Origin of the sequence: Paenibacillus sp. V4I9 (assembly GCF_030817295.1) — a bacterium.
Classification (GTDB): Bacteria; Bacillota; Bacilli; order Paenibacillales; family NBRC-103111; genus Paenibacillus_E.
In genome coordinates this window covers 1497686-1555356 of sequence record NZ_JAUSZE010000001.1, presented here as the reverse complement: position 1 = coordinate 1555356, position 57671 = coordinate 1497686, and the positions used below count along the sequence as shown (strand labels likewise).

43 protein-coding genes and 1 pseudogene (2 of these 44 running past the window's edge) are annotated in these 57671 nt (G+C 46.8%); 3 read left to right on the top strand and 41 right to left on the bottom strand.

The features are described from left to right. The 25 genes and pseudogenes from QFZ81_RS07380 to QFZ81_RS07260 form a co-directional block, all read right to left on the bottom strand. On the bottom strand, positions 1–64 hold the 5' portion of the coding sequence (locus QFZ81_RS07380; RefSeq protein ID WP_029193351.1) for an ABC transporter permease. 911 nt of this gene lie to the left of the window's left edge; 64 of the gene's 975 nt are visible here — the first part of the coding sequence; the start codon lies at positions 62–64; its stop codon lies beyond the left edge, outside the window. Between the two features lie 72 nt (positions 65–136). Beyond that, positions 137–1819, bottom strand: coding sequence for an ABC transporter substrate-binding protein (locus QFZ81_RS07375; RefSeq protein ID WP_307602118.1), 1683 nt, complete (start codon positions 1817–1819; stop codon positions 137–139). 421 nt (positions 1820–2240) lie between these two features. Further along, on the bottom strand, positions 2241–4334 hold the full coding sequence (locus tag QFZ81_RS07370) for a glycoside hydrolase family 88/105 protein (RefSeq protein ID WP_307602116.1): 2094 nt from the start codon (positions 4332–4334) through the stop codon (positions 2241–2243). Continuing rightward, positions 4321–4479: a hypothetical protein gene (locus tag QFZ81_RS07365; RefSeq protein ID WP_307602114.1), complete on the bottom strand. Its 159-nt coding sequence runs from the start codon at positions 4477–4479 to the stop codon at positions 4321–4323. Before QFZ81_RS07365 ends, QFZ81_RS07370 begins: the two co-directional genes overlap by 14 nt. Positions 4480–4489: 10 nt before the next feature. After that, positions 4490–6241: a hypothetical protein gene (locus QFZ81_RS07360; protein ID WP_307446046.1), complete on the bottom strand. Its 1752-nt coding sequence runs from the start codon at positions 6239–6241 to the stop codon at positions 4490–4492. Beyond that, on the bottom strand, positions 6228–7223 hold the full coding sequence (locus QFZ81_RS07355) for a sugar phosphate isomerase/epimerase family protein (protein WP_307446048.1): 996 nt from the start codon (positions 7221–7223) through the stop codon (positions 6228–6230). Before QFZ81_RS07355 ends, QFZ81_RS07360 begins: the two co-directional genes overlap by 14 nt. Positions 7224–7237: 14 nt before the next feature. Continuing rightward, a complete protein-coding gene (locus QFZ81_RS07350) occupies positions 7238–8110 on the bottom strand; it encodes a carbohydrate ABC transporter permease (RefSeq protein WP_307446050.1) in 873 nt (290 codons plus the stop codon). 26 nt (positions 8111–8136) lie between these two features. After that, positions 8137–9033, bottom strand: a complete 897-nt coding sequence (locus QFZ81_RS07345; RefSeq protein ID WP_307446052.1) for an ABC transporter permease — start codon at positions 9031–9033, stop codon at positions 8137–8139. Positions 9034–9131: 98 nt separating this feature from the next. Then, positions 9132–10754, bottom strand: coding sequence for an extracellular solute-binding protein (locus QFZ81_RS07340; protein ID WP_307446056.1), 1623 nt, complete (start codon positions 10752–10754; stop codon positions 9132–9134). Between the two features lie 264 nt (positions 10755–11018). Then, positions 11019–13250 (bottom strand): helix-turn-helix domain-containing protein, encoded by a 2232-nt coding sequence (locus QFZ81_RS07335; RefSeq protein WP_307602112.1) that lies wholly within the window; start codon positions 13248–13250, stop codon positions 11019–11021. Positions 13251–13747: 497 nt separating this feature from the next. Then, positions 13748–13909: pseudogene (locus QFZ81_RS07330) on the bottom strand (MFS transporter); the annotation flags it as partial. A 209-nt stretch (positions 13910–14118) separates the two neighbouring features. Further along, on the bottom strand, positions 14119–14364 hold the full coding sequence (locus QFZ81_RS07325; RefSeq protein WP_307602110.1) for a hypothetical protein: 246 nt from the start codon (positions 14362–14364) through the stop codon (positions 14119–14121). 93 nt (positions 14365–14457) lie between these two features. After that, on the bottom strand, positions 14458–16782 hold the full coding sequence (locus tag QFZ81_RS07320; protein ID WP_307602108.1) for a glycoside hydrolase family 95 protein: 2325 nt from the start codon (positions 16780–16782) through the stop codon (positions 14458–14460). An 18-nt stretch (positions 16783–16800) separates the two neighbouring features. After that, the gene (locus QFZ81_RS07315) at positions 16801–17019 is read right to left on the bottom strand and encodes a hypothetical protein (protein WP_307602106.1); all 219 of its coding nucleotides are present in this window, start codon (positions 17017–17019) and stop codon (positions 16801–16803) included. A gap of 54 nt (positions 17020–17073) precedes the next feature. Next, positions 17074–17871, bottom strand: coding sequence for a helix-turn-helix transcriptional regulator (locus QFZ81_RS07310; protein WP_307602104.1), 798 nt, complete (start codon positions 17869–17871; stop codon positions 17074–17076). 176 nt (positions 17872–18047) lie between these two features. Continuing rightward, the gene (locus QFZ81_RS07305; RefSeq protein WP_307602102.1) at positions 18048–18227 is read right to left on the bottom strand and encodes a hypothetical protein; all 180 of its coding nucleotides are present in this window, start codon (positions 18225–18227) and stop codon (positions 18048–18050) included. Positions 18228–18455: 228 nt separating this feature from the next. Then, positions 18456–20006 (bottom strand): carboxylesterase/lipase family protein, encoded by a 1551-nt coding sequence (locus tag QFZ81_RS07300; RefSeq protein WP_307602100.1) that lies wholly within the window; start codon positions 20004–20006, stop codon positions 18456–18458. Between the two features lie 159 nt (positions 20007–20165). Beyond that, on the bottom strand, positions 20166–21965 hold the full coding sequence (locus QFZ81_RS07295) for a type 2 periplasmic-binding domain-containing protein (protein ID WP_307602098.1): 1800 nt from the start codon (positions 21963–21965) through the stop codon (positions 20166–20168). A gap of 43 nt (positions 21966–22008) precedes the next feature. Next, the gene (locus QFZ81_RS07290; RefSeq protein ID WP_307446070.1) at positions 22009–22977 is read right to left on the bottom strand and encodes a carbohydrate ABC transporter permease; all 969 of its coding nucleotides are present in this window, start codon (positions 22975–22977) and stop codon (positions 22009–22011) included. Continuing rightward, a complete protein-coding gene (locus tag QFZ81_RS07285; RefSeq protein WP_307446072.1) occupies positions 22974–23897 on the bottom strand; it encodes an ABC transporter permease subunit in 924 nt (307 codons plus the stop codon). Before QFZ81_RS07285 ends, QFZ81_RS07290 begins: the two co-directional genes overlap by 4 nt. A 294-nt stretch (positions 23898–24191) precedes the next feature. After that, entirely contained in the window at positions 24192–24776 is a 585-nt protein-coding gene (locus tag QFZ81_RS07280; RefSeq protein ID WP_307602096.1) for an AraC family ligand binding domain-containing protein, read from the bottom strand. A 115-nt stretch (positions 24777–24891) separates the two neighbouring features. Further along, on the bottom strand, positions 24892–25119 hold the full coding sequence (locus QFZ81_RS07275) for a glycoside hydrolase family protein (RefSeq protein WP_307446077.1): 228 nt from the start codon (positions 25117–25119) through the stop codon (positions 24892–24894). 110 nt (positions 25120–25229) lie between these two features. Next, positions 25230–27161 (bottom strand): glycoside hydrolase family 43 protein, encoded by a 1932-nt coding sequence (locus tag QFZ81_RS07270; protein ID WP_307602094.1) that lies wholly within the window; start codon positions 27159–27161, stop codon positions 25230–25232. 81 nt (positions 27162–27242) lie between these two features. Next, positions 27243–29615, bottom strand: a complete 2373-nt coding sequence (locus tag QFZ81_RS07265) for a glycoside hydrolase family 95 protein (protein WP_307602092.1) — start codon at positions 29613–29615, stop codon at positions 27243–27245. 40 nt (positions 29616–29655) lie between these two features. Next, positions 29656–32328: a glycoside hydrolase family 2 protein gene (locus tag QFZ81_RS07260; RefSeq protein WP_307602090.1), complete on the bottom strand. Its 2673-nt coding sequence runs from the start codon at positions 32326–32328 to the stop codon at positions 29656–29658. Positions 32329–32479: 151 nt separating this feature from the next. On the opposite strand from QFZ81_RS07260, the gene QFZ81_RS07255 reads away from it, so the two are divergent. Beyond that, a complete protein-coding gene (locus QFZ81_RS07255; protein ID WP_307602088.1) occupies positions 32480–33328 on the top strand; it encodes an AraC family transcriptional regulator in 849 nt (282 codons plus the stop codon). 109 nt (positions 33329–33437) lie between these two features. Here the strand turns inward: QFZ81_RS07255 and QFZ81_RS07250 are convergent, their stop codons facing one another. From QFZ81_RS07250 to QFZ81_RS07205, 10 genes are all read right to left on the bottom strand, one after another. Then, on the bottom strand, positions 33438–33722 hold the full coding sequence (locus tag QFZ81_RS07250) for a hypothetical protein (protein WP_307446089.1): 285 nt from the start codon (positions 33720–33722) through the stop codon (positions 33438–33440). 65 nt (positions 33723–33787) lie between these two features. After that, positions 33788–34219, bottom strand: coding sequence for a LamG domain-containing protein (locus QFZ81_RS07245; protein ID WP_307450000.1), 432 nt, complete (start codon positions 34217–34219; stop codon positions 33788–33790). 19 nt (positions 34220–34238) lie between these two features. Beyond that, positions 34239–37397, bottom strand: a complete 3159-nt coding sequence (locus tag QFZ81_RS07240; protein ID WP_307602086.1) for a discoidin domain-containing protein — start codon at positions 37395–37397, stop codon at positions 34239–34241. Between the two features lie 378 nt (positions 37398–37775). After that, entirely contained in the window at positions 37776–40481 is a 2706-nt protein-coding gene (locus QFZ81_RS07235; protein ID WP_307602084.1) for a glycosyl hydrolase family 95 catalytic domain-containing protein, read from the bottom strand. Positions 40482–40507: 26 nt separating this feature from the next. Then, positions 40508–41455 carry a glycoside hydrolase family 43 protein gene (locus QFZ81_RS07230; protein ID WP_307602082.1) on the bottom strand — a complete coding sequence of 316 codons (948 nt, stop codon included), beginning with the start codon at positions 41453–41455 and terminating at the stop codon, positions 40508–40510. Positions 41456–41471: 16 nt separating this feature from the next. Beyond that, positions 41472–42395, bottom strand: coding sequence for a carbohydrate ABC transporter permease (locus tag QFZ81_RS07225; RefSeq protein ID WP_307602081.1), 924 nt, complete (start codon positions 42393–42395; stop codon positions 41472–41474). Positions 42396–42408: 13 nt separating this feature from the next. Further along, the gene (locus tag QFZ81_RS07220) at positions 42409–43380 is read right to left on the bottom strand and encodes an ABC transporter permease (protein WP_307446101.1); all 972 of its coding nucleotides are present in this window, start codon (positions 43378–43380) and stop codon (positions 42409–42411) included. Between the two features lie 81 nt (positions 43381–43461). Then, entirely contained in the window at positions 43462–45132 is a 1671-nt protein-coding gene (locus QFZ81_RS07215; RefSeq protein ID WP_307602079.1) for an extracellular solute-binding protein, read from the bottom strand. A 242-nt stretch (positions 45133–45374) separates the two neighbouring features. Then, a complete protein-coding gene (locus tag QFZ81_RS07210; RefSeq protein WP_307602077.1) occupies positions 45375–46829 on the bottom strand; it encodes a response regulator transcription factor in 1455 nt (484 codons plus the stop codon). Next, entirely contained in the window at positions 46807–48561 is a 1755-nt protein-coding gene (locus QFZ81_RS07205; RefSeq protein WP_307446110.1) for a cache domain-containing sensor histidine kinase, read from the bottom strand. The genes QFZ81_RS07210 and QFZ81_RS07205 overlap by 23 nt, the downstream gene beginning before the upstream one ends. A gap of 748 nt (positions 48562–49309) precedes the next feature. On the opposite strand from QFZ81_RS07205, the gene QFZ81_RS07200 reads away from it, so the two are divergent. Continuing rightward, complete coding sequence (locus QFZ81_RS07200; RefSeq protein ID WP_307446114.1) at positions 49310–50206, top strand: AraC family transcriptional regulator; 897 nt, start codon at positions 49310–49312, stop codon at positions 50204–50206. A 38-nt stretch (positions 50207–50244) separates the two neighbouring features. On the opposite strand, the gene QFZ81_RS07195 is transcribed toward QFZ81_RS07200, so the two are convergent. Beyond that, positions 50245–52956 carry a glycosyl hydrolase family 95 catalytic domain-containing protein gene (locus QFZ81_RS07195; RefSeq protein ID WP_307602075.1) on the bottom strand — a complete coding sequence of 904 codons (2712 nt, stop codon included), beginning with the start codon at positions 52954–52956 and terminating at the stop codon, positions 50245–50247. 58 nt (positions 52957–53014) lie between these two features. Here QFZ81_RS07195 and QFZ81_RS07190 point away from each other — a divergent pair, with 58 nt between their 5' ends. Then, positions 53015–53356, top strand: a complete 342-nt coding sequence (locus QFZ81_RS07190; protein WP_307602073.1) for a hypothetical protein — start codon at positions 53015–53017, stop codon at positions 53354–53356. Positions 53357–53595: 239 nt separating this feature from the next. Here the strand turns inward: QFZ81_RS07190 and QFZ81_RS07185 are convergent, their stop codons facing one another. The 5 genes from QFZ81_RS07185 to QFZ81_RS07165 all read right to left on the bottom strand — a co-directional run. Next, positions 53596–53742 (bottom strand): hypothetical protein, encoded by a 147-nt coding sequence (locus tag QFZ81_RS07185; protein WP_307446124.1) that lies wholly within the window; start codon positions 53740–53742, stop codon positions 53596–53598. A 452-nt stretch (positions 53743–54194) separates the two neighbouring features. Next, complete coding sequence (locus QFZ81_RS07180; RefSeq protein WP_307602071.1) at positions 54195–54869, bottom strand: ABC transporter ATP-binding protein; 675 nt, start codon at positions 54867–54869, stop codon at positions 54195–54197. 60 nt (positions 54870–54929) lie between these two features. After that, complete coding sequence (gene sigK / locus QFZ81_RS07175; RefSeq protein WP_307606842.1) at positions 54930–55484, bottom strand: RNA polymerase sporulation sigma factor SigK; 555 nt, start codon at positions 55482–55484, stop codon at positions 54930–54932. Positions 55485–55944: 460 nt separating this feature from the next. Next, positions 55945–56823 carry a phosphotransferase gene (locus tag QFZ81_RS07170; RefSeq protein WP_307449549.1) on the bottom strand — a complete coding sequence of 293 codons (879 nt, stop codon included), beginning with the start codon at positions 56821–56823 and terminating at the stop codon, positions 55945–55947. A 176-nt stretch (positions 56824–56999) separates the two neighbouring features. Then, on the bottom strand, positions 57000–57671 hold the 3' portion of the coding sequence (locus QFZ81_RS07165; RefSeq protein WP_307440909.1) for an ROK family protein. 204 nt of this gene lie beyond the right edge of the window; only the last 672 of its 876 coding nucleotides appear in the window; the start codon falls outside the window, past its right edge; its stop codon occupies positions 57000–57002.

The following is a 57671-nucleotide window of genomic DNA, read 5'->3' as shown; positions in this document are numbered from 1 at the left end:
CGCCGATTTCCGGATCAATTTTTTGCTTTTTCGTTGGTCTTTTGGACAGTATGGTCTCGGCCATCGACATTCCCTCCTAGGAAGTAAAGCGGAGAAGACCCTGAGTCTCCCCCACTCTACTACATGTTCTATTTTCTTATTTGCTGCCCCAATTCTGAATACGCCAGTTAATTTGTTCATTGATACGATCTTCGTAGGCTTTGAAATTGCTTTTGGAAATCTGTTCCACATATTCCTTCCATACACCTTCAAAGTCATCCGGTTTGGCCATAATAGCTTTCGGCAAATATTTTATGGCAAGGTCGTTCAGCTTCGTATTGGCCACTTTGGCTGGTGAACCATCCACCAGATCAATGCTCCACGCTGGGTAGTATACGGGATTTTCTACAGGTGATTTGAAGAAATCTGCCCATGTCTTATGGTTGTATGCCTTCAGCACTTCCTGATCCTGCGGCTTTAAGCTGTCAAAGAATTCCTGTGGCTGTGATCCCGGATCTGTTGCATTTCCGTCACTATACGTCCCTTGCATCTTAGGCAGGCCACCAAAGAACCCATCCGCTTTATTCGCTAGCTTCCATGTATTATCGTCTGCTTTCGCGCGCTGTTCAGGCGTACGGTAGAACTTACCATCCTTTACCTCATAATCCTCGCCTTGAATACCCCATTGGAGTGTCTTCTGCCAATCTTCGGTCATTAGTGAGTCAAGGAATTTGATGATTTGAACCGGATCCTTGGCTTTCGTCGAAATCCCGAATCCGCGGTTGATGTTCAAAACTGGACGGTCACGATAGTACTCTTTGGCACCTGGATATAAGAGCGGGAACCCTACGTATGTGCTGCCGAATTTACCTTGTGATTTCAAAGAATTTTCTCCATCGCCAAAGTTCCAGTGCTGGTCGAACATCCCAATGACGCGGCCACTGGCAATTTTAGCTAAGTACTGATCGTAGTTCTGTACCAGTGCCTCTCTATCCATCAAGCCTTGCGCATTGATCTCATTCAGCTTCTTGTAATAGGTCTTGGCAATATCCTTGTCCGCAAAAATTTGCGCTTTCCCGTTTTCGACGATAACACCACCGTCATTTGGGTGACCAGCTAAATGCTCAGGCGGATTAAGCAGCGGGAAGTTTCTCCAGTCGAAGCTCAACGTCTCGAACCCGATCATATCTGGATGTTTCGCTTTGTATTTCGCAATGATATCGAAATAATCGTCCAACGTTTTAGGAGTTGGATAACCCATTTCCTTCAGGACATCCTTTTGCAGGTAAAAGCCTGGTCCTTCATACGAGGTATCGTTAACCTGACCACTGAACACGCCGTAAGCTGGCAGAACATAAAGGTGACCACTTGCAGGATCCTTGGCCTGATTCAACACGGAGGCATAGTGCTTCTTCAGATTCGGTGCGTACTTGTCAATCAGGTCCTCGAGGGGAATAAAAGCACCGGCCGCAATTAGTTTATCATCCCCGGACATAATATCCGCATAATCACCGCCGGCAATCATAACGCCCATCTTCTGCTGCAGGTCACCGACAAGAAACTCCATTTTTAGGCTAACGCCAGTTTTATCTTTAATCATCTTGTAGATCTTGTTGTCAGGAGTCGGCTGTTGACCAGGGCCACCAATGAACACAGATAATGTAACTGGCTTGATCGCGTCGTTTTTCGTTGCTGCCGGACTTGTCTGACTACCGCTAGGTGATGCGGTGCTATTCGCAGCATCACCATCTTTCGAGTTGCTGCAGGCTGATAGTGTCAGTCCTAGTGCCAGAACGGGTACCAATGCTGCTAAAGCGTGCCGTTTTACTTGTTTAACCATTTTCTAGTCCTCCCTTATTGTCTCCATGAAGATGCATGATCCTTTTAGGCCAAACACTTATTTACTTACACTATTTATTATACCTCTCAAGAATGCGCTTACAATTCACAGAATATAGGTCTTACCCCTACGAATTACAGTCATGTAAATCTAATGTTCGACTAAATAAGTCAACCCATCTACGGCTGTTTACTTCAAGCAAGGTTGTCCTTCCGCACCCACAAGGATCGGCCTCCCACCATTTTGAGCCTATTTAAATCATTCGTCAACAAAGGCAATGATTAAGCATTTCCCTACAGCATCGACGAAGTTATTGACAATAAGGAAAACCTAGCGGAAGATCATCGCTAGGTCCTTTGTTGTGCTATGCGATACGTTTTGTGCATGGGGAGGGAATTGGACATGGGGTTCCAACCGTTAATCAACATGATAAGTACCCCTTCAATTTCGCGACTTCAGTTCCGGCCAGCATCATAATGCCAATTCCATGATTATCATTAGTTACCGTACGAAGATCCTCATTGTAATATTCGGGATGAAACGCATATCTAGAGCCGCTGCACACACCGTGTACGTTGCCTTGGCGGTCTATGGCGATTCGGCTTAGACCGTTCCAAGCTAAAATGGCAGCCTCCGCATAACGATTTGGTTCGCGAAGCCAAGAAAAACGGACGCCACGAGCAAAAGCATAGGCAAACATCGCAGTGCACGACGCTTCCAAATAGGTTTCGGAAGCATTCAACACCTGATGCCATAGACCACTGTCCGATTGCAGGACTAAATAGCCTTCACACAGCTCATTAAAAAATTCGAGCAGCGCCGGTCGGTTTTCGTGCGTCTCCGGCAAAACTTCCAAAACCTCCGTCAAGGAGAACAACACCCAACCGTTTCCACGACCCCATGGTATGCCTGTTGCACGCCCATACTTAAAATCATAAACATGGGACATAATCTGCTGCTCCGGCATGAATAAATAATTTCTAAATTGTAAAAACTGCTTTGCCGCTTCATCCAGCGCACGGGCATCACCCGATATTTCAGCGTAACGGCGCAAGAACGGCGTACTCATGTATAAATCATCGGCCCACATGGTATCGTCTGAATATTCCCCCAGACACGTTCGGTAAAATGCTCCGTCCTCACGACGTTCCAGCTTATTCAGCATAAAGTGCGCGATCCGGGAGGCCACAGGTAAAAAGGCGTTATCGCCGCATTCCCGGTAGGCTTCGAGCATAGCTGAGCCGAAGGAACCGCAGTTGTCGAGCATTTTCATCATAACCAGCTGCTGGTTGATAGCGGGAAAGCCATATTGCTCAGCGTCCCAGAGAGAATACTCGAACATATCCGTACATGCTTGAACGTGTTCCGTGGCATAACGAATCATGTCCGGTCTATGGAGAAAACGTCCTGTTTGAAGCAACCCGTAAATCGTAACACCGAGCGGATAATCCCAACGGGCATAATTGGTCATTGTGCCTACTGTCCATTTGTTGCTCAGCATAGAGTTCTCATAATAAGGGCGAATCCAAGCATGAGGAAGGTCCAACCGCCAGTAAGCGTAATCTGCCTTTTCCTTCACTTCTCTTGTTGTAGCATACAAACGGTCAGTTCGCTGCAAATCGCTTAGCTCGGGTTCCGCCTCCGCTTGGAACGGTCCGACATACAGCCAAGCCGCATCTCCTGATCCATGCACTTGATGGGGAGCATATAGATCAATGGGAGCGCCGCCTATGGAAGCCGTTAACGTATAACCCCAAACGCCTTCACCGCAAATGCTTTTCACAAGCAAATCGTATACTCCGTTAGATAACGGAAACTCAAATGCATAGTGGCCGGCCTTATTTTCTTTCACCGTCTCTTTTCCGTTAATCCATACAGTAATGGGTCCCGAAGAGGTGATAACCATATTCACAGGATGACTTCCGGCTAAATGCTGACGAAAACGGGTCCAAGCAAAAGCAAGCTTGCCCGACTGGCGGCCATACATTCTTTCCAAAGAAGGAAGCTCACGTTCTTCCTCGTTCCACTGGGACTCGGGAAACCAGCTTAAACCACTGTTTTGTTCATAAGAAAGCAGGTCAGGCAGCGCGGTTTCATCCGGCACAACATCCTTGTCCACAGGAGCGGAGAATACCCATCCCGCCTTTCCTTGTCTTTCCTTAAACGGAGCCAGTACGTTCAGTATGCGGACCTTGGCTTCGTCCGATCCAATCAAACAGCCAAAGCCGGCTGGCGTATGCTTCATTTTGATGAACAAGGTGTTCCAGCCTTTTGCAAAGGTGACATTCAGCTTCACACTTGCGTCTGGACTCATCTCGTCTATGACATTGGAGCGATAGGTTAGACTGCCGTTAAAAAAGAAGCGGACCGGACCCAGGCATCGGATGATGATATCCAGATTCCGCTCCTCATCGCTCCAAACAACGCCTGCACCATAGGCCCATTGCCCTGGCTTGGCGCTTGGAAACCGCTGGCTAAGGTCGATCTCATACAGACCTTCCTTATTTTGCAGCACGCCTGATTGATGAAATGTACGGTAGACAAAACCCGGCCTGGGGATTGGCCCCGATGTACCGCTGCGCCAGAACCTTCAGGATTTCGGCGTCATTGTCGCCAAAGCGGAAATGGGCGCTTTCTTGTTCTTGAAAATAAACAGTCATGTTATCTCTCCTAACCATTCGAAGCAGCGTTCGGTGAAAGCCGAATATTGAATGTATGATCGATCGGTGTAATCAGATTTACCAGAAGCATCTGACAGCCCCTCGGATAAACCATATTGCGGATGGCTGTTGACGAATGCTCAGAAGCAGCACCATCTATTTCAATCCAATATCCATTATTCTCGTATCTGACACGTCCATTGCGCCATATGATTTTGTCTTCCCCGACAAGCTCACAGCCATCGGTATGCAGCGTCCCTTCCGCTCCGAAGAGAAAGACAACCTGTGTTAACACATCCGCCGGCTTGTCTGACCGAACACGCAGAGTCCACCCTTCCTTGGTCTCTGCCGCTTCAACGAAGGTCTCATGCGTCTGTTCATGGGTCATGGACCGTTTGTGATGCGGAAGCAGGTACCACGGGCTTAGAGATTCCGATGCAGCTTCCGGAAGCTCCGCCTTCGGGACTGGGCCATAATAGCCCTTTTTCCCTTGCGCATTCAAAAGGTATGCGCCATTCTGTTCCCGCAGCTCCTTGAACTTGATCGGGCCCGGCTCAAAGTTGGAGCCTAATTGAACGCCTAACAGCCTGGCATGGCCGTGCCTTAACGCAAAGAAAGAGGTTGCCTCCGTCATGACGGTCGCACTGGTTTTGCCACTCCGGTGTCTAGCCACCGGGGCGCCGAATTCCGGGTGAAAGCTGCTGTGCGAGATTTTACCGTTATGACCGGCTTGCTCCATTTTGGATAAGTACAGGGAGCGATTGAAATCGCCATTGATGATTTTACGGTACTCGGTAGGAAGCTCCACCGGTTGCACTGAGCTCTCCCGCAAAGCCGGATGAAGCAAAAGGTTTAGCATGGCGTTGTTCGGAAGGGCGCCCGGATGGGTAATCGCTTCGCCCGCCAAGCTGGCCATGGCCGCAAACAAAGGATCCCGGTCATGGACCGCCATGAGCTGATAAATGGAATAATAGTCGGCAAGCGTGAACTTTTGACCAAAATCTTGACGGCCCGAATAGTCCGTCACGATCTCGCCGTCAGGGTGAACCAAATACATCATCATCCTCAGATTAGCACGCACACTCTCGAGCAGCTCCGGCCGCTCCAGATACCGAGCGGCATAGTAAAGATTAATGTCGCTGACCGCGTTATAAATACCGTTGCTGCGCTCCGTCCATTCTCCGTCCGGAGTGATGTCCAACCCTTCGGACAACCATTCCGAGGCGCGTTCCTTGAGCGCTTCGATGCCATAGATATCGTATAAGGAACCGAGGGCTGAGCAGATCACCCAACGATGATTAGGCGTATGAATGCCGCCTGTCAGCAGGGCAGGAATCGTCCGCTCCAGAAAACGATGAACATCAGCTGCAACGGACTCGGCCGGCTGCCATTCACTTGACGAGAGCAGCTTATAGATTTGGGATAGCCCTACCACGTTGAAGGCTGTATCAGGCGGCGAATGATAATTGGTCCAGCCCGGTGAGATGGTGCCGTCATCATGCTGGAAGTTCAACATAAAACGCGACAGTTTTTTCAGTCGTTCCAACAGGATGCTGTCGTGATAATAAGCGGAATCCGGATTGATTAGGGCAGCTGCCCATAAACCCATAATCATTAGAGAATTCGTATGACTGGGCCAAGGGATCCCTGTTGCCGGATCAACAACGCCTCCGAAATAGCGGCTTTCGTTATCCAGCACCTGACGATCGAACGCCTCTTGCACCCATTGATCGTTAATCTTCACTAGCTTATGATAGACCATACGTTTTACCCTCTTTCTCCATGGACGCCAATCCAGTTTGCACTTCAAGTTTATCCAGCAATATCCGATGACTCTGTTCAATATCGTCTGGTGTGCAAGCGGCTTTCAGCTCATAAACTTTAATAGGAGCTGCAGCTATGATAGGAAGGAACCTATCAAAATACGTCATATCCCCGCTATGCAAGTACGGGCACCAGTGATCCGATAGTTCGATCGTCTCATGGATATGGATGCCTACAATTTTACCAATCATCTCATTAGCTTCGCGTGCGTTATCGTAAAGTCCCATTCGTTCCATCATGATGCCATGCCCAATGTCGTACCAGAGTCCAAGCGGCGCTCCAGCCAGCGCATCTATGATAGTATTTGCCTCTTGAAGTGTCGGTATTTGATTGCAGCGTGATCTGGTTTCAATACCGAATTGAACCTTATATCCCCGTTTAACAGACTCGTCACATACTTCTTCCATACTTCTCTGAATGTTGCGTATATAAAATTCGCTCAGCGCTTCCCGCCGCTCGATCATTTTCTTCCACAACCCGCGATAAGCGGGAGAATCCGGACCTTCCGTCTTATAAATGGCCTTCAGCTCGTGATCAATATTATACTCAAAGGGAACTTCACCCGGATGAACGACAACGGCTTCTGCACCGTACCTATGGGCATATTCAGCGGAACGAAGGAGCAATTGAATAGCACGTTGGCGCCGTTCCTCGTCTTCGAAGCCGAGAAGGACCGAATCCGTTCCATAATCCGGATCGGCCACATGCGGAAACGTATTATGGACACTGGAAATGCCTATCTCACCGCGTTCGATCATGGGCTCGATCGTCGTAAGCATGTCCTTCGTCACGTTATAATTCAGTTCTACCTTCGAAAAGCCAAGAGAACGAATCTCCTCGATCATTGAACGGCCGATTGCATGTTTCTTGATATTCCAACAGGTAGAGAATGAAAAAGGTGATTTATTTATCCGATTCATGCTATTCTCCCCCTTTACTCTTTAACCGCGCCCAACATAACTCCGGAAACAAAATAGCGCTGCAGCCAAGGGTATACGATGAGAATCGGAACTGTAGAGAATATAACAGTAGCGGCTTTTAGACTCTCAGGCACAACAGCCTGTACTTGACTTCCTTCCATTCTCATCATATCGTTGACCTGGCTGTTTTGAATCATTTGAAAGAGCTTCAATTGGAGCGGATAAAGCTCGGGTTTTGTAATATACATTAACGCATCTTGAAATCCGTTCCATCTTCCCACCGCGTAAAAAAGACTCAGTGTGGCCAGCGCCGGCATGGACAAGCGCAAGGTAATCCGCCACAGCATGCCGAAGTAGCTGCATCCGTCTATTTCCGCAGATTCTTCCAATGCCTTAGGGATGCTATTAAAGAAAGAAATGAGAATGATTAGATTAAATGCACTGACTAAACCGGGCAGCACCATAGACCATACGGTGTTCAGCAGATTCAAGCTGCGCATTAAAATATATTCCGGTATCATGCCTCCGCTAAAAAACATGGTAAAAATGATGATCACCATAAGGATTTGACGACCCTTAAGCTCTTTCTTCGATAATGGGTACGCGGCGGCAATGGTCATGATCATACACAATACCGTACTTAGCGCCGTCAAGAAGATCGTAAAGCCCAAGGAACGAATCATCGCCATATTCGTAAACACTTTCTTGTACGCTTCCAAGTTCGCTTCAAGCGGCCATAAGGAAACTTTACCGGATGTAATAGGTGTTGTTCCGCTCAAAGATACCGCAATAATATGGATAAAAGGAATAAGACAGAGCACTACGCTCACTGCTATACATGCAATAAAAACTGTATCATAAACCCGGTTTACTGCCCGTTCATTCATCGTACTGACTCCCTTCTACAGCTCACTTAAATAATGCCGTCACCAGTCAACTTTTTGGAAGCGAAGTTAGCTCCAATCAAGAAAATCAACCCTACGATGGCCTGGAATAATCCGACCACGGTCGCCAGTGTATACTGTCCGGATTCAAGTCCGACTCGATACACGAACGTACTTAAAACTTCCGAATAATCACGGACGATCAGATTTCCGATAATATACGGTCGGTCAAAGCCGATGGATACCATATGGCCTAGATTAAGAATCAGCAGCGTTGCCACGGTTGTTTTGATTCCCGGCAGCGTGATATGCCAGATGCGCTTCATCCTTCCCGCTCCGTCAACCTCGGCTGCTTCAAATAATTCCTTGTTGATTCCCGTTAGGGCTGCCAGATACAGGATCGTTCCCCACCCCGCGCTTTGCCATACCCCCGTTAATAAATAGGTGAGCAGCCAGTAATTTTTATCCGATAGAAACGGGATGGATGGATAGCCCATACCGGTGAGTATGTTGTTAATCATGCCGGAGTCATTGCCGAAAACTTGGTAAACGATGCCGCCGATAATGACCCAGGATATAAAATGGGGAATATATAAAATCGTTTGGGAAAGCTTCTTAAACCATACGACCTTTATTTCGAACAGGATAATAGCCAAAATAATCGGTGCCGGAAAAGATACCAGAAGATCAAGAAAATTCAGCATAAACGTATTTCGCAGCGCCTTAACAAAATCAGGATTTTTGAATACTTCCCGAAATGCCTCAAAACCTATCCAATCACTTCCGTTAATCCCTTTGAAAAAATTGAAATCCTTAAATGCAATTTGCACGCCATACATCGGTCCATATTTAAAGATGAAAAAGTAAACAATCGGCAATGCGACTAAGGCATACAGCTGCCAGTATCGTCGAAGGTATACGTTCATATTAGCTGCTTCCTCCCCTAACACCCAATCTATTAAAATCAAAGGAGCGCCTACTTCACGCTCCTTTGATTTGGTGCAACCGCGGGCTTAACCTCCGGTTACTTTGTTTGAATTTCCTTCCATGCAGCTTTACGTTCGTCAAGAACCGCTTGGCCCCCGCTGGACATATAGCCCTTCATCATCGAGTCGAATACGGCTTCGAATTCATTTGGCTTCGCCATCGTTGCTTTTACGATCAGTTCTTCCGCCTTCGTTAGCAAGGTTGTTCCGTATTTGCTTTCCGCATCAATCGGGCGAGGCGTGTTGACTTGTGCAACCCCATCCGTATTGGAGATTTCAAGCGCTTTTCTAGTGTCCGCTTGGTATCTTTCCGGGAAGTTCTTCACAAAAGCTTCATCGCTTTTCTTTTGAGTATCCAGAACCAATCCGTTTGCAAGGATACCAAGGTCGCCACCGCTAAACGTGTTATTTTTTGCTGCTGGAGCTGGGTTATCGATAATTACAGGAATTCCATTGCTGTCAAGATTATAGTTTTGGCCTTTAACACCTTTCAGAATCGTCAACAGGTTGTCGCCGGTTGACATCCAGTCCAAGTATTTAACGGCTTCGACAGCATTTTTGCTGGACTGTGGAATCATGATATACATCCCGTTTGGAGCAGAGATCGGCTTCGTATGTTTTCCATCTTTATTGGTGTAGGAATCAACAGGAGTCAGTACTGCTGTCGGAACGTTCTTTTTCAGGGAATCATAGGTTCCATCGTTATAGAAGATGTTAATGTTATCCTCGCTGAAAAAGCCTACTTTACCGTTCGCGATATCTTTAACCAACGTTTCCTTCTTTTTATCCAATGCGAAATCCTGGCTCATCAATCCTTCATTGTACAACTTGTTCATAAACTTGACAGCTTCCTTAAAGCCCGGCAGAAGAATTGGATAATCACGGGATGCCAGGGTTTGCGTTTGTTCGAAACGGGTTTGATCGCTGACATTATCGATAAAGGACCAGATGAGCGGCTCATACTGGGCTGGAGCAATGCTCATGCCAAGAGGAACCACTTTGCCGCCTGTTGCTCCAGGGTCCTTTTCTTTAAATGCCTTTAACACGTTATACAGCTCATCCGTCGTATTTGGAGCCTTCAGATTCAGTTTATCCAACCAGTCTTGGCGGATGAACGAAGCATACTTGCCTGTTGTCGCACGTTTGGCCGGAATCGCATATTGCTTCCCTTTGAACTGGCCGATCTTCATAATATCATCGCCAAGGAACTTGGAGAGATTCGGGCCGTATTGCTTCACCAAGTCCGTGACCTCTGTCAAACCGCCTTGGGAGGCATACTTGTTGAAAGTAGCTTTATCATAAGTAATCACGATATCGGGTACATCCGTGTTGCTGGCCATCAAGATGTTCAGCTTTGGTACTTCTTCACTTCGCGGAACCGGAACGAAATCCACGTTAATGTTGTTCGGCTTACCGAAATTATCCTTAATATAATTGGTAAGAAATGAATTCGTGATCGTTACACCTTCCGGTGGATTGCCACGATCCCAAAGCTCTACTTTCAGGTTGCCGGCTTTGGCTGGCGCACTGCTGCTTGCCGGAGCTGCGCTCTGGCCTGCCTGCTCTTTCTTATCAGAAGAACAAGCGGTCAATACGGTCATGCCTGCAAATAACATGGAAAGACTTAGTACGGCGAACTTCTTCGTTTTTCTTTTTTGCATGAATGCCTCACCTTACCCACTTTTTAAATTTGTTTTAGAGCTCCGAAGCCGATCCCGTTTGTGGAACTGCCTCTGGAACACATTATTGCGCTTTTATGCTGACTTCGACAATAAACTAGTTTCACATGATAAACTTCAACCGTTGGAAACTCAAAGAAGGCGTGAATAAACTTTTTTCCCGATAAACCAAAAAGCCATTCGCGGTCAAAAAAAAACTTATTCCGCTCAGAATGAACCATCACTCTGGGGAATAAGCACCTTTTTTTACTTTTTCTCTGTATTTTTCAGTTTACGGAAATCCCCAGGCGTTACACCAACAACCTTCTTGAAAACTCTGCCGAAAGTAATAGCGTTGGCATATCCCACGTTCATGGCGATATCCTGGATCGTGTCGTTGGTGTTTTCAAGTAACGACTCTGCCCTATTCATCCGGAGATGTACAAGAAAATCAACGAATTTCGTATTGAATTCTTCTTTGAATAAGTAGCTGGCATACTTTCCGGAAATTTGGAACTGGTCGCTCAGATGCTTCAATGACAGATCTGGGTTGGCATAATTATTCTCAATGTACTTTTTGATTTCCTCAATCAAGGCCCTGTAGCTCTTGGATTCGTTCACCGATACATAAGTCTGAAATAACTCCGTCAACCAATCCGATACACTCTTCTGAACTTCATGAAGACTGGAGGCCTGCACGACGGATGTCCACATCTCATCCCACTGCTGCCCCTTAAACCTGTTTGCTAAGGTGTCAGATAACTCTCCGACCTCCCGCTCCAGTATCTTCATCAAGGTTTCAAGCTGCAGGTGAATTTCTTCATTTCTTAAATTATCATTAACAAAAGACTGAAAAATGGCATCCAGTCTTAACCGCCAGCCATCTCCCGCCAATCGGAACTCCCGAACGAACTGAGACATGGACTGAAAATATTGATAGCTATGAAAGTGTGATTGTTCAGGCAGCTCCTCGCTCATGACTACGGCTTCTTGCCCAAGAGACAGCTTATGACGGAGGGCGGAGTCGGCAGCCTGATACGATAAGTAAATCTCTGCCGGTTCCGTCACGACAGATCCGATCCCCATCGTTAATGAAATGCGCAAATGTTCATTTATCCAACTATGACACTTTTCACCAACGGCTCTGAGTACAGTTTTGTCGGGAATATCCTCTTTCATACTAACTATCGTTCCCAGCTTATCACTGCTTATCCACTCGAACCAGCCGCTCATATGATAGTCATTGATGATTTCATTCAATACGTTCATCACTGCGTATTTCAGAATATTTTGATCAGAGAGGGAGAAATTCTGTTGAAATTGACCATAGCGGTTCAATTCGACGATAAACACCGTGAATCCTTTAGGCTTTGCATCGCCGGCGAAGGGCCTCATTCTCTCGATACGTTCGCTTAGGTCCTCCATACGTTCGCCTTCAATTAAACCGCGGAATAGCTGTCTGCGAAGGACATGTTCATTATTCCGGCGCTCCTTCTCATAATCAGTGGTCTGCTCAATCAGATTATCCAATGCATAACTGATCACTGTAAGGTCGTCCTTTAAAGTGAGCTTCGCGTCTGTAATTGGTAGTTGGAGAAATTGCAACCGGTTCATCATCTTCGTAATAGGCCGATAATTTCGCCTTGTCATATAAAAGATAAACACCATAGCACCAATAATGGTAATGATTCCAATTACAATCCATATATAAGAGATCAAGGATACCCAAGAAAATAATTGCCCAGCCTGAATACCGCTTTGAAATGTCCAGTTCAGGTGTTTCGAATGAATGGTAGTTAGCACTTTGTCCTTTTTCAGATAACCGCTACCCAAGAATTCAAACACCTGATTACCGCTTTCATCATATACGTCGAGATAAGAAACGTTCCCGCTTAGGAGGCCGTTGATCATTCTTTCTAGTCTGTACTTGCTAATATTAATAACCATCATCCCGTCCTGGCCAAATGGAATTGGCAAGGATCTGCTGAGGGAAAAAACGGGCACTTGACTTTGCGTATTCGCTTCCGGATACTTGCGGACCTTACTCCAGCCACGGCTTTCGGGCTCCTTCAGCCTTTGGCGAAGGAAGTTCGCGTCAGCGAAAGCGTTAAGCTCGACAAGTCCGCTCTGTGTAAGCACACTGTCTCCTTGCTTACGATAAATATAAATGGAATCAATTAAGCTGTAATTGTTTATTAAGGTATTCATGTTGTTTACTACATCATAATAACGTTCGTTCGACCTTGCATCAGTGGACGGATAAAGAAAATCGTTATAGGAGTTCTCCAGTTCCAGCTCTTGCAAAACCTTCATCTCCATTTCACTCATCGTGCGATCAACGGTGTCCACAATATAGCTTGTCGATATACGATTGGCTTTGGAAGTTTCACTTCTAGAGATATCATTAACAATAAGAAATGACATGAAAATGAGCACCGTTACCGTCAGAAGGAAGATCGGCATGTATATTAACAAAAATTTTCTCGAAAACGTATTCATTTAAGTCGTTCTCCTTCTGACTCCGTAATAGGTAATAACTAAAGTGATCGGATTATTGACAGATTAACGGTAGAACAACAAGTATGGAACGATGTCACGGTTTGTTAACATTCAACAATTAAACCTAACAACATCGTTTCCTCCGGTACGCTCTGAGAGAGCTCTCGAATTTATTTATAATACTATAAACTTAACGAGATTGAAATGTCACGTTTTGGCAAGTTCGTTTGTTTGATTGGGCATAATATTTACAAAATCCAGAGAGTGCGAATGCAAGAAGCAACTTATGGAGATCACCCCTAATACCCTGCTGGAGTTTGGGAAGGACATTTCGCAATTATTATGATGCTTTTACAGAAAAAATTGAAGCGAGGGTATTATTCCTCGTCACAAATGTTTTATACAATGCGAACACGAACACGTTCTGGGAACCGAACATCATGGCTTTAGCCATCTCGACCGGTTCACTCGGCACCGGAGAGCTGATCAAATACGCATGGCAGCAGCATGAGCCCAGTAGCGAACGCGGATAGTTTTAAACCGTTCTGCAGATACATCGGCAAAATAATCACACTTGATAAGATGATCATCATACACGAAAGCACAAGAAGCAGCCCCACGATAAACATAGGGTACTTCAAGACGCGCAAGTTCATCATCGACAACCCTGATTTTATACTTTCTGATATATTAAGAAAAAAAACCGTCAGGGCATCCTGACGGTCCTTTTGCGTGAAAACCCATACTTTTGTGCATGGGGAGAGATGGATGTGGGGTTCCAACCGCTGTTGAAGTCGTGTTCTTTGAATTTATTATGCGGTATAAACACGACTTCAAAGGCGGTCCACCGCAAAGCGCCTTTCCACCCTCACACCCATCCCTCTTCTGTTCTACTTTGAACTGCCTTCAACTTCTTTTTCCCCATTCGGGTTTCAATCCCAATCACAAGGGGAAGATGCGTGTTGCCGTGCAGATTGTCAAGCACATCCTTCCCCACCGCCAGAGGATTATTAAAATAAATCTCTGTCGAAAAGTTTGGCCAGTTCGAGTATGCTCGTATCGCCTGTAATCTTATATAAGCTGCAGAGGGAATCAGCGATCCCTCCAAACTCATTCACCGGATTTACCTTCGTACAGCGGAGAATCCCGTTTTCCTCGAATTCCAACGTATTGAGCGTAGTATTGGTTGAACGATAATAACGAAACCTCAATTCGCGGGCTTGGATTCTGCCTTAGCAAGTACATGAACCGCAGTCCCTGCCTCCGCCTCAAACGAATAGGTTGATGCGTCGAGTTGCGTTGGCTCATAAATCTCCCCTTCAATCCATAATTGGATGGGCAGATTGCAACGAATACGATACACCCCTTTATAATCTGGCTTCAGATCAGCATGCTGTAATTGACCGTCCTTCCATGCCATATCTACCGTTACCGCACCGCGGGCGCGAAGCCCCGTTACTTCACCATTGGACCATGCATTAGGGAGAGCTGGTAACAAATGAATGGCGTCAGCATGGCTTTGCAGCAGCATTTCCGCGATACCCGCAGTCCCGCCAAAATTGCCGTCTATCTGAAACGGCGGATGGTTATCGAGAAGGTTGGGCAATGTGGAGTGCGTCAAAAGGGCAGTTACATTTTCGTATGCTTCTTCCGCATCTCCCAGCCGAGCCCAAAAATTCACAATCCAGGCGCGACTCCAGCCTGTATGTCCGCCTCCGTTTGCAAGTCGTCTCTCAAGTGTCCGGCGAGCAGCAGCACTTAGGCTTGGTGTCTTCTCTGGAGTGATCTGTGTTCCCGGGTGTAAAGCGAACAAGTGTGAGATATGACGATGTCCTGGCTCCACTTCCTCATAATCTTCAATCCACTCCTGTATTTGTCCATGACGCCCAATCTGGGGCTGTGGCAGCTTATCCATTGTAAGTTTAAGCGTTGTCAAGAAGTCCATATCCGTCTCTAACTGTTCACCTGCCGCTAGACATGCGAGAAACAATTCGCGAGCAATCTGGCTATCCATGGATGGCCCATAGCAAAGCACGCCCGTTTCCCCATTCGGCAATCTATATGTGTTTTCAGGTGAGACAGAGGGGCAAGTGACAAGCACTCCACTAGGAAGTTCGACCATATAACCAACAAGAAAAGCAGCCGCTTCTTTCATCATCGGGTAAGCACGTTTCAGAAATGCCTCATTCCGCTCGAATTGATAATGTTCCCAAAGATGCAGACATAACCATGCAAGACCTAGGGGCCAATATGTCGAGGGTAGATAAAGATCCTGCGGTGCGGTATCCGCCCAAATATCAGTATTATGATGGGCAGCACTGCCACCGCAACCATACATGACTTGAGCGGTTCGGCGACCGTTTGGAATCATCCGTTCGATCAATTCAAAGAGAGGCTCATGGCATTCGGATAAATTGCAGATCTCAGCCGGCCAATAGTTCATTTGCGCATTAATGTTAATGGTAAATTTGCTGTCCCAGGCCGGTAACATATCCTTATTCCAAATCCCTTGCAAATTCGCAGGTAAAGATCCTGGTCTGCTTGAAGCAATAAGCAGATAACGGCCATACTGAAAATATAAAGCTAGAAGTTCGGGGTCTTCAGCTCCAGCTTTCATCCGTTCCAATCGTTTCGAGGTGTCTTGTTCCACAGCTTTGAATGCAGCATCAAGCCTTAACGACGTCCGCTGAAACAGTTTACAATAATCTTCAATGTGGGCTGTTAATAAGTCGATATACGTCCGTGAAGCAGCACGCTTGGCATTTGCAAACGATGCGGATTCAGGATCGGACTCTCGAAAATCCGTGGCGGCGGAAATGACCAATGTGACGGCATCGGCATTGGTCACGACCAAGTGCTCCCCAATCGTACGCATTTGGCCTCCCTCTGGTTTGCACATCAACACACCGCAATAGTTAACACCTCCGCCACTATTGCCGCTCATTATGATCGAATTACCTTCTTCTGTGCGGATATGGTCTACGTATCGGAACCTTTCCCTTCCCATCCTTGCCGTAAAGGAAATTTGGCCCGGCGTATCAGCCGTCAATCGAATCACAATCGCGCCGTCCGGATAGCTCGCAAAGATCTTGCGACGATAATGAACCTTACCCGCCTTAAAGGAAATACTGACCACTGCTTCTGATAAATCGAGCTCCCGTTCATAATTGATGACTTGGTTATCGTCTAATGTTTGGAAATGAAGAAACAGATCGCCGAGCGGCACATAATGACGCTGGGTTTCAGGGATCGCAGTTAAGGCAAGCGAAGCGAGGGACTCGGCTTCTTTGAGCTTCCCCTCAAAAATGAGGTGGCGAATTTCCGGAAGATGTACCAAAGCATCCGGGTTATGCCGATCCCTTGGACCTCCATACCATAAGGAATCTTCATTAAGCTGCAATCGTTCGGAGCATGGCCCTCCGAAAATCATAGCTCCCAGCCGTCCGTTGCCAATCGGAAATGCTTCGTCCCAATGCTTGGCTGGGGAGCGAAAAAATAGTCTTTCTTTGTACTCTAAACGTGCTTCACTCATGATGATTGCCCCTTCACTTTACAATCGTATTCTATTTTTAATCAGCAGGCTTGTATTCGAACCAATCAATTGCCGCAGGTACGTATGTTGCGGAGGCTTCGATTCGAAGCCGCACACATGCAGAGGTCCTAGCGATGGAGGAAGTTTCATCATGGATGGATCCCACTTGCTTGCGAAGAAATAATTCATTTCGGTCCTAACGTTTCCGCATGCCCAAGGCATAATGATGACGTTCATTCATAACAACCACGTAGGACGTTTGACGAAGAGTCTCCTGTTTTGTTGTATAAGTTACGGTTTGACGGCCCTCTCAACAGACGCGCCTTCCATCTGCTTGTGAAACTTTCTTGGTGTAAAGCCCGTAATCTGCTTGAATTGACGGCAGAAGTGCTCCACGTTGTTATACCCGCAGCGTAAAGCGACCTCCGCGATGGATAGAGAGCCGTGCAACAAATATTCCTTGGCTTGGCGGATGCGGCTTGTAATCACGTCATCCATACAAGAAATCCCGAAAGTCTTCTTGTAAATTGTCTGCAAATACCCAGGACTGATGCGGATAGAGTCGGCCATTCTCGGAACCGCCCAGTCCTGGCTAGGATTACTGTAAATGGCGGTCCGAAGCGATAACAAGTTGTAGTATTTGGGCGTAATTACTTCTTGAAAGTAAGATTCCAGCAGCTTGTTAAACAGGGTTCTCAGTAAGCAGTCAATGGATGATTCTTTATAATCTTTTTGAAAAGAGTGTTCGCTGACGAGGAGTTGGAATATTTTGTGGCAGTATTCAGGGTCATTCAATGAAAATGGCACTCCGAATGGAAGCGATGTTTCCGTTACATACGATTCGTTGGATTCGAAACGAATCCAGTCGTTCTTATATTGTTCCGCGCAGGCCCGGTAATAAATTTTTTGATGGGGATGGTATAAAACTCCACTGTGTGCTGGGTACTCCTTCAATTCTTCATTGACCCAGAACAGGGCAGGTGTATGGGTCACGACAAGCAGCCAACAGTTATGGCCCTCAGGGATATCGAACACAAAATTGCTTGCGTGCGCGGCATCATACTCAACATAGAAAATGTTGGTCATCATGATCCTCCAGTATCAAAAAAATGACAATACATCAATTATTTATTAGCATATATGACTGTTTGAAAACAGTCAACGAAGCAAAGGAACGACGGCTCGTTTGGCATTCTTGCCTAGATCGAAAACTAGATGTTCATCGAAATGGTAATGGCGCAGCTGGTTATGGTGATAGCACTCGATCAAAAAGAACAGGCGCGGTTTGCATATTCCCTGCGCTTTAAGTCGCCATCATGAATGATAACCTGTTTCCCTTTCAACTCTTGCATGGCTAAATCTCCTCCCTGCAGCCCACGCTCTGGTTGTCCGATGTCATCAAAATGAACACCATCATCGTGAGCGTCTGAAGCAGTGATAGTCATGGACGTCATCCGATTCCGGAATCTTCAAAGAGACCTTGGTTGAAAAACCAAGGTCTCTTGTAAGCTTGGTCGTAAACCTCGTTAACGCCAAAGGCGGTCTTTACCGTCACGAACATCTGCCGCTTGTTGAAATGAGAAGTTTGCCGTTTTTTTGAACCTCAATGCCACCCTCTTTGGAGATCAGGATATAGTTGCCGAATTCTAGTTTCATGGAACTTCCTCCCCTAGTCAATCTATCCTTCCGTATACGAATTCAACGGATTTTCTCTTGAAATATTGTCTCACGAGGAGCTGCATCATATCGCTGGGTTGTTCCCTGGAAAACTCGGCTTGATCCACGAATCGCATGCCGTACGGTGCCTTTGGCGTATAGGGCTCCCACCGTGGCAAGTCCTCTCCCGTAGAATCTTTGCCGTTCGGATCTCCACAACGAATGAAGTTCGCCCAGTAATTGCACATTTGGCGGGCAAGATCGTAATGTTTGCCGACGAACGGCCTCCAGCATTTGGCGAGGGTCTCGAAGAAGAACCAGAGATCCACCGAGTGGAACGTTCCAGGGTTATCCCAACCTGGGATTCCCGCATCGAAATTGTAATAGTAAAGCGGGAGATTGGCGCCGGTATCTGCATTGGCCTGCCCGGCAATCCGTATCGCGTATTCGATGCCACTTACCGAAGCTTTTTTCAAGACCTCATCGAAGTTGCCTGACGGAAATCCGCAAACTTCAAGAAATTCATTGGCATCGTCGCCGAATAAGTTGACGGCCAAGTTATTGATTTCGTCCAGCGAATCGGCCTCCGGAGCACTGAAAAACTCGGATGACGTATGGCCGAACATCACCGGTACCTGCAAGCGCTTGTTTTGAAGGAACAATTCGAACGCGCTGCCAACACTGAACTTATTGTCGACGACGGTGCCCCAGAACGCCTTGTACTTCAGCATCTTGTCTCGGAGAGAAACCGCATCCAGCTTCCGGGCTTCCGCAAGCGAGGAAATGCCGAGAAATTCGAAGAATTGAACGCCTTCCTGTTCGGCTTCCGTTATATCGCGCAGAAACCTGGGCGTGCGGACTCCTGGGTAGAGCTCCGTGAATACCCCGCTCTGCACGATCGCTCTCTGAAAGAGGCCGTTGTTCTGCGGTGAAGTAAGCTGGCTCATGACGCTTCCGCCGCCGGCAGATTGTCCGCCGATGGTGATGTTGTCCGGATCGCCGCCGAAAGCAGCGATATTGCATTTGACCCATCTTGTAGCAGCTTGTTGGTCGAGGTGGCCGAAGTTCGCGGGAGCTTCCGGCGATTCCGCCGTGATTTCAGGGTGGCATAGAAATCCGAACACGTTCAGACGATAGTTGATCGTAACCACGACGATGCCTCTTCGGGCGATGCGTTCCCCGTCAAACTCCATCTCGGCCGTATGACCGACCTGCAGGCCTCCTCCGAAATACCATAAGTACACCGGCAGCTTTTCATCGGCACGGTTAGCCGGGGTCCACACGTTAAGGTAGAGGCAGTCCTCGTCCATGGCGATGTCCGGTTCAACGGCCCATTCCCGGGTATAAATATTGTTGTCGTCGATTTCTTGTCTGGCCTGCATCGAGACAGGCGCGAATTCGTACGCGTTGAGCACGCCCTCCCAGTCTTTGACGGGCTGCGGAGCACGCCAGCGGTTCTCTCCTACGGGCGGAGCGGCAAACGGGATCCCTTTGAAACTTGTGATCCTGGGGTCGGCTGCCGGCAACCCTTGTACCAATCCGTTTTCAACGTTTACGACTCTAAGCATGCTTGATTTCTCCTTTCATTAAGCGAACTCGTTCCACGAAAGCGTTCGCAAGGGTCTGTAATAGATCATCGACAGACTGTGTATTTGTCTAGAATCAGAAAATGAATGAGGGATATATAAGATCATACATATCCCTCATTCATAAAAAAATTATTATTTTTACTTTTTAGCTAATGCATCGGCACGCATTTTAATAATCTTTTGCGCTTTTTCCGTATCCGCAGCAACTACATCATTCCAGCCGAGGCCTATCACATCTTTCTTCATCATTTCCCAAAGCTTGTCGAACTCTGCTTGATTCTTTGCGAATACCATTTTCCAGGATGTGTTCTTTACATAGTCAGAAATCTGGCTGCGTTTGTTTTTAATATCTGATGAATCGCTTCCTAAACTTGTATTGATATTGGGGACGATATCGATCATCTTATGTTTCAAGTAGTAATCTGTTGCGTTTTCTGCATTATAAGTGTTCTGCCAATCCGTCGTTAGCGCTGTCTTGTTTGCTTCAATTGTTGGGCTCCAGTAATTGCTGTTATAGAACTCCCCTGTCTTTGGATCTTTGGCAAAATCGCTAATGATCATCGTGTTGAGCTTACTTTGTCCGTCCTGGTATCCGCCGCCTCCGTACTCTTCCGGAACAGGTGTATTTTTCTGGAATGCGGTTTGACCCACTTCGGTCAGCTTAAACTTGCCGTCTGCCGTCTTTTCGTAGTTGAAGCCTTCAAATCCATTCACATAGTAACGCAGGCCTTCAGGAGAAGTAGTCCAATCCATGAATTCCATGATCCGATCGGGATCATTGGCTTTGGAACCGATAGCAAAAACTCTTCCATTGCCGTAATAAGCATCGCTTGCCTGAATAATGTGCGTGTCAGCGATCGGAACAGCAACATTCCCGTCACCTTTTTTACCTCTTTCAATTGAATTGTAGAACCCTGTTTCCCATGAATACCACAAGAGAAGTACCTGCTTGTTGGTCAGCTTTTCGGAAACTTTGTTCCAATCCTGGGTTGGTGAGTCAGGGTCAACCAAACCCATCTGATTTGCTTTAAAATAGAATTGCAGAATCTTCTTGTACATACTGTTGTCATCGATGAGCGGAACGATGTCGCCTTTTGCATTCAACTGGATGGTGGTGGTTCCTTCTGGCTGCTCATAACCGTACCAATTGCCTAACCAGCGTGCATTTTCCATAGTGCCTCTGCTGTCCCAATCCTTCCACAAGGTGATCGGAGCGATCGGTTTACCGTCCGGAGTCTTGGGATATTTCTCATGCATTTGCTTCAGTACATTTAAAAGATCATCCAAATTGTTCAGCTTGGGAGCCCCAACTCCCTTGAAATAATCCCAAGGCATTATTGGGCTTGAGTAAGGGGTTTGTTCCGAGAATGTCGTTGGAGAAGTATCTGCCTCAAAAGTCGGCAAAGCATAAATCTTGCCATCCGGATTTACTTTTTGAAATGCTGCATTGAAAGGTTTGAAATGATTATCCACATATTTGGACAGGTTCTGCGTATTCTTGATCTTATCCGTGAGATCCATAATCAGACCGGCTGGAATTAATTCTTCTAACTGACTGTTATTGACGATCAGGAGATCGCCTAAATTTCCTGCTGCCGATCTTGTCTTGTATAGCTGATCGCCGGCAACCTGCGGAGCAAGAATGTTCAATGTGATATTGAACTTATCCTTAATAAGCTTTCCATACCACCCTTTCTGCTCGCCTTGATAATTTGCTGCATTGTCAAAAACGGTAATGGTCAGCGGTTTACTGTGATCTATCGCTGTACTAGCCTTGGATATAGCTCCAGTACCGGAGTCTGGTGACTTACTTGGTGCCGTTGATGCAGCCTTATTGTTAGATTCGCCTCCACAGCCGGTCAATGCTACAGAAACCATGAAGAGGCAAGCAAACAACATCAACATCGATTTTTTCACTGCTTTACTCCGCTTACTCATGTTCAACCCCCCATATTCTTTCAATTTATTATAACGGTGTAAGTTATCCCTTCACTGCACCGATCATAATCCCCTTTACAAAAAATCTTTGGAAAATCGGATAAACCAACAAAATAGGCGCTACAACAATAATGGTCACCGTCATTCGAATTGAAGTAGTGGTTTGCTTTGTTGCCAGACTTGTTATGGCTGTCGAACCGGCATTCTGCAGGTTTACCATGCTGGATATGGAACTTGCCTGATTAATATAGTTATATAGAATAAACTGCAAGCTATATAGTTTGCTCTCCGTAACCAACAACAACGTATCCTGGAAGGAATTCCACTGATCCACTGCCGCGAATATGGCAACCGTAGCCAATATGGGCTTACAGATGGGCAACATGATTTTGAAAAAAAGGGTCATGGTCCCGGCCCCGTCGATACTTGCCGCATGTTGCAATTCCTTCGGCGTTGATTCCACGAAAGTCTTTACAAGAATGATGAAAAACGGAGCTACGATTGTCGGCAGAATATAGGCCAAAAAATTGTTTGTCAGATGCAAAGACCTCATTGTCAAATACCACGGAATAACCCCGGCATTAAAAAACATGGTTAAAACCGTATAGCGATACCAAAATTTTCTCCTCCACATATCCTCCTGGGTAAACATGAATCCCAAAAAGGCGGAAGCCCCTACCGTTAAAGTGGTTCCGATCACGGTCCTTCCTACAGATACAACGGCTGCATCCCACAACCCCGGTATTTTAACCACATCCACGTAGTTATGGAATTGGATTTGCATCGGGTAAAAGATAACATCACCTTTGGCACTGATATCGTTTGCACTTATCGTATTAATAATGATCGAGTAAAATGGATATACACAAATAAGCGCATACAGGGAAAACAGGAAATATATTAAAACAGTCATCATTTTGTCTGTTGGGCTGACCTGGACTTTAATTTTTCTAGTGAGATGGCTGCCAGGCACTTTATCATTCGGCGCCAGACCTACTGCTGTATCACTCATACAATACTCTCTCCTCTTAGTCTTTTTGATAGTCCGTTTACAGAAAAGAGAAGTACAACACTAATCAAGCTCTTTAGCATACTGATCGCGACGGACACGGAATAGCTGCCGCCCCCCATTGCCAGGTTGTAAACATATAAGTCTAAAGCCTGTATGGAATCCTTGTTAAATGCATTTTGAAATACGAAATATTGCTCCAAGCCATTATTCAGAAAACTCGCAATTTGCAGCATCAACAAAACAAAATAGGTCGGCACCATACTCGGCAATACGACATGCCAGATCACCCGCATTCTTGTCGCGCCGTCTACATAGGCCGCTTCATATAGAGAATCATCTATACTCATAATCGCCGCTATATACAATATGGCTGACCAACCCAATGTTTTCCAAGTCGTCCACATCCACATCATAATCCAAACATGGTCGGAGTTTTGAAGAAGTAATACCGGGGAATCGATAAATCCAAGTTGTTTCAAAAGGCCGTTGACTATACCTTCACTAGAGAACATTGAAAATGCCAGTGAATAGACCAATACCCAGCTGATGAAGTTCGGCAAGGTTGTTACCGTCTGTATAAACCTCCGGAAACGTACGGATTTGATCTCAGTCAGGAATATGGCAAAAATCATTGGAAGCCAGGAAAATAGCAGATTCAAGCCACTCATCCCAAACGTGTTCTTGAGTATTTGAAGCGTTTGATCGATCTTTACTTGGTTTTCGACCAAGGTATGAAACCACTTCAGACCAACAAACGGCGATTGGGACAGCGGAATCGGCGGCGTATAGTCAAAGAATGCATAAACCCAACCATATAGCGGGTAATATGCAAAGATACCAAGTAAAACCATAAAAGGCATAATAAAGAGGAATTTCATTATTGAGATGCTTTTCTTGCTATATTTTTCTATTCGTACCATGTCAGGCCCCCTATTTTATATTCAACGTATTTATTGACAAATAACGATATCCCAAAAAAATATGAAGTGCCGAAATGGCAGTTTCACTCTACTCCAGCGCAAAAGGTCATGGATGAATTTGAGGACGTTCCTTGTGTTGATAGCGTTTTCATTCGGTTTCATTAAAACTATTATAAGATATCATTTTTTTCAAAACAATGACCTATTCTCATCGATTATTGATCTATTCTCATATTGCTCGGTGAATCACGATGATGGCATCCGGTGTATCCTAGTTCTTTCTTGAATATTCGGTTAAAAATGTTGTGACGTGTATCCGAACCGTTTAGAAATCTCGTCAATCGTTAATTTGGCCGCATAATTCTCATGAATATAGTCGAGCACCTTTTGCATCATCTTGACTGAATATTGCTGCAGGTACTGAAGCGAATTGCTTTGCATTTTGAGCTCCAAAAGCAGCGAAAAAATGATTTCCGAGCTGCTATAGACGGTTTCTTCTTCTCCCCACTCCCTCCACAACAGCTCAATGAGCTCCATGATTCGTCTTGAGGAACGTAAAGCCAGTGGTTGGTGATGACGCAATTGGAATAGGTTCAAAGCTGAGTGGCTGCAATAGAAGCGGAGAACCGCCGCATCCCATTCTTCATCTAAAGCTTGAAACTCTAGCATATGTCCTGGCTTGACAATAACGGCTTGATCCGGATGCAGTTGAAAAGATTGTTCGTCTTGAATGCGGATAACCGCTTTACCGACTCTTCCGATCATCAATTCATAGAACTGCGGTACAGCCGACCCATCTGTAACAAATTGCTTATTTAAACCGATTGCGCACAGTCTGAACGGATGATAAATACGTTGGTTGTTGCAAAAAGCGTACATACGATTCCCCCCAGATGATTTTCTAAGCCCCTGTAACAACTTTCAGAACACACATGTAAGTGCTTACATTTTGGAGTACGTCTGAGTGATGATAAGCTTTCCAAATGCAAGCGCTTCAACCCCTACTGTATTTGGCATGCAGCCTCTCGTATTCGGAGCGCGTAACCGGCAATACGGCCCCATGCCTCGGCTTGGTTGGCAGCGCGAAATCCGCAGGCATCGTCCATTCGCCCGAATCTAGATCGGTCGTCTCCAGCGGTATATACCCTCTTAATCCATACTCGTCAATAAATAAGTACCATTTATCCCCTTGGGGCGAACGGATCATGAACGGATCGCGCACGCCTCTCTCCCCTAATTGAGAAGCTCGTTCCCGATAAAGGAGAGAAGCGGAACGAAAGCGAACCTTTCCTATTACGCCTGAATACTTGGGTTGGGGCTACATAGCATCCTCTACAGTTTCACCTGTTGCATCAACCCGTCTTCGCCAAAGTTGAGGGGGTCTATGCAAACTTCGCGGTGATAGCCTTTTCCTTGTGTAAACCTTGTCAGTGGCGTGACGAACCGGTGATAAGCAATCAAATACTTATCTGTGCCGGGCTCCTGCAGAATCGAATGATGAGCGGTGCCGAGCATGTCCTTGTCCTTGTTTTTGAGAAGTACTGGGTAGCGGTAAGTTACTGGACCGTAAAGATGCTCCGCCGTGCCATAGTTCACGTGGTAATCCTCGCTGCCGGTGTCATCGCAGGACCACGTGAAGTGATACTGCCCGCCGCGCCTCAGAACGGTGACCGCCTCCCGGAAGTCGTGCAGTCCGACAAGATTCTTCATCGTATCCTCGATGACGCTTACCATATCTTCGCCGAACTGTACGATTGCAGGGTGTGCATTTCCAAACAGCATGTAAGCCGTACCGTCATCCTCAATAAAGACGGATGGGTCAATGGTCTGGCCCATGGCGATACCAAGACGCTTCATCTGTTCCATGGTAATAAGCGGCTGCGGCTGCGCGCGAAATGGGCCTGCCGGAGTCTCGGCAACTGCAACACCTATGGCGCACTCTCCGCTTTCCATTTTTCCGCAGAAATAATAGTAATATTTATCATTTTTGCTGGCAATGGCCGGAGCCCATGCGCTGCCGACAGCCCAGGGTACATCTTCCGTCGCAAGATCCAAAATCACGCCTTCGTCTTTCCAAATCCGCATGTCAGCCGAAGAAAACGCATGAAATTGCGTGCCCGACCAGCCCGTGAAGCCGTCGGTTGTGGGATAAAGGTAATAGCAGTCGCCGAACTTCACAAGATCCGGGTCAGCGAATTGTCCGGGCAGCACCTGATGGCCGTCGCCAAACGCCACCAGAAGGCGGCTGCATTCATCAGCGGTAATAGGGAGGACTCCGCCATGGCGTTTCTTAGTTTTCCCCAAATCGAACGACCCTTCCGGCAGAACCCGGAATTCTCCGCTTTCAAGGTCGGAGGTCAGCAAGGGGAGGTAGCCCTTTCCTTCCGCAAAGCGATCCACAATAAGGCACCACTCCTCGCGGTCGTTCAACTTGAAAATTTGCGGGCCTTCCACACCTAACAATTCCTCCAAAGCCGGAGCGGACAGATTGGTAAAGGAGTCTTTTTCCAGTGATGTGCCTTTTTCGACCCGGATATTCTTAGTCGTTTCATCCTTGGAATAACGGTAGTAGGTACCATTTTGGGCAATGATCGTGGTATCAATGATGTGGTTATCCCGTTCAATATACTTTTCAGGCGCTGTGAAGCTGCAGAAATCCCTGGTACGGGCGCTATAGATCTTTTGTTTCCGCTCTATTTCCTGCGGCTCCTGCGTCGCGGAGGCCCAGAACACCAGGAATTCGTCCGCGGCTTCGTCATAAATGGCCTCCGGCGCCCAGACGCAGCCGGCACCTGGTACGCCAAGCGTGACTGCCCACGGTGAAGACCAGTGCACCAGATCGGCGGATTCCCATACGATAATGTCGCGGCTTCCGGCATTCACCGCAGTGTCCCAGCCCTTTCCGTTTGCAATGCGGAGATCCGTGGCAATTAGATAAAACTTGTCCTCCTTAGGCGAGCGCACGATAAACGGATCCCTCACGCCCTTTTCCCCTAGTTCCGAACGTAGAACCGGTAAGCTCGCGTTCAGGTCTTTCCAATGCAAGCCATCCTCACTATAAGAGAAATAGACCTGTTCACCCTCAAGCTGCTCCCCGATAAAATGTACCAAAAGGTAACCTGAATATTTGCTGTTATATACTGTCAAAATAAAGTCCTCCCCTTTATGGAATTTTCGATTCGTTCCATTTTCCTCTCCGCCGCCTTTGCCGTCATCATTAAAATAAACGGACAGGTAACCGTCATATTCTTCGTGATCGGGCATTCTCCGCCTCAACCTCCATTTCGGCACGAAAGTGGATCATTCATATGATGTCTGTCTGCGAGGGTTTAAAGACAAAAGTCTTCAAACGGTCGATACCACGTAACGTTTTCCGCTTTCAGCATGGAACCCGATACAGCCGTTCCCCACTTGAGAATAAGTAATTACTTCGCCATCTTGCGTAATCCTTACGTTCTGCCTGGCGAGCACTTTGCAAGTCTGCGTTTTTGAAGCTGCGATTTCCGCCTTTGACAATGCGCCGCCCTTCCACTCCATATCGACTTCATAGCCTCCTCGGCCCCGCAATCCTTTGACAAAGCCATCTTTCCAGGCATCGGGCAGCGCCGGCAGGAGTTCCAAGTATCCTTGATGCGATTGCAGCAGCAGCTCTGCGATCCCCGCTGTGGCTGCAAAGTTTCCATCGATTTGGAAAGGAGGATGCGCATCGAACAGATTGGCATAAACGCCGCCTCTGTCATGATTAATCGGTTCGTCACCCTTAATGAGAGTCAACAAATTCGAGATTAACCGCTCTGCGCGATTGCCGTCCTTGAATCTTGCCCATAAACCGATTTTCCAACCCAGACTCCATCCCGTTCCCCCGTCCCCCCTTATTTCAAGCGATGTCTTCGCAGCTTGGAACAGATCGGGAGCAGTATGCTCCGTAATCAGCCGCCCCGGATAGACCCCGACAAGATGAGAAACGTGACGATGATGGACATCCTCGCCTTCGAAATCCTGCGACCATTCCTGTAATTGACCATGCTTGCCGATTTGGAGCGGCAGCAGCCTTTGCTTTGTTTCCAGCAGTGTCTTCGCAAAATCTTCATCGATCTTCAGTTGTTCCGCCGCCTGGATACAGTTTTCGAAACATTCACCGATCAAAGATAAGTCCATGGTCGACGCCTCGCTTACGGCATAGTGCTTGTCGCCGATCACAAATTTCTGCTCCGGAGAGGTCGAAGGCGATGTAATGAAATGTGCATCTTTATCTTCAATGAGCCAATCCAAACAGAATAACGCTGCTTCCTTCATGATGGGGTACGCCGTTTCCCGTAAAAACACCTCATCCCCGCTGAAGGCATAATGCTCCCATAAATGCTGGGTCAACCAGGTGCCGCCCATCGGCCAAAACGCCCATACCGGGTCTCCAATTCCAAAATCGCCGACCGGCGCCGTCTGGGCCCACAAATCCGAGTTATGGTGCGCCACCCACCCTCTTGCGCCATAATTCGTTTCCGCCGTCTTCTTGCCGTTCCGTGCCAACCTGCCAATAAAATCAATCAAAGGCTCATGCATTTCCGCCATATTGCAAGACTCTGCGGGCCAGTAGTTCATCTCTGCATTAATATTAAGCGTATAGTTGCTGCTCCACGGCGCCCGCGTTTCCTCATTCCATATGCCTTGAAGATTGGCAGGCTGAGTTCCCGGGCGGGAGCTTGCAATCAACAGATACCGTCCGTAATGGAACAGAAGCTCGACCAGACCGGGGTCGCTGCTGCCAAATTCGGCAATTCGCCGATCGGTCGGCATATCGGAGGGGGCTATGCTCTCCCCCAGAGACAAGGCAACTCTGCCGAACAGCTTGTTATGATCGTCAAGATGCCGGTTTCGAATCACCTCATACGGCTTACCGCTAACGGCGTGGATGGCATCCGTTGTAATTTGCTTCAGATTCAGTTCGGAACTGCTCGCGCCAATGCTTGGATCAAAGGAGGTCGACGCGTTGAAATACAATATCGCGCTAGTCGCTCCAATCACGTGCAAGCCGTCCGCATCAACCTTCATCGTTCCGCCTTCATGCACCGCAGCCAACCGCCCCTGGAACTTCAATGCTTGCGTGGTCTCCGAGTCTCCGTAACGAACGGGATCTTCTATATGGTGATAACTTGGGGAGACGTACTCCGGCGCATGGCCGGATATGACGTAGTGTTCGGACTCATAGGACGAAGTGAATCTTAGCGGACTATCTAATTGGGCCCGAAAACTGAGCTGTCCCGCCTTGCTCGATTGTAACCGCACGATAATGGCTTGGTCGGGATAAGAGGCAAATATTTCACGGGAATACTGAACGCCTCCAACGGAATAATCGACTGTAGCGATTCCCGCAGACAGATCAAGCTTTCGGCGGTATTGCCCGTATACATTGCCATGATCCATAACCAGCTGCAAGTCGCCGAATGGCAAATAAGATTGCGTAAAGGGACCCATCATTTCCTTGCAAAGCCGATCTGCTTCCTCATACTTGCCTTGCGCGATTTGCTCTCTCACCTTCAGCAAGACTTCTTTCGCCCCCAGATTATTCCAATCACTAGGGTAACCGGACCAAAGTGTATCTTCATTTAAAGCAATGCGTTCTTTCTCGACACCGCCAAAAACCATCGCGCCAAGTTTGCCATTTCCAACAGGAAGGGCTTCCGTCCAATAAACGGCGGGGGAATGAAACTGTATATTCATGGTGATTTCCTTTCCTTCATCTCAGAATAAATGTTGGTGTTTACTCGTTGTTCATACCCAATAATCCAAACGATTTCAGATTTGCAGGCACTCCTGCCGGCAAAGCCGTGTATAAAATTTTCACGTAACGGCAAGCATTCGGGGCGAGTAACTCGATCACGCTATCAATCTCTTCTCTATTATTGCGATAATCAAGCAATGTACTCCATCTATTTCCGTCGCTGGACCCTTCAAGTACAAACTGATATAACCCTCCGCAATCAAACTCCAGCTCGACCCGTTTCGGATACTTGACCCCCTCCAAATCGAGCGTCCAACATTCCCCGGGGTTTATGCTGCTAGCTCTCCATGAAGTGCTCGGGTCGGCATTGTTAGCATTGCTCTTAGCAAATCCTTTGGCTTCGCTGCTTGCTCGAGTTGGCCGATGCGTAGCGAGATCGAGCATTTCTATGCTGAACCTGGATTTATCCTGATTGCCCGTCTGAATCCGAGGTATCGTCATGTCCGGCTCCATTTCAGTGCCATCACCAACCGTTGTGACAAGCAATGCCGCTCCTTGCAAACCGGGCGAAGTCGCCGCTATGACCGTTTCGCCCGCATAATAAGAACGGAACGTAATAGCCCCTAGTCCTTCAATGATGGTGAGTCCCGATTCGGCGTTTATGAATTTAGGATCGTAAGACGGGAATTGGCCGGGACCGGATATGATCGTAAGCGTTACATCGGCAGTTGCATCCACCCGCTTCCCATTTATATCTACCAGTTCTACAACGAGCTGAGTATCGTCGGTGCCATCGTTCTTTATCGTTGTTTTGCTTCCTACACCAACATATAATTTGATCTTATTAGGCGTTCCCGGTTTTGGCCATTCCGGTTCGGAGCTGCCGGGAGCAGGCGGCCGGATTCCTAAATAGGCAAGGTTATGATCACCTGCGCCCGCTTGTTTGGCTAAATAATTAAACCGGTACCAATACCAACTGCGCAAAGGGAGCCGATTGTAGTCGATAATTCCCATATGCCCCATATCGTTTGCCAGACTGCCATGATGGAATCCGCACCACACGGCTTGACCGCTGCGCCATTTGGGAGCGGCAAAACGATACGGAGCGGCTTGACTTGCCGAGACGTGATCGTAGAACGGACGATATTTTCCGGGCCGATCCATCACTTCGCTTCCATATTCGGAAATGACTTGCGGGCATTCCGGACGATCCAATTCCGGATCATCGACCCGCTCATCGCCATCCCACTTCAGATAGAAGCCTCCGCCGTCCCCGTTCAAACCAGCAACATCCGAAATCTCCGGCTGGTCCAAATTCCACCTTTGCCCGCCGCCGGCTGCCGCTTTACGTGTCGGGTCTTCCTCGTGCGATACTTTCACCATTTTCTTAATGAGATCAATCGCCTTCTCCTTGACGGATTCATGGCTGAAGAACGGCTCATTGCACATGCTCCATACGATAATGCTTGGACGATTTCGATTGATGCGGATCATTTCGCTCAATTGCTGAATGGCGCTTTGTTCGAAGCCCTTTTGGTGCGCTTCCAGTACCGGATAAGCGCTGCACTTCCCCCAATGTGTCTGCTCTCCCGTGTCGCCAGCCGTTCCGCCAATTCCCCAGAAGGTCGCTTCAGACCAGAATAGAATGCCGTAGTAGTCGCAAGCGCGGGCAAAAGCCGGATGATGGGGGTAATGGCTGCCCCGAATGAAGTTCATTCCCGCATCCTTGATCATTTTGACATCGCGGTAAATGGCTGCTTGGGTAACCGCATCTCCCCAGCCGGCCTGATCCTGATGAACGTTCGCCCCGTTTAAATACACATGCTTGCCATTCAAATAAAATCCTTCGTGAGCCGTCCACTCCATCCATCGGAAGCCCATCTTATCCTCATAAACATCGGTAACGGCTCCATCAGCGACTACTTCGGTTGAAATACGGTAAAGGTACGGATCTTCCGGACACCAAAGTCGCGGATTCAGAATCGGTTCGCTAACGGAATCAAACTGCTGCACCCCGCCGGCCCTCACGTTATGCGTACTTTCCATTTCGGTCAGCACTTGACCTTGATGATCTGTAACGATCGTGCGAACCGTGGCCAATTTGTCTGTGCCCGAATGGTTGATGACCTCCGTTTGCATCCGCACCTTCATTTGCACATCATCATCGCCGGAAGCGAGCAAGGGAGTGGAAACAAACGTACCGTTCCAAGCGACATGAAGAGGCTCCGTTACGGTTAAGCTTACATCCCGATAAATGCCGCCGGAGAAAGTATGCTCCCCGGAACGCGGCGCAATTTGACCGTTCCATTCGTTATTCACGCGAACGGCAATGACATTGTCTCCTGGGCGCAGAAACTCGGTGATATGGATACTGAACCCGGTATATCCGCCTTCATGCATACCGGCCAAGCTGCCGTTGACATATACTTCCGCTATCTGGAACACGCCTTCAAACTCTAAGTGAACGATCTTGTTGTTGTCCCAGTCCGAATCCATCTCCACATGTTTACGGTACCAACCGTATCCGACATACCATTCGTTTTCCATAAAGTAAGGGATGCTGAAAGAATGGGGCAGCCCGATATGACTCCATGCGGCATCGTCATAATCCACTTGTTCCGGCCCATGATCGCTAAATCCTTCCCAGTCTCCGCGAATGAACTTCCATTCCCTGTTGACATTGATTATTGTCCGAAGATCTTTGTGTCCCAATCTTATCACTCACTCTCAAGATGATTAAAACGTATATCCAATAAAACAAAATTACTTTCCATGTTGAAATTATATCCCACAAAATCTATATTAGAAATAATAGAATATTACGGACAATATAACTAAACTACTTTTTGGGAGTGCTTCTGTTATGAAACGCGAATATTTTTTGCCCCAATTCGATGAGCTAAACTTTTTCTGTTTTCCTCATTCCGTCGGTCGGTATACATGCCCCGATCATCATAACGTCTGTCGAGAGGCTGGAGTAAGAGATATCAGCTTGCATTTAATAGTAGGCGGCAAGGGATATATCGAATTGAACGATACGGTCTATACGCTAAAACATGGGGATGCATTTCTTCATGTGCCGTTTCAAAGGATGCGCTACTATACTTCGGAAGATGATCGGTGGGACATCTATTGGATGCAATTTAACGGAAGCAAGCTGACGGATTTTTTATTGGAGAGAGGCTTTCACGATTCGGCAATTTGGTTTATAAAAGATATTGAGCCGTTGGAACAATCCTTTCTTGAATTGCTGGAAGAGATTGAAAGGAATAATTTTTCGCGACCAACCAAGCTCTCTTCGTTAACCTATTCGGTGCTTGCAGAATTTACAAGCAACGCCATTCCATTCTCCAATAGAAGGGGAAAAGAAAAAATCGACCGAATCATTGGGCTCCTTCCTATCATGCAAAAAAACTCGCATCTCCCTTTTGTCATGGAAGAGTGGGCGGAACAAGCTGGACTGACTCCCAATTATTTCTGCAGCCTTTTCAAAAAGGTAACCAAGATGACTCCTCTTGCCTATATAACGAAATGCAGGATTCTAAACAGCAAACAAATGCTGCTAAGCAGCCCGAATATGCCAATCAATCAAATTGCAATGGCATCTGGCTATCCCAGCGCAAGTTATTTCAACAAAATATTTATGATGATGGAAGGCATCACGCCAAGTGAGTTTCGAAAGAATCATTCGTATCACGAAGTGGATTCTTAAAAACCGTGATTCCCGTCACATTACGAATCAATTCATAAGAACTGCCCCTGAAATCATTTCAATCTCAGGGTCAGTTTTGTTGCTATTGTTTTCGAAATCGCCGCTTTACTTAGGCCGGATTCAAGATGAAATTATCAAACGCAATTCTTGTGACCGTACAGTAACCGCCGATCGTTGCGGATGTAGAGTTTGGTCCAGTCGTAAAGGTAATCGTCATGCTGTGAAAATTATTATCGGAAGTGATATTTTGGTTGATCTGGGTGCCGCCGTAATCCTTCACATAAGCGTAGCCTTGACCTGTACCCGATACGCCTTTGCCATCCACCGTCAACGTGTACGTCGTATTAGGAGAAAGCCCGGTTATCGTTTGCTCTACGTAGTTGCCCGGGTTCAAGAGCTCAACGCCGTAACCGCTGTTGTTTGCAGCCCACCTGTCGGAACAGCCGGAACTACCGAATTCTACTCGTTCATCACAGCCGTTACTTCCGCAGCGGATAAAGCACGATTATAGATGCGGAAGTCATCCACTCGTCCGTCGAGATAGGGATCGCTGGACCATTGCGAGCGTCCGATCCAATTCTGTGTGGTGGCGCCGAGTTGTGATGGTCTAATGTTTACGGCATTGCTGCCTACCTGCTGGCCATCGACGTAAAGCGTTCCCGTAGTGCCGTCCAGGGTAACGGCCACATGATGCCATCCGCCTGTCGCGATCGCAGCGGCTCCGTCAATGGTTCTCACTGCTGAACCGTTCTTGATCTCAAAACGGATGCCGTTGGTCGCGTTTAGCGGCGTCAGGAACATATATTTGGATGTTCCGGAACCGAAGTCGAAGATCCTCGACCAGGTGCTCACGGTATCCAGATTGACCCAGGCCTGTGTCGGGCTACCTATTTATAGGTTGCGCCGCCTTCTATTGATTGGAAGTAATGATGATAGACGAAATGATATCGTTGTTGCCGGTGTCACCCATGGCTGGATTGTCCGATGTAATCGTCCAGGATGTGCCGCTGAATCCGTCATCACTGTAAGCGACGACCGTAAACCCAGCAGGTACACGGATGGACGAGATGCTGTTATCGGCGATTCCTGCCGCCTGCATTTGGGCAAGTGTGTATTGACCAGGGTGAAGCGTTACGGCATTTCCTACATAGTTATAGTGCTCATAAAACGTCGGTCCGGCGGACATTACCTTGATAGACGAAATCATATCGTTGTTGCCACTGGCAATCATACTTGGATTGTCCGATGTAATCGTCCAGGATGTGCCGCTGAATCCGTCATCACTGTAAGCGACGACCTTATACTCGGCAGGTACCTGGATGGACGAGATGTTGTCATTTGCGATTCCTGCCGCCTGCATTTGGGCTAGCGTGTAGTTGCCCAAGTCCAGCGTTACGGCCTTTCCTCCATATTGAATGTCCTCATAAACGGTCGGTCCATTAAACGTTCCAAAAACCTTGAAATCGTAGAAACTGGCAGTAGCACCGCTTGGTACTCCAGCAACGGTAATCCTGACATACTGGGCGGTTGCAACAAAGTAATCGGATTGGACTTGAGCAGTATTTCCATACCAGGTCTTGTCAACTTTCGTGGTCCAGTTGACATTATCATTCGATGTTTCAATCTTATATCTGTAATAGGAGTCAAGCTTCTCCCACATCACTTGAGTACCGGTAATCCACTTGCTTGATCCAAGATCTACCGTCCACCAGTGGCCCGTATTCCCATCATTCGCACTCCAACGGGTCGTCATAATCCCATCGTTCCCATTGGAAGCCGGATTGGTCGACTGCGAACTGTCCGAACTTACGGTCTTACCCAACGCCAAGTTGACCGGGTCTCCAAAGACTTTGAGATCGTAGAAACTGGCCGAAGTACCGCTTGGCAACCCGGTGACGGTTATCCTGACATAGCGGGCATTATCCGTAAAATAATCGGTTTGAACCTTTTCCGTATTTGTATTATTGGTCTTGTCAACTTTTAAGGTCCAATTGGTATTGTCCTTTGATGTTTCGATCTTATACTGGTAAGCGACACCGCTCTTTTCAAAGCTCACCTGGGTTCCATAGGTAATATTCTTGATGTAGCCAAGGTCCACCTTCACCCAATGACCAGCAGCTCCATCAGCAGCAATCCAACGAGTTATCGAGTTACCGTCGACTGCTCTAGAAACTGGAATTCCTGTAAGTGTGCTATCCGAACTGGCGGCCTTGTTCTCCGCCAGATTAACTGTTTCTCCAAGCACCTTAAAATCGTAGAAGCTGGCCCAATTACCGCTTGGCAATCCGGTCACGGTAATTCTGACATACCGGGCAGTACCCACAAAGACATCGTTCTGGATTTGATCCGTGCTGGTATTATCGGTCTTGTCAACCTTTAAGGTCCAATTGACATTGTCATTGGATGTTTCAATCTTGTATTTATAGGCTTTGCCGATCTGTTCCCACATCACCTGGGTACCACGGGTAATATCCTTGCTTGCGCCCAGGTCCACCGTCCACCAATGGCCGGTATTTCCATCATTGGCGGTCCAACGGGTCGTTGTGCTGCCGTCGTTCCCGCTGGAAGCCGGGTGTCCTGACTGCGAACTAGACGCACTGGCGCTCCTGTTCAACGCCAGATTGATTGGAGCCGGCGATGGAAATTGCGGTATTGCTTCGGGTACAGGATCTCCGGAAGCAATAAAGTTAATGTTGCTGGTATTGCCGTTCGTAGTAAAATTCCCTTGAGCGGCATTCGTAATGACCGTTCCGTTCATTTTTAAATTTTCAAATGTTATATTTTGAATCTTACGGGTGGAATCGTAGCCTTCAATCGGATTACCGCCTGTACCACTGCCGGTATAGGAGAGATTCTTGAAATGAACATTGTTAATTCCACGCCCAGGGCCATAATCCCAACTTTTGGTCTGCATAACTAAAAATCGGCCTTCTCTGGTATCATCGATCCGAATGTCATTGAAGTTAACATTCTGGATCAGATTCCCATCCGCGGAAATAAACTGTATCCGCTGTCCACCATTGTATATCCAGAGGTCCAGATTGGAGAAAGTAACATTTTCTATTGTTTGCCCGCCGCCAGGCGCCCATGTAAAACCATGAGTACCCATATTGATTGGACGAGCAAAATCGGGCATCAGAATAGAGTTCGTTACCGTAATATTTTTGGTATCGCCATACCAGATTCTTCCGCCATTAGCGCGCGCATTATAGATCGCGACCGAATCATCATGACTGCGTATAAATGAATCATTGATGGTAATATTGGTAGAGGCAAATGTATCTATCCCATCCCCCCATTTATTAGAGCCATAGGCTTTAAAGTTATTGATTAGAACATTGGATGAATTTCCGGCATTTATCGCGCAACCGCCGCCATCCGCACTGCCGTAATTACTCACGATGATCCCATCAACCGTGATTTGGTTCGAATAGTCAATAGATATAGCTCTTCCCGCAGGACGGTCAAGTACACCGCGGCCTATAACTTTGGCATTGGTGGCATTATCCAAAATAATGCCGCCTTGGACGACCGCTCCGCCAGCAATATAAAGCGTCTTGCCGCTAGGCACGGTATAGTCCTGTTGATAAAGACCGGGACCAAGATAAATGACATTCGGGTCACTAGGGCTTGGAGGATTGACTTCCAATGGATTTGCAAAGATCATTAAATGCTTATTTACATTCCCGTTCACTTCTACAGAGAGCTTCATTGGACCAGATATGGAAAATGTCATCGTATTGCCGTTGATGTTAGGGGTAATCTCCGTGTTTAAACCACGAATTCGAGACGATGTAATCGTTCCTATGTTATAGGTCACTGACATCTCGACCTGACCGTCCGTATCGAAATAAACAAAGGAAGCATTTGTTTTCGTAGGATACCCGACAGTGTTTCTATACTCATCCAGATCCTGCCAGACTCCGCCCGTTTCCCGTACTTTCACCGTATAATCGGCGTTAAGGGGGACACCCGCTGGGGCAGGATATACCGTTAATGTCGTAGCCGCCTCAACTTTTGTCGGAAAGTTAAACGTCATTGGAATGAATGCGATTACAAACGCAAGCATAAAAGAAAACAACCTGGACATTTTATTACTACTGTTAAAAAACAAACTTTTACCCATGCTTTCAACCCTTTCTCTTTTTGAGTGTTCTATTCGGCAAATATATAAAAAACCTAAATCCATTAATCACCCCTTTCACATGAGCATTGAACCTTATAAGCGCCGCTCCGTCTGGAGGGTTTGGATAGGTAACCAATGTCGTGCAGGTGGCATGTACTTCTGCGGGAAGACTAAACGATAGCGAACCCGAATACTGTAAGCGATGCCAAAAGAATGGATAACTAACTTGATTTTTGCCCTCACCTCCAGACGTAGTATAAAATCAAACGACATATCCGCTTTGTATGCCGTTTGTTTTTTATACTTCAAACCTGTTATCTGTCAGACCAAAGTAAATTCGATTGTGACTTCTGTACCGGAATTCAGCTTCAAGAGGATATACTTGTCATTCCCATCCTCCAGTACCGCCGCTTCTTCTCCGTTGACCAGTGCTTTCGTCCAAGGAATACCCGCTTTGAATTTGATTTCATTATCATCTGCAGCCGATATTAAAGTAACGCATAGGATGTTGGATGTCAGGTTCCAGGATAAGTCTCTGACCTCCGCCCGGGTTCTTGCCATCAGCCCTTGAATGGACCCCGCTTTCCAATCGGCGGGCAGCGCCGGAAGAACCTCGATTTCCCCGGTATTCGAGAAAAGCAGCGCTTCATTAACGGCTCCCACTGTGCCGAATAACGTATCCGTGCAATAGCTTCTGTTTCTTCGGTTTGTGTCGTGGTCTGTCATCAAGGAAGTGTAGTAACCGGAATCCGTCATCATCGGCAGCAGGGAAGAGACGACCTCGTTGCCGTTTTTTAATCGGGCGCAGACCAGTGCCTTGTGCATCCAGCCGTGCCCCGCTGTGGCGTCGTGCGTATTGTATTTATTTCTGTTCTCGAGAGCGATATTCGCAGCTTGAGTCAGCTCCATATTATTCTGCGTTTCATACGCAGGCCATGCCGGGTAGAGATGGCTCAAATGACGATGGTTGTTATTCTCGGTGTATTCATTCATCGCCCATTCGCGTAATGCGCCATCCTGATCCAGCTTATAAGCCGGCAGCAGCTCCAGCAACGTCTCCCACCTGGCTACTGCGGCGGCAAACCCTTCGCGCTTTACTGCTTTCTCTATGGCGATGACCATATTCAATCCGTCCCGTGCCGCAGAAATGTCCATGGTGGCATTGGCCGTAATCGTGCTGTTGTAACCGATCGGGTTATTCTCCGGCGAATAGGTGGGGATGAGCAAATATTTCTCGCCCGGATTCAGCGCCGTCTTGCCTTCCTCATAGCGGGCATTGCCGTGTATGTCCGTAAAGTACTCCGGCGTACATAGCTGCTCCCAGAAGTTTGCCTGTTTTGTCAGCAGCGGAAGCAAAATATCCTGCTCCAAATCCAGGTATCCCTGTTCAATCAACCGACTGAATTCCTCATCCGTCATCCCCCCATCCCTTACATGGAGCAGCGGCTTCAGATCGTGGATCCTCATTTTCTCATGGATGGGAATCTGGCGGTTGCCGTAACACTGCCAATACTCGAATATGGGAAGCAGGCACCAGCTTGCCCCTGCATTCCAATATTGAAACGGGAAGTCATTGTCGTATTCCACATGCATTGCGCGGTCGATGTCCGAGTTGACCGACACCTGCAGCGCATCATGCATGCCGTAAGACATTCGCGCATTGTATTCGAAGTCCGGCGTGTTTCTCAGGAAGAATGTAATGTATCCGAGCTGCGCCAGCGTCAAGTGGCCCGTATTCATGGCTGATACCTGCAAATTCACGTTCGCGTCGAGTGTATAGATAGCACGCCAGCCAGGGTTCCACTCTCCGGTCCACATCCCGTACAGCCGCGGTGCGCTTGAACCGCTGCAGCATATCATGGCATTTCGTCCCTGATTGTACACCTGCTCCATAAAAGCATGATTGATTCTGGTTGGGGATGCCTTTTGCGTGTTTATTAACGCTTCGTTGTCTGCGCCCTTGTCATCCTCATCCCCCGAAAGAGAAAAACGTACAGCGTTAAACTCCTCGGCATGTTTCGCAGCATGCGGCGCAAGAGCAGCGTTATAATCGAAATGACCGGAAGGGTCTTTATATTTTTCCGCTGCGGAATTCGTGTTTTCGATGAGTTCGTCAAGGAGGGCATATTGCGCCGTTCCGGCAAAATCCTCAAAATCCCCCATGTCGAAGGTCCGGTTCGATTGCGTGATGAGATAAACAGCGTCGGCTTCGATGACTTGAATGCCGGGATTTTGCACGTCCCCGATGTTCATCGGTTCATTCGTATCGGCGAGCTGCACGATTTTTTTGCTTCCGTTTATGACGATTATACGCGTCAGGCCTGCATATCCTCCGTCAATCAGCTCGCTGCCCGGATAAGAAGGATAATGGGCAATCTGGGCGATATAGTCGGCATTTGGGTCCACCAGCTTTTTGTATCGGAGAGCCCTTGTCTCGTCATTGACCCTGTTCATACCCGAAATGTCATCAATAGAGAACAGCATATTGATTTTTGCGCCCGCAGTGGATTGTTCGATCTTCGTAATCGACACATTGTCTTCTCTGGATGTAAACGAGGTTCGGATCCACTCACCCCATTCATCGGTATAATGCACGCCGGTTTCGGCCGTCTCATAATTGGTCCATCTTGTATAATCGGATACGGTTCCCTTATTCGTCATGCTTAGCCTGAGCTGGTGACCTGGATGGTAGCCGTAAAAAAAGGTTCGCTCTCTCCTGGTACCGTCCGGAAATGTAATGATCCATTGATCATTTTGGTTAAAAACATTCCGTCTGGCATCCTCAAGCTGTCCCGTTAATTCTTCCGGAATCTCTCTTGGATCCGGGGACGGAAAGTTGTACCACATGTATTGGAAAATAAAGCTGTCCGTATACGGCGATCCGGACGTGACGTACCCGTTCTCACCGTTTCCGCTAACCATACCGTCCCGCCACGCCTCTACGGGATTGGACGCTGGAACCTCCGTATAGGTATTGACGTAATTTCCTTTCAGGTACAGGCGCGCTGTTTTCGATTCTTTCGTCATTATGATTCTCCTTGTGCTTGATTTAATTATAGGTCCCTGCCGTAATGGGTAAGCAATCGCTTGTAATCGGAGCACGTAAGCGGCATAACAGACCCATGACGCGGCTTGGTTGGCAACGAGAATTCCGCAGGCATCGTCCATACGCCCGAATTCAGATCCGTCGTTACCAGCGGCAGATATCCTCTGAATCCGTACTCATCAATGAATAAGTACCACTTGTCTTCCTCATTGGACTTAAACACGATCGGACCTTCGCCGCGTTTCATCCATTCCTGCCCGATATTTTCCCGGATCGGGGTAAAGTTCGGATCAAAGAACGAATTCCCCGTCTCCTGGAACACACTGGTAAGACCTTCTTTCTTGGAGAAGCGGAATATCCTTCCGCCTTCCTGAATCATCGTCGTATCAATAACAGAAACCCCGTAGTCGATATAGACCTCTGGCTCCGAAAAATTCACGAAATCCTTGGTCCTTGCAACCAGCATGCGGTGATACCGGCCTTTGTCGCGTTCTGCTTCCTTATCTCCAAGCATGGAGGCCCAATAGACGAAATATTGCTCCGAATCGGCATCGTAGAACGCTTCCGGCGCCCACACGCAGCCCGCATCCGGAGGCGCGACTTGGGCCATCCTCTGCTCGGACCAGTGTATCAGATCCTGCGATTCCCATATCAGGATGGATCGGCTGCCTTCGTTTACGGCGCGAGACCAATCCCCTCCTCCTCCGTGCGCCTTGAGATCCGTCCCCAGCAAGAAGAACTTGTCTCCATGAGGCGACCTGATGATGAACGGATCTCGCACGCCCTTTTCTCCCAGTTGCGAGACAAGAACAGGCTTACCGCCATTCAGTTCCTGCCAATGCAGCGGATCGTTCCCCTGACTTAAAGCAAAATAGATTTCCTCTCCACCGCCTTGGCCCTCATCGTCGGTAAAATGAACGAACAGATACCCGGCGTATATTTCCTTAATGGTCATAGAAAATCCCTCCAAATTAACCTTTCACCGACCCGAGCAGAACGCCTTTGGCAAAATACCGTTGCGCAAATGGGTACATAATAATCATGGGAATTGATGCGATGACCATCGCCGACAGTTCGATCGTCTGCGCCGTCACCAATCCTGAACCTTTAGCGGAGTTCAGCAACTCGGCCACTCGCATATTGGTGACTGAAAGTGTGTTTTGCATTTGCTCGGCCGCAGAGGAAGTCTGCAGCAATCTCAATATCACATACTGCAGCGTTTGCAAACTGTTGGATTGCGTGAAGTACAACGTTGTCCCGTAGTCATTCCATACACCTACTGCCGCGAAAACGGATAATGCGGCCAAAACCGGCTTCGATAGAGGTACAACAATTTGGAGAAAGATTCTAAATTCACTGGCGCCATCCATTTTTGCCGACTCGAACAGGTAATCGGGAATCCCCTTGTAATTCGCGTTGAGAATGATTACATTGAAAAAACCGGCAAACAACGAAGGGATAATATATACCCAATAGCTATCGTACAGCCCCAACCAATTGATCAGCATAAAGGAAGGAATCAGCCCGCCGCTAAAATACATGCTGGTAAATCCAATGACCGCATACCACTTCTTCCCTTTCAAATAAGGCCTAGAGAAGGCGTAGGCGAACAGCGCTGTGTACAAGATGGACACGGACGTAACGATGACTGTCCGCGACACGGTGATCCATGTCGCCAGAAGCATTCCACGATCCGCCAAAACGGTTTGCCAGCTTGCCCATGTAAATTGCCGGGGCCAAAAAAATACGGGTCCCCGAATCAAATCCGCCCCCCCGTTCAAGGAACTGATGACCGCATACCAAAACGGATAGATGGTCAAAAACATCAGGACAATCATGATCAAGATATTCGATATATTAAAAGCACGTTCTCCTAGAGACTTGCCTCCAACCATAATGCACGCCCCCTTAGAAAAGACCCGACTGTGTCAATTTTTTTGATGCAACATTGGCTCCGAGCAGCAGCAACAACGCAAGCACCGACTTCATCAAGCCGATAGCCGTCGCCATAGCAAATTGGAAATTCAAAAGACCCGTTTGATACAAGTACGTATCGATCACTTGGCTGGCGTCTATGTTAAGCGTATTTTGGAAAACGTATATCTGGGTAAAGTTGTTGTTCAGCATGCCGCTTACAGCGAAGATAAGCAATATTGCAACCGTCGGCATAATCTCGGGAATCGTTATGTGCAGCATGCGTTTAAAACGGCTCGCGCCATCAATTGCGGCAGCCTCGTACAAGGACTGGTCGACGCCTGCGATAGCAGCCAAATACAGGATCGCTCCCCAGCCTATATCCTTCAACAGACCTGTCACAATCGTAAGGCCCCAGAAATAACTCGGATCGCCCAAAAATTGAATCGGCTTATGCACCAGGTGGAACTCCATCAGCAAATAATTGACGATGCCGTCTTGGGGATTCAGCAAAGAAATAAATAACCCGCCGTAGATAACCCATGATAAAAAATGCGGCAAGTAAGTGACGGATTGAATCAGCGATTTGAATTTGGTGCTCGTGATCTCGTTCAGCAGCAAAGCGAATAAGAGCGTTGCCGGCAGCCCCACCAAGGAGCCGAGCAGGTTGATTCCGATCGTATTCTTTAACATCGGCCAAAACTGGAAATTGTCGAAAATCATTGTAAAATTTTCAAAATTGTTCCACTCGCTTGTAAAAATCCCTTTAAGACCGGTAAACGGGTCGTATTCCTTGAATGCCATCAATAGACCGAATAACGGAAAAAAATTAAATATAGCAATAAAGAGAACTCCCGGCCAAAGCATTAACTTCAACTCTAGCTGTGTTCGCAGATCGTGCCCTAGAACATGCGCTTTTCTTTTTTTTACGCCATCCAATCCGACGCGTACAGTGACAGTCTTCATCCGTATGTTCCTCCTCCTAGCCTGTTAAATGCGGATAATGCCAAAGTGCGGGCACTTTGGCACTATCCATTGATTCATATATTACGAATTGACGCCTTTAAGCGTTCTGCCACTTTCTTGTTGACTCTTATGGAACTGCTCATTATACTTGGCATCAATTTCGGTCTGACCCATCTGCTTGAGCTTGCTGATCATCTCGTCGTAGGCTTTATTAAACGAAGCCTCATCCTTGGCCAATACCATTTTGGAAATTTGGGCATGTTTGTAAATATCGATTTGCGCCAGATCGTTCGCCATTTTGCTGCCGGCCGGTATTAAATCGCCAGGCCACACCAAATCTGAAGCATCAAACAGAACCGCCTCTCTCCCCATCGACTGAGTAATCTGCAAGCTCATCAATTCATCGGCATTAGGAGGCGCTGCCACGTGGTCATTAAAAGCACCATTGGCGAATGGCCAGAACATACCAACCCCCGTTTTCGGTCCATCCTTGGCATCTTGAATCCCTTTCTCGGTTTTGATAACAAGACCGTCCTTCAGGGTATAGTGCTCGCCTTCAAAACCGAAATTCCAGAGCAATTGACCTTCATCGCTACTCATAAAATCAAGAAACTTGGCAAGGCGTTCCGGATTCGCGGCCGTCTTGGAAACGTAGGTTTGCATCCAGCCAGTACCTACTAATGAAAATGTTTGATGAACAGGTTTCGTGTTCTGATTCGAATGGATCGCTCCAGCCGACACCCATTTCGTACCTTTGGGATCACCGAGTCCTGCATTCGCAACATTCCCGATAAAGCAGAACACGCGCCCCGACATTGTATTCGTCGACATAGCCTTATCATCCATCGTCATTTGCCCCGGATCAAAGTAGCCTCCCTTAGCTGCCTTGAACAGAAATTCCAGCGCATGCTTCGTTTCCGGAGCAAAATATGAATCCCGGTAATTGCCATCCTTATCTACCAACATGGTGCCAAAGCTGTCCTGAAGTGTAGGCAACGTACCACCCCACCAGGTCTTGCCGTTGATTTGCAGCGGAATAACAGGCACGCCATCGACCTTCATGCTCTTGACTTTTTCAAATGCAGCAAGCACGCCATCTTCGGTTTTGAGATCATTAACGGTCAGACCGGCCTCTTTCATAAGCGTCTCATTGAACATCACATTATTGTTTTGGCCGTATTTAGCTCCATCGGCTCTAACATCGCTTGACGCCGGGTACGTTTTTACTAGGTCAGGAGAGCTAACATGGCTCGGTATCGCATACCAGGCGCCATCCCGTTTAATCTGCGCCTTCATGAGGTCTTGCGGATATTTCGTCAGCAGCGGCAAAGAGGGAGCATACTTCTTCAGAAACTCATCCAATTTCCAGACTTTCCCTGAACTAATCAGTTTCTTTTCCAAAGTGTCGTCCGTGAGCGTAATGAGATCTGGAAGAGGATCTGACGTCGCGAGCATCAAGCTGAGCTTCGTGCCGCCATCCTGCGCCGGAATGTTGAAGTCAAACGTAAGTCCGGTCTTTTGAGTAATGGCCCCTTCGACGCTTTTCGGATCGGTGTTCCATGGCGTAGGCGCATTCCAGAAGCTTGCATCCGAAAACCAGGTTGCCTTAACCGGCGCTGCCTGAGCCGTTGTTGCTGCTGACGACTCTTTCGGCGTGTTGCTGCTGTTGTCGCCCGATTTGGAGGAACTGCAGCCTGACAGCGCTATAACGCCTGCCAACGATAAAACTGTAAGCATTTTCAACTTCTTCATACTTGCTGATCACCCCTGTAATGTATCTTGGTTGGTACATGTTTATCATAGCCTGAACTTCCGAACTGGCATATGTTCAACTTTTTTTTTATTTTGGTGCAGATTTTTGTGAGGCCACTGAAAAACATCTGTTTTTAATTTGTGAAGAGGACCTACATAGAAAAAGGCGAATTTCCATTCAATAGCTGAATGAGAACTCGCCTTTATTATAGTTTTCTTCATGCTTTTTATTTATTCTTTTGCTATACTTTTCGGTGTTTGCTCGGTGTGATGCCAAAGTGCTTTTTGAACAGCTTGTTAAAATGAAAATAATCTTTGTACCCTACCCGTTCTACGATTTCCTGTATCGATAGCGAAACGTCGCTCAGCAGTTCCTTGGCCAAATTCAATCTCTTGGTCACCACGTAATCCGAATAATTTGTACCAGTCTCCTTCTTGATCAAGGCGCTTAAATAACCGAGGCTGATATTGAATTGTCTGGATAACATGCTGAGCGAAATATCTTCCGTATAGCTGGAATCGATATATTGGATGATTTTCTTCACCGTCTCTTTTGAAATGAGCAGCTCTTCGTCGGGCTGCTGTTCAAAGATGACTCTGATTCTTTCAAAGAGCTGCTGAACCGACTCGCAGGTTCGGACGATTTGGGAATAAGTCAAATATTCAATACCGTGAACAAGATCGTTGTTGCCGTAATATTTGTAAACGAACAAAACGATCTGATTGTAGACCGTGGAGATTTGGTCGATTGGCATGCGCAGTGCTACACATTCCTCGCTTAGCTCGTCCAGCCCTTGCTCAATAAGGTCCCGTTTATATCCTTTAATTGCCAGCTCGATCTTAAGGACCAGCTTGCTTAGCGCTGCTGCGTGGTCTGTCGCTTTATATTCGGTTATCCGCTGTTCCGGCAGGAAGCAGGAGCTGGACAGGGCGATATCCGATTCCTGATACAGTTTGCCGATTGGCGTCGAGTAAACCCCGATGCCGCTGATTCCAATGTACTGAGCGCCGGCAAGGCTTCCTGAGATGAAATCGAGCAGGCCAACCGAATTTTTTTGTTCGTCATAATTCACCAGATACGACATTTTATTTTGCCCCGTGCGAAAGCGGATCCATCGGATATCGTTCTGCGCCGTTTGCTCGCCGACAGAATCCCCAGCCGACGAATGCGGAAACAAACAGCTGATGACACGACAGTGAGGAAACTCCAGTTCAATTCCCCTGTTCGTTAAGAAATTGCTGATTTTGATATTGTTGTCGGGCTCGAGCAATTCGAACAGATCCTCAAGGAGCAAATCCAGCTCATTATTTGCTTTATGCTTGTCTGCCAGCTTGGTTTTTAACCGCAGCAAGGTCTCGGTCAGCTTGTTTCTGTCGACCGGCTTCAGTAAATAATCGAAAGCGCCGAGCCGGAGCGCTTTTTGCGCATATTCGAACTCAGCATAGCCGCTGATTAAGATGACTTTCGTTTGTAGCCCTTGAAGGCGAATTCTTTCAAGCAGCTGGATCCCGTTAAATCCGGGCATGCGGATATCCGAGATAACGACATCGGGTTCCTTTTCCTCAATCGCCGCCATAGCCTGAACTCCATCGTGAGCTTCTCCAATTACGGTGTAGCCCAAGTTTTCCCAATCGATCAATGCTTTCAGCCCGTTTGCAACCCAAGGCTCATCGTCAACAATCAATACGCTGTACACGACTCGTATCCTCCACTTGTTCCGACTCATCATGCACGGGAATGGAAATGCTGATGATCGTTCCTACGTTTAATTGACTTTGGATTTGCAGCTCGGCTTCATCACCGTAAAACAGCTTGATTCTTCGATAAATATTGGCGAGCCCGATTCCTTGCTTATCATCCGTCACCGCCTGTACGAGCACATCAGATTTCTTCAAACGTTGAAGCAGTTCCTGGATCTGTCTCTCATCCATTCCGCAACCATTATCCTGGATGATATAACGAACCCGGTTGTCTGCCAACGATTGTACCATAATGCGAACGATTCCGTTGCCGATTTTTTGCTCCAAGCCATGAAAGACGGCATTCTCGACAATCGGCTGCAGCAGCATTTTAAGCGTCTTCATGCCGAGCAGGCCTTCGTCGGCTTCGATTTCCACACGGATTCTCTGCATAAAGCGGAACCCAATAATTTGGGCATACTCCTGGACATGCGAGATTTCGTCCCGGATCGTCACGATGTCGTTTCCTTTCACCGAATATCGGAACATATTGGCTAAGGAAGCCGATATATCTACAATATCCTCGACTTTTTTGTATAATGCCAAGGCGCGGATACAATCCAGTGTATTGTACAAAAAGTGCGGGTTGATCTGATTGCGAAATGCCGAGATTTCCATCTGTTTTTTTGCAATTTCTATTTCATACATCCGCCTTTGCCCAAGCTGAACCTCTTGGCCTAGGGAATCGATTTCGTCCAGCATCTTATTCATATTGGCGGCGAGCACGCCGATTTCGTTATGGTACACGATGGTAAAGCGCGCTCCCCCCCTTTTTTTCGGATAGGACCTCATGAAATCCATCAAGTCTTTAATCGGTCTCAAGATTCGGGTGAAGAAGAGCAGCAGGAACAAACCGAGCATGCCGAGCATGACCAGGTAGGTCGCGATATTAAGTCTTTGCACCGTATCCAGATCCCGCAACAGCTCGTCCTTCGGGATGGCGCTGACCAGCTTCCAGCCGGTACGGGACAAAGTAACGGTTTGCACGATATAACGCTTATCGCGCATCCATTCGGCGACGTCGATCTTATCGATTTTGGGCGCTGCTCCTTCGCTCGCCATGACATTGTTTTGTTGATCGAGGAGTAGAAATCGGGAATTCGGTGTGATTTTCGCATTTTTAAATATACTGTTAAAATTGCTTACATCCATGATAAATATGCATGTTCCCCTATATTCTCGGATCTGGGCGCTCTGCAGGTTATAGATCGGAATGGTAATGATATATTGGGAATCGTTAGCCGACAATAAGCCGGAATACTCGGTCGTTTGAACCGGATGCTGAAGGGAATCGGCGATTCCCGCCCCGGTACTGGCTACCAGCGTCCCTCCCTTGTTATAAAGCCGGATGCCTCTGATACTTTCCTTCAGCGACATCGTGTTGGCGAACATCGATATCACTTCAGGATTCATGAGAACCATGGTCAACTTATCTTCCACAGTCAACGCGGTTTGAATGGTCGGACTGTAAATCAGCGATGTCGAGATTCCTCCCATATCTGCATAAAAGCTGGTCATCTTCTCTTCTACCTGAAGCAAAATTTTATCGGCGGAGTCCGAGACCTTTCTCTCGACAATCCGCTCCGCGATTTTATTCGAGATGACGAATGAAACCAGAAGAATGACCAGCATGGTCAAAATCAAATACAGGATTTTTCTGCTTAGACTGTGCTTGCGAAATCGGTCCATGTTGTCTTTCCCCTTTATTCTTCGATTTACATCAGAATCGCACAAAATACGGGGACTGTCCAATTACTAAGGTTTCCATTGGCTCTGTTGAATAAGCCAAGACCCGCTATCGCTGGATAACGGGTCTTCAGGGTAAAGCTCGGATCAAACCTCAAACGGTCGATACGACGTAACGTTTTCCGCATTCAACATGGAACCCGATACATCCGTCCACCGAACACGCACTCTTTGCCAAGTTCGATTCCGCGGAAATCAACAGCTCGGGCCACATGCGTCATCTTGGCAATATCCGCTCCAGCTGCCAGAGTCGGATCGGTAATTAGTTCAATTCGTTCCTGCGCTGGGATTTGTTCTTTGGACGATGTAGTGTACCAGAGAAAACGTAAAAATCAAAACTGCGGATCATATTGTCCCCTAAGGCCTACAGACTGAAACAGTAAGCAAAATAGAGCAAGGCTTGTTCGCCTTGCTCCGTGTCGATCAGGATCCCGATGCCGATGCCGATCCTAATCCATTTCCGGACAGTTCATATCCAATCATTAGTTTAAAGGGAAAACTTCACCCAAAGAGAGGAACATCTTTAAGGTGAAGTCTACCAAAGACATACTGAATACCAAATTGAAATTTTTGGTATTGTTAAGTACGAGCTTGCGTTAAGCTTTTTGAATACACATAATGAAATTAAAGGGCTGTTTGAGATCTTCTTACGAAACAACATAAAGAATCTGCAAATGGGGGGATTGGCCAAGTGGAGTTCCCAAAAGTTAATGTCGAAAATATGAACGTCAAGATTTCGTTAGGCGGTTTATTATTAAACGTTCTGTATATCAGATTCGGGGTCTTTTATCAATCCTTTCTCGAACACAGCCATAGCATGAAAAGCTACGAACTGCATTATATTCCCCTGGGACAGGGAATCTTGGTAGCAAACGGCCGCAAATATCCGATACATCCCGGCACGCTTTACATGACTGGCCCGGATATTGTGCACGAGCAAATTACGGTCCTCGCCGACCCTATGGCGGAATACTGCATATGCTTTGAAGTGTTGGCCAATAACATTAACGATGATCCGGATCTTTCCTTCATTGCAGACCAATTCGTTCAAACAACTTTTTGGTTCGGTCAGGACAAGCAGAATTTGTTGCCATTGTTCGAGCAACTCTCCTATGAAACGACCAACCAATATATCGGCTACTACCTGACGGTTCAACATATTATCGAGCAGATCGTCATCAAGCTGGTCAGAAACTACACAAACAATGTTCCGACCTCCTTTGTTATGCCGCTTAAAACCTTAGACGACGATAGAGTCGTTATCATTGAAAATAGTTTTTTATACAACTATGATGATTTAACTATACAGAAGCTCGCTCAAAAACTGGGACTAAGTGTCAGACAGACGGAGAGAACCATTCAACAGTATTTTGGCCTATCGTTTACTCAAAAAAAGACCCAAGCAAGAATGAAGGCTGCCGTTCACCTTCTTACTACGACCTCAATGACCATTAGTGAAATAGCGCGACATGTCGGTTTTTCTTCATTGGAACGTTTTTGTACCACCTTTAAGAAATACTACAAGGTCCCGGCAGGTGAATTTCGCTCCTTGCGTAAGCCCTTTGATCACAATGTGACATGTTATTGAAGACAAACGGTAAAAAATTGTACAACTCGAACATCGCATCAATTGGACAAAATAAATACAACTGTAACGTCTATATCGGAATTAAGCGTTAAGTGAATGTATTTACCAAATCCATCGTCAAGCGCCTCTACTTCTTGGGCGTTAACCATTGCTTTTATCCAAGGAATACCCACTTTTACTTTTACTTCATTTTGATTTACAACTGATTTTAATGTAACACTTGCATTGTTAGTGTCCCAAAATAACTCTCTAACCTCTACCCGGGTCCTTGCCATCAGTCCCTTTATTGAACCCGATTTCCATTCAGAGGGCAGCGCCGGAAGTATTTCAATTTCACCTGTATTGGAAAATAGCAGCGCTTCATTTACTGCCCCCACAGTACCAAATAATGTATCCGTACAATAGCAGTCGTTTCTTCTGTTTGTGTCATGGTCTGTCATCAAGGAAGTGTAATAACCGGAATCCATCATCATCGGCAGAAGGGACGAGACGACCCCGTCGCCGTTTTTTAACCTGGCATAGACCAGCGCCTTATGCATCCAGCCGTGCCCCGCCGTCGCGTCTCCTGTATTGTATTTATTTCTGTTTTCAACCGCGATAATTGCTGCTTCCGTCAACTCCGTATTGTTCTGCGTTTCGTACGCAGGCCATGCCGGATAGAGATGGCTCAAATGGCGGTGGTTGTTGTTTTCCGTATATTCACTCATCGCCCATTCGCGTAAAGCGCCGTCTTTGTCAACCTTATAATTCGGCAATAGTCCTAACAATGCTTCCCATTTGGCGACAGCAGTTTCATATCCGTCGCGCTTTACTGCCTTTTCCATGGTTATGACCATATGCAGTCCATCCCGCGCCGCAGCAATATCCATCGTGGCATTTGCCGTAATCGTACTGTTGTAACCGATCGGGTTATTCTCTGGAGAGTAGGTAGGGATAAGCAAATATTTCTCGCCTGGATTTAACGCAGTTTTACTTTTCTCATAGCACGCAATACCGTTTATATCTGTATAGTATTCCGGCGTACATAGCTGCTCCCAGAAATTAGCCTGCTTTGTCAGCAGCGGAAGTAAAATATCCTTTTCCAAATCCAGATATCCCTTATCGATCAATTGATTGAATTCTTCGTCCGTCAGCCCCCCGTCCTTTATACTGAGAAGCGGTTTCAGACCATGGATTCTCATGCTGTCGTTGATCGGAATCTGCCCATTGCCGTAACACTGCCAATATTCGAAGATCGGGAGCAGACACCAGCTTGCTCCGGCATTCCAATATTGAAACGGATAGTCATTGTCGTATTCCACATGCATTGCACGGTCGATGTCCGAGTTTACCGACACTTGCAGCGCATCATGCATTCCATAGGACATTCTTGCGTTGTATTCGAAGTCCGGCGTGTTTCTCAAGAAGAATGTGATGTACCCAAGCTGCGCTTGCGTGAAATGGCCTGTATTCATCGGAGAAACCTGTAAATTCACATTTGCGTCAAGCGTATAGATACCTCGCCAGCCGGGATTCCACTCTCCGGTCCACATTCCGTACAAGCGCGGTGCGCTTGTACCGCTGCAGCAAATCAAAGCATAACGTCCCTGGTTGTACACCTGCTCCATGAAAGCATGATTGATTCTAGTTGTTGATGCCTTTTGCGCGTTGATTAGCGTTACGTTGTCAGCGCTCTTGTCATCCTCGTCACCTGTAAGAGTAAATTGTGCAGCGTTAAATTCTGCGGAATGCTTTAGGGCGTGAGGCGTGAGGGCAGCCTGATAATCGAATTTACCATAGGCATCTTTATATTTTTCAGAGACCGCATTCGTGTTCTGAAATAAATTGTCTACGATAGCGTATTGCGTCATTCCGGCAAAATCTTCGATTTTACCCATATCAAATGTCCTGTTCAATTGCGTAATTAAATATACGGCGTCGGCGTCGATCACTTGGATCGCAGGATTCTGTTCCATTCCTACATTCATCGGTTCATTCGTGTCAGCGAGCAGTACTCTCTTCTTGGTTCCATTAACAACAATAATCTGCGTCAGACCTGCATATCCACCATTGCTCAGCTCACTGTCCTGGTAGGATGGGTAATGGGCAACCTGCGCGATATATGCCGCACTCGGTTCCACAAGCTTTTTGTATTGAAGCGTCGTTACCTCGGACATACCATCCCTCGCTTTGTACATGCTCGAAGTGTCATCCATGGAGATGAACATATTGATCTTAGCACCTTCAGAAGATTGTGAGATCTTCGTAATCGAAACGTTGTCTTCTCTGGATGTAAACGAGGTTCGGATCCACTCGCCAAATTCATCGGTGTATCGAACTCCGGTTTCCGCCGTTTCATAATTCGTCCATCTTTCATAATCGGACACGTTTCCCTTATCAGTGACGTTTAGTCTAAGCTGGTGTCCCGGATGGAAGGCGTAAAAAAAGGTTCTTACCCTCGTTGTACCGTCCGGAAAAGTAATCTTCCATTGATCGTTTTGTTTAAAAACATTCCATCTGGCATCAGCAAGCTGCCCCGTTAATTCTCCTGGAATCGCTCTTGGATCTCGAGACGGATAGTTGAACCACATATTTTGAAAAATAAAGCTGTCCGTATAAGGCGATCCTGACGTGATATACCCATTTTCGCCATTTCCACTAATCATGCCTTCCCGCCACGCCAATCCGGGATTTGTTGTTGCCACCTCTTTATAGGTGTTAGTGTAATTGCCTTTTTCGTACATTCGTGTAATTTCCGATATTTTAGTCATGCTGTTCCCCCCTGATCTGCTCGTTATGGTATTTATTATATCTGGCAGGGGAAGGTTCATGAATCGTTCAGAGCGACGTAAAAGAAAGCAAATATGTCGCAATTTAGCAGACAGTGGGGGCAGCGCCACACGTTCTCCTTTAATTTATGAGGAAGAACGCCGACATCAGCTACTTAGGTTACCAGAGCAAGCACTCTATAAGATGGGAGAAGATCTTTCCTTCATACGTGAATTAGCAGATCAGCGAACGTTTTTTCTGGAATTTGATGTTCAAGAAGAGGGTGGCGCCAAGCGAAAAAAGCGTGTCATTAAGGAAAAACATTTAGCTGAACCTATTATTGCGAAAATTGTTGAAGTTGTTAATTCATATCGCACATCTCAAAATTATGAATACATATAAGTCCTCCACATTGGAAAACTACCGAAGCTCTGACTAATCGTCTCCGTCAAGGTGAAACTTTCTTTAAAGGAACTACCAGGACATTAAAACCAGTAGATGATTATCATTATTCGATTATGAAACCACTCCGCACTTTTATTGAAGCACCTGAAGCGGATAAGAGTAATTAATCAAGAGAAAAAAGAACTCCGAAATCAGACTGGACAGAAGCTTATCTTTATAATGGGAATGGTTCAGACTCAAAACGCCGTCGTAAGCAGGTTATGCGACTGAGTCTTCTTTCTCGCGCGTATACTCATCCGAATTTTCCCCTCCAGACTGTTACCAGCCTTCATCAGCTCGGACTTACTCGCTACTACGGAACGATCCGCCATCTCGAAGCACATCGATTCGACTTCCCCTTTAAGGTTATACCTCCCTACCTTGTCTACGTTTGCGTCAAGGAGACTACGAGACTTCCCTCGGTTATCTGCACATTCTATTCCATCCATCCTGATCCTAATCACGTCGATGAGCCTGGCAGGTCATATCCCTTTGTTTGTTTCCCTGCAAGATATACATATTTGCATAAGTTTCCCCGTTTGTTTGGCGGGTCACCCAACATCGCCGCCACCTCTGGTTCACCGCATTCCGGGCTGGATTTTGCCTGCAGGCCCTTCAGATTCTCTCTCACGAGAGACACCCTGCCAATCCTAACCCTGCTGGATTAGGACCTCTACTTCGGCTACGGCACTTTAAAAGGTAAAGTTACCGAGTTGATTTGAACCACTTAGATTGTGCGACTGTGAGGCGCACAAACAAACCGGACCCCCTTATTTGGAGTTCCGGTTTATAAACACTAAACAACTTCATTCAACCGCCCATCCCGAAACCGCACAATCCGCTTCGCCTGCTGCGCAATCAATAAGTCATGCGTAATCAAAATAATCGTCCGACCTTGTTCATTTAATCTCTTTAAAATGTTTAAGATCTCCACACCCGTCTTCGAATCTAATGCTCCCGTAGGCTCATCCGCCAAAATGATCGGAGGATCTCCTGCCAACGTTCTCGCAATCGCAACACGCTGCTGCTGTCCGCCAGATAACTCTGATGGAAAATGCTTCTTACGATCCAGCAAGTCCACCACTTCCAGTGCATGTAAAACGAGCGGCTCTCTTTCCTTTTTGCTCATTCCCCGATAGATCAAAGGCAACTCCACATTCTCATAGGCACTTAATCTAGGCAGCAAGTTGAAGCTTTGAAAAACGAAACCAATCTTCTGATTACGAATCTCAGCAAGCTGAGAATCCTTAAGCACGTTTATTGCTTGACCATCCAGGTCATAAATTCCTTTATCTACAACATCCAAACACCCGATGATGTTCATCAGCGTGGATTTGCCGGAACCTGATGGTCCCATGATGGCCACGAACTCTCCATGATCAATATCTAACGAGACATCATCTAATGCTTTAATCGTTTCCTCGCCCATCGTATAATACTTACTGGCATTTTCGATATGAATTAACGTCATAATCTTCACCTCCATTACTTGCACAATGTCCAAATAAATGAAGTATCTGATTCATAACCCTTACCGTTTCGCCTTATAAAACTCATGATACAGCTTCATCAGCGCCCGCTTCTCAATCCTCGACACATAGGACCGGCTGATGCCGAGCTCCTTAGCAATCTCCCGCTGCGTCCGCTCTTCCCCGCCAAGCTCCAGCCCAAACCTGCCAACGACGACTTCCTTCTCGCGATCGTCCAATATCTCCAGATTGCGATAGATTTTGCTCTTCTCTATCTTGAGCTGCACCTTATCCACGACATCATCCGCTTCCGTGCCGAGGATGTCGATCAATGTAATTTCGTTCCCCTCTTTGTCCGTTCCGATGGGATCATGCAAGGACACATCTTTACGCGTTTTCTTCAATGAGCGAAGATGCATAAGTATTTCGTTCTCGATACAGCGAGCGGCGAACGTCGCGAGCTTGGTCCCTTTGTTCGGCGAGAACGACTCGATAGCCTTGATCAATCCAATCGTTCCTATGGAGATCAAATCCTCGAGATCTTCCCCCGTATTGTCGAATTTTTTGAGGTTGTGAACACAAAGCAACGTATAGGCTTGACAAACTGGAATGTAAATGTAAAAAGGCGATCATAATTTATGAAAAATCAATATGAATGTATTTTAACTTTTAGGCGTTGTCCCCTAATATCTCAGAAGTATTACAAAAAAATCATCATTGATATTTCAAATCCATTTAACAATCATCAATTGTTTAGCTGATAGCACATTGTTTATCAAGGGCAAACAAGTAACATTACCTTTTTACTCAATGTCTTTCCAACGGTGACAAATAAGTTTTGAAGTACTTCTTACAAACCATTGCCTACAGTCTCATTGAACTATAGTTCCTCGTTGAATGACCACCTCTTTATTTGTGGTAAGGCTTAGCGCGCAGTCTGTAACTGCAAGTTTAAAGGCCATCCTTTGCGGGATGGCCCTTTCTTTGTAGAACATACATTAGTAACTAACGTATCCGTTTGCTTAAAGTTTGTCTTTATTAAGTTATTAATAAAATGAAGTGAGAGCATCTACATCATTATAATTGATAAATCCCGTGTTCTACTCGCTGGATGCAATATTCGGCAAACTTGTAGTAATCAAAGTCATGGTGACTTTCCTCTTTAGTAAGTCCACTATAAAACATTCCCCACGCTACCTCTCGAACCATCGACACGAATTTCATGTCCTGAAAAATGCGGAATGTTTCCTCCTCGAAATATCCGAAGTATAACTTTAACCACTCACGCTCATCTGTTTCACTGAACTGATTTGTAAACGGAATGAGCGTCAATTCGAAAAACACATCTCCGACTCCCGACAACTCCCAATCAATGATTTGCAACTGTTGACCTGTATAAATCATATTGCATAAAAAGGAATCATTGTGACAGAATTTGCTGTTATATTCTTTGTCATCACTCCTCTTGTGCGCGATTTTCTCTACTCGATGCAAAATTCTGTTTAATCCATCAGGATGCTTGACTTGAAACTGATCTGCGCCTTTCAAATATCCATAAATTAAATCGTAAGGAGTACATGTTCTACCTTGACCTTCCATACGATGTATTCGTTTGAAGCGATCCATAATCATTCCTTTGATATGATCGTCATTCAGATCATCTTTCTCAAGCACTCGACCTTCAATAAATTCCGTGACTACAAATTGTTCAGGATGATTATTGGAAATCACTCTGGGAGCAAATCCTTCACGGTTTGCCTTCTTCATCACTTCTACTTCAGAGCGGCGTGTTAGGTTCAAATACTCGTTTTGCCTGCTATTGATGCGAAGAACGTATGTACTCTGTTTGGTTTGCACCTTATAGGTTTGATTGCAAAGCCCTCCACTAAGACTATCAAAACTTAGAAATTCATGGCTTAGCTCTGGTACTTCGCGAATAATTTCTTCAACTTTCATGTTCAACAGGATCCCCTCCCACTTCGAATCTTCAATCGACCGTAGAAAAAACGTTTACTTGGATAAAATTAATACATATGTCTCCCTACATTACGAGTTCTAAAGGAAAAATACCTCCACTATGATGAATAGCTGGAGGTATCCTGAATTTCCGGTAATTTCTTGGTTTGGCGCTTCTAAATATCCATGGCTTGCTTAGCCAACGCAAGGGCACCGCAAAGGCCAGCGTTGCCGCCTAGAGCGGGTTGTACAATGTAACTATCGTTGTCCTCTGAAAAAGCCGGATGCTGTACATAACCGTTCAACAGTTCACGAACTTGTTCGCGTATAAGCGGGAATAAGTGGGACTGGTTCATAACGCCGCCGCCGACAATGATTTTCTCCGGAGAAAGAATGAGCGCGTAATTGGCTAGTGCCTGAGCGATATAGTAGCTTTCCATTTCCCAAGCGGAATGCGTATATCCAAGTTCAAACGCCTTCTTGCCCCAGCGATCCTCCAGCGCCGGTCCCGCCGCCAGTCCTTCCAAACAATCTTTGTGAAAGGGGCAGTGTCCTTCATAGCTGTCTTCCGGATGCCGCCGTACAAGAATGTGCCCCATTTCCGGATGGGTCAAACCATGAACGATCTTTCCTTCAACGATTGCACCCGCACCGATCCCGGTTCCGATCGTCATGTACAGGCAGCTGTTCAATCCTGCTGCAGCCCCCCATGTTGCTTCCCCCAATGCAGCTGCATTCACATCGGTATCAAAACCAATAGGGATGTCAAAGTACTGCTTCAAATGCTCCACGATCCGGTAACCGCTCCAGTGCGGCTTTGGAGTTCTTGTTACGGAACCATAAGCCGG

Coding starts and splice junctions, on each gene's coding strand:
- QFZ81_RS07375 (WP_307602118.1), bottom strand. CDS start 1,819: ATGGTTAAACAAGTAAAACGGCACGCTTTAGCAGCATTGGTACCCGTT.
- QFZ81_RS07365 (WP_307602114.1), bottom strand. CDS start 4,479: ATGACTGTTTATTTTCAAGAACAAGAAAGCGCCCATTTCCGCTTTGGC.
- QFZ81_RS07360 (WP_307446046.1), bottom strand. CDS start 6,241: ATGGTCTATCATAAGCTAGTGAAGATTAACGATCAATGGGTGCAAGAG.
- QFZ81_RS07355 (WP_307446048.1), bottom strand. CDS start 7,223: ATGAATCGGATAAATAAATCACCTTTTTCATTCTCTACCTGTTGGAAT.
- QFZ81_RS07350 (WP_307446050.1), bottom strand. CDS start 8,110: ATGAATGAACGGGCAGTAAACCGGGTTTATGATACAGTTTTTATTGCA.
- QFZ81_RS07345 (WP_307446052.1), bottom strand. CDS start 9,033: ATGAACGTATACCTTCGACGATACTGGCAGCTGTATGCCTTAGTCGCA.
- QFZ81_RS07340 (WP_307446056.1), bottom strand. CDS start 10,754: ATGCAAAAAAGAAAAACGAAGAAGTTCGCCGTACTAAGTCTTTCCATG.
- QFZ81_RS07335 (WP_307602112.1), bottom strand. CDS start 13,250: ATGAATACGTTTTCGAGAAAATTTTTGTTAATATACATGCCGATCTTC.
- QFZ81_RS07325 (WP_307602110.1), bottom strand. CDS start 14,364: ATGAGTTTGGAGGGATCGCTGATTCCCTCTGCAGCTTATATAAGATTA.
- QFZ81_RS07320 (WP_307602108.1), bottom strand. CDS start 16,782: ATGAGTGAAGCACGTTTAGAGTACAAAGAAAGACTATTTTTTCGCTCC.
- QFZ81_RS07315 (WP_307602106.1), bottom strand. CDS start 17,019: ATGAACGTCATCATTATGCCTTGGGCATGCGGAAACGTTAGGACCGAA.
- QFZ81_RS07310 (WP_307602104.1), bottom strand. CDS start 17,871: ATGATGACCAACATTTTCTATGTTGAGTATGATGCCGCGCACGCAAGC.
- QFZ81_RS07305 (WP_307602102.1), bottom strand. CDS start 18,227: ATGACTATCACTGCTTCAGACGCTCACGATGATGGTGTTCATTTTGAT.
- QFZ81_RS07300 (WP_307602100.1), bottom strand. CDS start 20,006: ATGCTTAGAGTCGTAAACGTTGAAAACGGATTGGTACAAGGGTTGCCG.
- QFZ81_RS07295 (WP_307602098.1), bottom strand. CDS start 21,965: ATGAGTAAGCGGAGTAAAGCAGTGAAAAAATCGATGTTGATGTTGTTT.
- QFZ81_RS07290 (WP_307446070.1), bottom strand. CDS start 22,977: ATGAGTGATACAGCAGTAGGTCTGGCGCCGAATGATAAAGTGCCTGGC.
- QFZ81_RS07285 (WP_307446072.1), bottom strand. CDS start 23,897: ATGGTACGAATAGAAAAATATAGCAAGAAAAGCATCTCAATAATGAAA.
- QFZ81_RS07280 (WP_307602096.1), bottom strand. CDS start 24,776: ATGTACGCTTTTTGCAACAACCAACGTATTTATCATCCGTTCAGACTG.
- QFZ81_RS07270 (WP_307602094.1), bottom strand. CDS start 27,161: ATGCCCGATCACGAAGAATATGACGGTTACCTGTCCGTTTATTTTAAT.
- QFZ81_RS07265 (WP_307602092.1), bottom strand. CDS start 29,615: ATGAATATACAGTTTCATTCCCCCGCCGTTTATTGGACGGAAGCCCTT.
- QFZ81_RS07255 (WP_307602088.1), top strand. CDS start 32,480: ATGAAACGCGAATATTTTTTGCCCCAATTCGATGAGCTAAACTTTTTC.
- QFZ81_RS07240 (WP_307602086.1), bottom strand. CDS start 37,397: ATGCTTGCGTTTGTAATCGCATTCATTCCAATGACGTTTAACTTTCCG.
- QFZ81_RS07235 (WP_307602084.1), bottom strand. CDS start 40,481: ATGACGAAAGAATCGAAAACAGCGCGCCTGTACCTGAAAGGAAATTAC.
- QFZ81_RS07230 (WP_307602082.1), bottom strand. CDS start 41,455: ATGACCATTAAGGAAATATACGCCGGGTATCTGTTCGTTCATTTTACC.
- QFZ81_RS07225 (WP_307602081.1), bottom strand. CDS start 42,395: ATGGTTGGAGGCAAGTCTCTAGGAGAACGTGCTTTTAATATATCGAAT.
- QFZ81_RS07220 (WP_307446101.1), bottom strand. CDS start 43,380: ATGAAGACTGTCACTGTACGCGTCGGATTGGATGGCGTAAAAAAAAGA.
- QFZ81_RS07215 (WP_307602079.1), bottom strand. CDS start 45,132: ATGAAGAAGTTGAAAATGCTTACAGTTTTATCGTTGGCAGGCGTTATA.
- QFZ81_RS07205 (WP_307446110.1), bottom strand. CDS start 48,561: ATGGACCGATTTCGCAAGCACAGTCTAAGCAGAAAAATCCTGTATTTG.
- QFZ81_RS07195 (WP_307602075.1), bottom strand. CDS start 52,956: ATGACTAAAATATCGGAAATTACACGAATGTACGAAAAAGGCAATTAC.
- QFZ81_RS07190 (WP_307602073.1), top strand. CDS start 53,015: ATGAATCGTTCAGAGCGACGTAAAAGAAAGCAAATATGTCGCAATTTA.
- QFZ81_RS07185 (WP_307446124.1), bottom strand. CDS start 53,742: ATGTGCTTCGAGATGGCGGATCGTTCCGTAGTAGCGAGTAAGTCCGAG.
- QFZ81_RS07180 (WP_307602071.1), bottom strand. CDS start 54,869: ATGACGTTAATTCATATCGAAAATGCCAGTAAGTATTATACGATGGGC.
- QFZ81_RS07170 (WP_307449549.1), bottom strand. CDS start 56,823: ATGAAAGTTGAAGAAATTATTCGCGAAGTACCAGAGCTAAGCCATGAA.